Source organism: Streptomyces sp. NPDC040405 (assembly GCF_055595765.1).
The window spans coordinates 429,111-485,554 of the sequence record NZ_JBVIVI010000002.1; the positions used below are offsets into that span (position 1 = coordinate 429,111).

The window sequence follows — 56,444 nt, forward strand, 5'->3', positions numbered from 1 at the left end:
TCGATGGAGCCGATCGGCACCACCTTCATCACCGCGATGAAGATGCTGATCGGGCCGATCGTGTTCCTGACCATCATCGGCGGCATCGCCGGAGTCGCGGACCTGAAGAAGGTCGGGCTCACCGGCATCAAGGCGCTGACGTACTTCCAGGTCGGCACGGTCGTCGCCCTCCTCACGGGGCTGGTCGCCATCAACCTCGTACGGCTCGGCGACGGCGTACACGCCGATCCGTCGACGCTGAGCACCTCGGACGAGGCCGGTCAGTACATCGCGCAGGGCGAGCACCAGCACTGGTGGGAGTTCCTGACGAACACCGTGCCGAACAGCTTCTTCGGGCCGTTCGTCGAGGGCGACATCCTCCAAGTCATCTTCCTGGCGGTGATTTTCGGGATCGCGCTGAAGGCGGTCGGGCAGGTCGGCGAGCCGATCATCGCGGGCGTGGGACGGCTGACCGAGGTCGTCTTCAAGGTGCTGTCCTTCGTGATGAAGGCCGCGCCGCTCGGCGCGTTCGGCGCGATGTCGTACGCCATCGGGAAGTTCGGCCTGTCCACGCTGACCAGCCTCGGCTCGCTGATCCTGCTCTTCTACGTCACCTCCGCCCTGTTTGTCGTGGTGGTGCTGGGCGGTGTGCTCGCCGCGTACGTACGGCTGAACATCTTCCAGCTCATCCGCTACTTCAAGGAGGAGTTCTTCCTGATCCTGGGCACGTCCACCGCCGAGCCCGCTCTGCCGGGGCTGATGCGGAAGCTGCAGTTCATGGGCGTCCAGCGGTCCACGGTCGGCCTGGTCGTCCCGACCGGCTACAGCTTCAACCTCGACGGCGCGGCGATCTACCTCTCGCTGGCCACCCTCTACATCGCCCAGGCGACCGATACGCCGCTGTCGATCACCCAGCAGCTCGGCATGCTCGCCGTCATGCTGCTGACCTCCAAGGGCGCCGCGGGTGTGGCGGGCGGCGGCTTCATCGCGCTGACCGCGACGCTGTCGACGGTCGGACATGTCCCGGCCGCGGGGATCATGCTCATCTTCGGCATCGACAAGTTCATGTCGGAGTGCCGGGCCATGGTGAACTTCTTCGGCAACGCCGTCGCCACCCTGTTCATCGCCAAGTGGGAGAACGGCGTGGATCTGGCGCGGGCGCGAAAGGTGCTGGCCGGGAAGGGCGGCGAGCCGCCCGTGGCCGCCGAACCCGAGGAGGATCGGCCGGTTGCGGCGGTGGCGACCCGCGCGCACACCGCCGAGGCCACCCGCGGGTAGCGGCGGGACCGGGCCGCGGCTGGGGGCGGGGATAGGTTGACCCGGCAGCAGCAGCCCAGAACCGCCCCGGGAGGCACCGTGGACGCCCGGCAGCTCGAGTACTTCCTCGCCATCGTCGAACACGGCGGCTTCAGCAAGGCGGCCGCCGCCCTGCACGTGGCGCAGCCGTCGCTGTCGCAGGCCATGGCGACCCTGGAGGCCGACCTCGGGGTGGCCCTCTTCCACCGGGTCGGCCGGGGTGTCGTCCTCAGCGAGGCGGGCGCGGAGCTGCTGGAGCCCAGCCGCCGCGTGCTGCGGGACCTGGCCGCCGTACGGGACACGGCCGCCGGGCTCGCCGGGCTGCACGGCGGCACGGTCGAGGTCGCGACCATGCCCTCGCCGGGCATCGAGCCGCTCACCACCCTCATCCACCGATTCGCCGAGCTGCACCCTTCGGTGACGGTGAGCACCCAGGCCGCGTTCACCCCGGACGAGGTCCTGTCCCTGGTGCGCAGCGGCGCCTGCGAACTGGGCCTGCTGGGCTCGGCGAGCCCCGTGAACCCGTCCGGTCTCGACGTCCTGCACGTGGAGGACCAGCCGTTCGTCATCGTCGCCGCGCCCGGCGGGGCGATCGAGGACGGGGTCACGATCCGGCCCGGCGACCTGGCCGGTCAGAAGCTCATCGCCTCCCGCACCGGCAGCCTCATGCGCAGCATCGTGGACGACATCACGGCGGGCGGCACGGGCACGCAGATCGTGACGGTCGTCGACCACCGGACGTCGATCCTGCCCCTGGTCCTCACCGGGGTCGGGGCCGCCGTCCTGCCGTCCTCCTGGACCCGGCTCGCCCGGCGCTGCGGCGCGGCGGTGGCGCCCCTCGAACCGACCGCCCAGCTGCACGTGACGATGGTCAGCCTGCCCGCGCACCTCACCCCCGCCGCCCGGGCCTTCCTCTCCCTGACCGGCTCACTGGCCGCCCGGCGGGCGCGCGACAGCGCACACACGGACTGACGCCCGACCCATTGGCCCGGCCTATACGTCGCATCGAAACCAGGTCTTGGACGCGCCACGGCCGCCCTGTGTTGACTCGGACCAACCTCACCACAGCGAGCCGGAGGCACCCATGACCGCCGCCCCCCGTACGTTCCGTATCGCCGCCATCCCCGCCGACGGCGTGGGCAAGGAAGTCGTCGCCGCAGGGCGCGCCGTCCTGGACGCGCTGGCCGAGGACTCCCGCAACACCGACGGCGCCTTCGCCTTCGACTGGGAGGAATTCCCCTGGGGCTGCGGGTACTACGAGCGCACCGGCAAGATGATCGACGACGATGGCCTGGACCGCCTCAAGGACTTCGACGCCATCTACTTCGGCGCGGTCGGCTGGCCCACCGTCCCCGACCACATCAGCCTGTGGGGCCTGCGCCTCAAGATCTGCCAGAGCTTCGACCAGTGGGCCAACATCCGCCCCGTACAGTTCCTGCCCGGCGTCCAGAGCCCGCTGCGCAAGGCCGACGACACCGAGCTGGACTGGGTCGTCGTCCGCGAGAACAGCGAGGGCGAGTACGCGGGCCTCGGCGGCCGCAACCTCTCCGGCCGCGGCCCGGGCGGCGAAGTCGCCGTACAGTCGGCCCTGTTCACCGAGGTCGGCTGCGAACGCATCATCCGCTTCGCCTTCGACCTGGCCCGCACCCGCACCCGCTGCAAGGTCTCGTCCGTCACCAAGAGCAACGCGCAGCAGTACGGCATGGTCCTGTGGGACGACGTCTTCCGCCGCGTCGCCGCCGACTACCCGGACGTGGAGACCGAGAGCGTCCTCGTGGACGCGATGTCCGCGAAGTTCGTCCTCCACCCCGAGGACCTGTCGGTCGTCGTCGCCTCCAACCTCAACGCCGACATCCTCTCCGACCTCGGCAGCGCCCTGGCGGGCAGCCTGGGCCTGGCCGCCAGCGCCAACCTCAACCCCGAGCGCCGCTTCCCCAGCATGTTCGAGCCCGTCCACGGCTCCGCCCCCGACATCGCGGGCCAGGGCCTGGCCAACCCCATCGGCGCGGTCGGCAGCGCGGCCCTGATGCTGGACCACTTCGGCCTCCCCGACGCCGCGGCCCGCCTGCATAAGGCCATCGAGGCGACGACGGCCGCGGGGATCCTCCCCCGCGACCTGGGCGGCACCGCGACGACCGAGGACGTGACCAAGGCCCTGATCGCCGCGCTGAACGCCTGACCCTTGTTACGCCGTCGGGGCCACGGCGCGGCCGGTCTGCGGCGAGATCATCCCGGCGCACAGGCCGCGGGCGGCCAGCCCCTGAGCGATCCGGGGGATCGCGGCGACCGTGTTGGCGGGCCAGTCGTGCATGAGGATGGTCTGGCCGTTGGTCATCCGACCGGCGGCCTGCACGATCGCGTCGGTGCTGGCGTTGTTCCAGTCCTGCGAGTCGACGTCCCAGATGATCTGGGTCAGGCCGTACTTGGCCGCGACCGACTTCACCGTCGCGTTGGTCTCGCCGTACGGCGGCCGGAACAGCTTCGGAGTGCCGCCGCCCGCGCCCGCGATGGCCGATTGCGTCCGGGAGATCTCCGAGTCGATCTGCGCCTGACTCAGCTGGGTCAGGTGCGGATGGGTGTAGCTGTGGTTGGCGACCCACATCCCGGCGCTGACCTGGGCCCGCACCTGGGACGCGTTGGCGGCGGCGTTCTGGCCCGTATTGAACATCGTGGCCCGCAGCCCGTTCTGCTTGAGCGCGTTGAGCAGGGCGGATGTGCTGCCGGACGGGCCGTCGTCGAAGGTGAGCCCGACGTACCCGCCGCACGCCGTCGCCGCGGCCTGCGCCGGTGCGGCATGGACGGTGGTGAGGGTGCCCGCGGCAGCCATCGCGACGACGGCCAGTAACGATCTGATTCTCATACGGATTCGTCCTCGTCAGCTCGAGCTACTTCACCGTGATGTTGGAGCTACCGCTGCTCTGATAGCCCTCGGTCGCGAGGATCATGTAGTACTTGAAGCTGCCCAGCGGCATTCCGGCGCGGGCCCAGGCGTCGAAGTGGTTGCCGGTGGTGATCGTGCCGCCCGTCCTCTTCGACTGCCGGACGCTCCAGTACTGATCGAAGGTGCGCGTGCCCTCGACGGACGGCGCGTTGTACCGCGTCGTCTTGTAGATGTCGTACGTACCGCCGTCGCTGGTGACGGTCCCCTTGTACGTCCCCGTGGGCCGGTACGTGCCCCAGTTGTCGACGACGTAGTACTCGACGAGCGGGTTCGACGTCCACCCGTAGAGCGCCAGATAGGCGTTGCCGGACGGGTTGAACGTGCCCGAGTAGGTCACACTCCTGCGCCCGCCGTTGCTCCAGCCCTTGCCCGCGACGAAGTTCCCGGTGTTGCGCCACGACGTGCTGTAGCTGCCACCGGAGGCCAGGTTCATGGAGACGGTGCCCTGCGCGTCGGTCCAGAACGAGTAGTAGTAGCCGTTGTTGGTGCCGGTCTGGTTCGTGGTGATGACCGTGTCGGCGTGCGCGGTGCCGGGCAATGCCACCGCGGCCACGGCGACCAGCACGGTCGTGCAGACAGTGCTGATGAGCAGCCTGAAGCGGCCGAGCAGCCCTAAGCGACCTCGTCTGCGACTCGCCGGTGCGTCCTTCATGTGCGTGATCCCTCCTCGCTCCCCGCTTCCCGCAGTTTTGAACTGCTCACATCAACAGTCAACAGCGTTCCGGAAAGAATCACGGAAACTTCCGGATCCTTACCGGTCGGACCGGCGCTGATGCGTCGCGATCGCATGACGCATTGGCTCACGGACGCAGCGCACATGCACGCCGCCTTCGCGACGAACGCGAGCCTCGGTGTGCGCGCCATCTCCCGCATCGGCGAGACCCCGATGGCCACGACCACCCCCTGCTCGCCCACCTGCGTGCGGCCTACCTGGCCATCCCCGGCGAACCGCTGTAGGCGGCCCGTTCAGCCGCCGTGACGAGGAACGATGCGCACCGCGCGGTACTCGTACCCGTCCTGCTCGAAGCCGGGCGCTTCCCATTCGAGCTCGACGTGCTGTCCTGGTGACAGCGTGCCGAATCCATCCCTCTCGACGTGGGAGAAGTGGCCCCAGCAGCCACCGGGAGTCTCGACGCAGTCGAGCACGCCCCACCCTTCTTCCTCGTGCCACTCGCGCACGGTCGCGGTCACCATGATCCGAACCCTACGGTGCGGTCGGCCAGTTGGCGGCGAGGGGCGGCTTACGGACCTCCGTGACGCGGAGCAGGTCGAGCTTCGCCGCGTCGTCGCTCCCGGCCGCCGCCGTGTACGTCACCATGCGCAGGTCCGCGCCGGGGACGATGAGGACGTCGCAGTCGAGCAGGATGTCGCCGACCTCCGGATGGCGGATCGTCTTCCGGTCGGTGGTGTGCTGGACGGCGGCCGTCTGCGTGGACCAGTGATGCGCGAAGGTGTCGGATACGGTTCGCAGTTCGTTCACGAGACGATCGAGCTGGACGTCCCCGGGGTAGCGGGACACGGCGTCCTTGAGGTCGGCGACGATCGACGCCTCGAAGGCGTCCTGACCCCGCTCGGACTGGACGGGCAGCATCGCGGCGTGCGCGGCGCCGCGCGCGAACAGGGCGCGGGCGAGGTTGCGTTCGGAGGGCGGGACGGCGGCGGGGTCGCCGTGCAGGGCGCACCACGTGGCATTCCACCACACCAGGGTCCAGTCGGCGCTGAACACCCCGATCGGTACGTCGCCCAGGCGCCCGGCGAGCCGTTGGATTCCCGCGGGCACATGGGTGCTGACCGTCCCGTCCTGGGGCGGCAGAAGCCCGGCGCTCCGGTACAGCTGGTCGCGCTCGGCGCGGGAGAGCTGGAGGGCGCGGGCGAGGGCGCCGACGACCTGGGCCGAGGGGTTCGTCGCGCGTCCCTGCTCCAGCCGCAGCACGTAGTCGACCGAGAGCCCGGCCAGCTGCGCCAGTTCCTCGCGGCGCAGCCCCGGTGCGCGGCGGTCGGCGGTCACGGTGAACCCTGCGTCTGCCGGGGAGAGGCGGTCGCGCCAGGCGCGCAGGAGTACGGCGAAGCCGGAGCGGGAGGAACCCATGGGCCCATTCTCGCCGCGCGGCGCCACATCAGCCTGGGTACTGCCAGTCCTAGTGACGGACACGGCACTGGTCGGCGGCGAGGGGTGCGGCGAACGTAGGGGGCCCAAGCCGGGCGGAACGGAGAAAGACACCCCATGAAGCACACCCTCGTGATGACCGGCGCGACCCGCGGGATCGGCCGCGTCGCCGCGGAGCACATCTTGCGCCGGTCGCCGGACGCGCACCTCCTCGTCGTGGCCCGCGCCGCCTCCGGCGCACAGCTCACCGCGGGCGGTCGTACGGTCCCGTACGTCTCGTACATCCCGGCGGACCTCGGCTCGCTACGAAGCGTCCGCTCGGCCGTCACCGAGATCCGCGACCGGCTGGACCACGGTGAACTCCCGCCGCTGCGCGGCTTCGTGGGCAACGCGGGTGTGCAGTACACCGACGCGCTGACCGAGGGGCCCGAGGGATTCGAGTCCACCTTCGCGGTCAACGTGCTCGCCAACCACCTCTTCGTCCGTCTGCTCTTGGACCGCTTCGCCGCGCCCGCCCGGATCGTGATCACCGCCAGCGACACCCACTTCGGCGACCTGCGGCACAACCTGGGCATGGTGCCCGGCCCGGACTGGCAGTCCCCGGACGTCCTGGCCCGTACGGGCGCCTTCCCCAGGCCGGACACCACGGCCGCTGGACGCACCGCTTACTCGACGAGCAAGCTGGCCGCGATCTACCTCGTGCACGAGTACGCGCGCCGCCTGCCGACCGGGATCGACGCCGTCGCCTACAACCCCGGCTTCGTCCCCGGCACCGGCCTCGCCCGCAACGCGGACCCCGTCTCCCGCTTCGCGATGCGCCGCATCCTGCCCGCGATGACCCTCACCCCGTTCGCCACCACCCGCAGCGCCGCGGGCCGCCACCTCGCCGATGTCGTCCTCGGCACGACCAGGGCGCCGACCGGGTCGTACGTCGACCGCGACCGTGCCGCCCGGTCGTCCGAGGAGTCGTACGACCCGCAGCGCGAGGGCGAACTCTGGGACGCCGTCGAACGCCTCACGCGGCGGAGTTGACCCTGACGCGGGGGCGACGTCCGCGCACCGACGACGCGACCACGACGTGGCGACCTTCGACCTCAGGGGCCACGGCCTCGCCCCGGCCGCCGGCCTGGCCGTGCACTACGCGGCCGAGCCACCCCATCCGCATGATCATGTCGGCCTCCCTCACGCCACGGGGCTCCCGCCCGGGTCCCTCCCCATCCGGCGCAGCAGCCGATCCTGGCGGGACGCGTCGGCAGGGACGGGAACCACGGGCGGCGCGAAGAAACGGTGGGTCGTCCCGGCCGCGGTGGGGGTCTCGGGCAGACCGGCGTAGGTCTTCTCCAGATCGCGGTCGATCCACTCCACCAGATCCGGGTGCAGGCGCTCGTCCATGCCCAGGGCGCGCGCGAGGTCCCAGGTGTGGATCACGCTGTCCGTGGTTCGCACGGCGACGGCCTGACGGCCGGCAATGCGGCCCAGGGGATAGTCGAGCGCCCGCTCAAGCGCACCGGGCCGGGCGAAGGCCGCGGCGAAATCGCGCACGGAACGGACATACGCGCCGACCGGATCACCGCCCAGAGCGTCGGCGTCCCGCTGCCGCAGGAAGTCCTCGCCGGTGTCGCCGTTCAGCAGTCCCGTGTAACTGAGGTTGCCCCGGGTCATGTGGTTGACCAGGTGACGTACGTTCCACTCCGCGCAGGGAGTGGACCAGCCCCACTGCTCGTCCCCCACGGCCCGCAACCGCTGCTCGAACTCGGCGCCGGACAGCAGGTACCGCTCGATGAGCGCTTCGTCGGAATCGATCACACCAACCAGCGTCGCCGCCCGCCCCCACGCCGTCTGGCGGCTATCGGACGTAGCGCTCGTCATGCGACGGCGGTCCCACCCCGAGGACGTCGAGCATCGCCCGGGTGGCCGGGCTGGGGTTGAAGCGGCTCCACGCCAGGTACTCGACCCGACGCGGTCCGTCGACCACCGGGATCAGGGCCAGTTCGGGGTCGTCGGCAGCCCGCGGCCGGATGAACGCCGACGGCAGCAGCCCGATGCCGAGCCCGCGCGCGATCAGCCGGGTGATCATCTCCACGACGCCCACTTCGTACGCGACGTCGCGGACCAGGCCCGCGGCGGCGAACGCCTGGTCGGACTGGGCCCGGGCGGGTGTCCCGCTCACGAAGTCCACGAACGTCTCGTCGGCGAACTCCCGCATCGTGGCCCGGGGAACGCCCGCCAGCCGGTGCCCGGCCGGGACCACCAGCACATGTTCGTCGCGATCGAGGGCAACGCTCTCCAGACCGTACGGCGGTTCGCTCTCCGGCACGCCGAGAAAGGCGATGTCCAGGTCGCCGTTCCGGACCGCCGCCGCCAGCTCATCGCTGCGCCCGGAGCGGAGGGTGACGCGGACGTCCGGGTGCTGGGCGCGGTACCGCTGCAGCAGCTCGGGTACGTCGACGGCGGATGTCGTCACGATCACGCCGACGCCGAGTCGGCCGCGTACCACGCCGGTCGCGGCGGCGGCGTCGGCGGCCGCGCGGTCGGCGGCGGCCAGGCACTCGCGCGCACCGGCGACGAACGCCGCTCCCGCGGAGGTCAGCTCGACACGGCGGCTGGACCGGGCGAACAGCTTGACCCCGAGCTCCCGCTCCAGACCGGCGATCCGGTGACTCAGCGAGGACTGCACTACGAAGCAGCGCTCCGCGGCGCGGGTGAAGTTGCGCGTTTCGGCTACGGCGACGACGTAGCGCATCTGCTGGAGATCCACCCGGCAATCTTCCTCGTTCATCGTTGCGATGAAAAGCATGTGTTGGACTCATGGCAGGTCAGTTCCGAGACTTCATCACATGCATACCTCCACCGAGCGGGCCGCTGGCCGGGCAGCTGGCCCGCCGCGGATCCCGTACGCGCGGCAGGCGGCCACCGCCGCACTGACCGCGCTCGCCCCCGCGTCCTGGGGCACCACGTACGTCGTCACCACGGAACTGCTCCCGTCCGGGCATCCGCTGTTCGCCGGGATGCTGCGCGCCCTGCCCGGCGGGCTGCTCGCGCTGGCCATCACCCGCGTGCTCCCGCGCGGGGACTGGTGGTGGAAGGCCGCGGTCCTCGGCGTGCTCAACATCGGCGCGCTGTACCCCCTGTTGTTCATCGCCGCCGAACGACTTCCCGGCGGTGTCGCCGCCACCCTCGGCGCGACCCAGCCGCTGCTGGTCGCCGGGTTGGCCGTCGTGCTGCTCCACGTGCGACCGACGGCCTGGGGACTGACCTGGGGCGTGCTCGGCGTGGCGGGCGTCGGACTCGTCGTACTGGGACCGCAGGCCAGGCTGGACGCCGTCGGCATCCTCGCGGGCCTCGGCGGTACGGCCACCATGGCGACCGGGATCGTCCTCACCAAGCGCTGGGGGCTCCCCGCGGGGGTCGGTCCACTGACCCTTACCGGTTGGCAACTGACGGCGGGCGGCCTGCTGCTGCTCCCGCTCACCGTCGCTGTCGAGGGGGCGCCGCCGCGCATCGACGCCGGAGCCGTCGGCGGATACCTGTGGCTCGGCAGCGTGGGCGGGCTGATCGCGTCCACGCTGTGGTTCCGCGGCATAGGAAAGCTGCCGGTCGGCGCGTCCGCACCGCTGGTGCTGCTGTCCCCGCTGGTCGCGACCGTCATCGGCGTCGCGATGGGGGAGTCACTGAGCCTCCCGCAGACCCTTGGCTTCGTCCTCGCCCTGGCCGCGCTGCTCGCGGCGCAGCTCAACGCCCCGAAGCCGTCGGGCCGCGTGGCCCCCGGCAGCCCGACAGAAGCCCAGCCCGAGAAGACCGAAGGACGGATCCGATGAGGAAAGCCATGACGATCGCCGTACTGGGCGCCACCGGGATGGTCGGCAGCAGGGTGGTCGACGAGGCCGCCGCACGCGGCCACCGGGTGATCGCCCTGTCCCGGAAACCCGCCGTTGAGACCCCCGGAACCCCGAGCGTGACGCCCGTCGCGGTCGACGCGACCGACCCCCACGCCCTACGCGAGGCATTCGGCACCGCGGACACCGTCGTACTGACCGTGCGGACCACACCGGTCGACGAGGAGTTCCTGGTCGGCACCACCCGTACGGTGCTGAGCCTCGCCGCCCGCCTCGGGATCCGCGTCCTCGTGGTCGGCGGCGCCGGCGCGTTGCGCAGCCCCGACGACCCCGATCTGCTGGTCGCCGACAACCCGGCCTACGTCCCCGCCGAGATCAAGCCCGTCGCCGCCGCCGGAGTCGCCCAGCTGCGAGCCTGCCAGTCCCACACCGCCGACTACGTCTACCTGAGCCCACCGGCCCTGCTCGAACCCGGCGCCCGAACCGGCCGCTACCGCCGCGGCACCGACACCTTGCTCACCAGCGCCGACGGCCGCTCCTGGATCAGCGCCGAGGACCTGGCGGTGGCCGCGGTAGACGAACTCGAAACCCCCGGCCCCGACCCCCTCATCACGGCCGTCCACGACGGCGAACGCGGATCAGCGTGAGCATGACGCCCCCTGGGGAAGAGCCCCAGCCCAGCGGCTTACTACGTGGTACCCCGGCAGGATTCGAACTTGCGGCACCCGCATTAGCGACCCGCCTGCTCCAAAGTCACATATGACGCCACGGTCATCACGCGGCAGGCGAACCGGAACGTCGCACGTTCTTTCGGGGGACATTCTCCGGGTGTTCGAGGATTGTCGCGAACCCCCGTGAATGCCAGCGGTACCGCTGGTGGCGGCGGGACTTCAGGGATACGATATCGCGCGCTGCTCGCGGTGGCGGTCGGTGAGGTCGGCGGTGGGGGCGTGGGTACCGTGATTGAGCTGCAAGAACCTGCAATCCAGGGCGGTCCTGGCCAAGGTATTGAACGCGCGTTCGCCTTTCCTGGCCCGCGGAGCTTATGCCCCGCCAGCAGCATCAAAAAAACGATTATCGCAACGCGGTCCACGTAGTAGCAGTGGGCCCTTTTTCTTTTCCGTGGATTCCCGAACTGGTGTCCGCGTCAGGGGCCACGAAGTGGACGTGTGGCGAGCAGCGGGGGATTCGTTTTCGTGACAAGAGGAGTGTGGAGTGTGGTGCCATGAGCCGAGTATGCAGAGACGCTCGCCGGTCGGCCTGGGGGCTTGTGGAGCCTCTGGGACGCATGGGGTTATCCGTTCTTTTGCTGGCAGGCGGCACCGTGGGGGCGGCGGCCGGACCGGCCGCCGCTGCGGCCGCCGACGGCACGCTGACGGTTGAGGTGCTGCGTGACTTCTTCGGCACCGGCGTGGTCAACACGACGATGGACGTGCCCCAGCGGGGCATGAAGGTGGCGGTCTCCGACCCCGCCGGTCACCTGGTCACCGGCGTCACGGATGCCACGGGGAAGGTCGTGGTGTCGCAGTCGGCGGTGCTGGACGGCGGTCGATACCGCGTCGACGTCAGCATCCCGGCACCGTACGGCGACTATCTGCGGGCGGCGCCCGCGTCGACGGTGGAGAACCACTTCGACAGCTTCACGTCGTTCGTGGATGTGTCGGACGGAAAGAACGCCTCGGTGGTGACGGGGGTGTGGGATCCGGCCGACTACGCGCTGCCGGACTCGCGGTACTTCGTACCGGTCCACAACGGCGCCAACGGGACGGACAACCGGGCGTTGGTGGCGTTCGGGACGAAGACCCGGGGCACGTGCCCCACCGATGTGGCGTGCCCGACGACGCTGGCCACGCAGGACCAGGTGGGCACGACGTTCGGGTTGGCGTACGACAAGGACCGGACCCAGCTGTTCCAGAGCGCGTTCGCCCGCCGGTACGCCCCGTACGGGCCGCAGGGCGCCGGTGCGATCTACACGGTGCCGGTCGACGGCTCGGGTGCGCCACAGCTGTTCGCGCGGGTGCCGGACGCCGCGGTGACGCAGCACGACACCGCCAACATGATCAAGGATCCCGGGTTCACCGACGCGCCGGGCAAGGAGAGCATCGGTGGCCTGGCCCTGTCGGAGGACGGCTCCACGCTGTACGCGGTGAACCTGCGGACCCGCAGCCTGGTGAGCTTCGACGCGACAGGGTCCACCGCCGCGGCGCCCAAGTCGACGGTCCCGATCCCGGACCCGGGCTGCGCGAGCCCCGACGACTGGCGGCCGTTCGGCCTCCAGGTCCACAACAACACGCTGTACATGGGCGGCGTGTGCAGCGCGGAGAGCACGCAGAAGCGCGCGGACCTGAAAGCCGTCGTCTCCACCTACGACGGCAAGCGGTTCACCACGGTGCTGACCCACGCGCTCACCGACAAGCGCGGCAGCGTCTTCGGTTCCGGCGACAAGGCCACTCACTGGAACCCGTGGAACACCAGCCTGGACACGTGGGACGACCGGAAGGCGGGCGGCGTCTTCATCGATCCGCAGCCGGAGCTGGCCTCCCTCGCTTTCGGCCGCGACGGTTCGATGATCCTGGGTTTCCGCGACCGGTTCATGGACGTGCTCAGCTGGGGAGGGCTGGATCCCCGCCCGGGGAACGACACGGCGGAAAACGCCATGTCCGGTGGTGACATCGCCATGGTCTGCGCCACTCCCACCGGTGAATACCAGTGGGAAGGCACTGGGAGCTGCCCCAACCACGCCACCCCCGCCAACAGCGGCGGTCAGCCCGCCGATGTCGCCGAATACTTCCCGGGCGACACCTACGCCAACGCGCACCAGGAGACCGCGCTGGGGTCGGTGGCCTATATCCCGCAGCAGCAGTGGGTCGTCAGCACGGAGTTCGACCCGGTCGTCGACGTCGCGACCTCAGGGACCGGGTACCACGACATCACGACCGGTCAGGGCCCGGGCAACAACCCGAAGGCCAACGGGTTCCAGTTCGTCAGCCGGGAGCAAGGCGGGTTCGGCAAGGCCGGCGGGCTCGGTGACATCGCGTACGCGGCGGCGAACGCGCCGGTCCAGATCGGCAACGTCGTGTGGTTCGACGGCGACCACAACGGGATCCAGGACCCGGGGCACGTGCTGCTGCCGGGGGCGACGGTCAACCTGCTGGACGCGGACGGCAAGCAGGTCGCCACGACCAGGACCGATGCCGCCGGGGAGTACTACTTCGGTGGTGTCGGCGCCGAGTACGAGCTCACGCCGGGCGCGAAGTACACGGTGCAGTTCGACGTGTGCACCGCGGACACCAGCAAGGTGCCCGAACAGCCCCCGGCGAGCGACCTGCGGTTCACACTCCCGCGAGCCGGTGGCAACCGTGCGCATGACTCCAATGTGACCCCGCCGACCACCGGACGGTTGTGCGACGGCTCCGCGCCTGTCACGGCGCCGGACAAGCCGGGCGGGGTCGATCACACGATCGACGCCGGGGTGTACATCCCGAAGGCAACGCCGACCCCGACTCCGACCCCGACGCCGACCTCGACCTCGTCACCCGATCCGACCCCGACTCACACTTCGCCATCGAAGCCGACCTCGGCACCGAGCCCGGGACCGGCGTCGCCACCGGCCGGTACGCCGCCGTCACCCGCGCCGCCCGGCAACCCGGGTCCGCCCGCCGACCCGGGTCCGGCCGCCAACGTGGCTCCGGCCGGTAGGGGCACGGGTTCGCTGGCGCACACCGGTATGTCCAGGCTGCCAGAGGCGGTCGCCCTCGTCGGGCTGCTGGTGGGCACGGGCCTGGTGCTCGCGTTCGTGAGCCGGAGGCGTCGCGCCCGGAAGCACTGAACGAACCGGACAACAGCGATCTGCCTGCCCGCGACCTGGATGGCGCGGGCAGGCAGATCACGTCTCCAGAGAGGGCGAGCGTGAGAAGTCGGCAAGCCATCCCAGGCCGTGCGGCTGACCGGCGCCGATGGTCGCGGCCACGCTGGGCGGCAGCCGTCCTCGGCATGGCGGCCGTCGCGGTGGCCGCGTTCCTGGCCCTCGGCATCGGCATCGGCGACGGCGGCTCCGGCCCCGGCGGTCCGCGCGCACTGACAACGGACGAGGCGAACCGGCTGGCGATGACCCGGTTCCGTAACTACGAGGTGCACGGCCGCGCGGTGACGATCACCGTGCCGGGCACCGCCGGTGGGCTGACCGTCACCGGATCCGTGGACTACCGGGGCAAGCGCGGTTACGGCGTGGTGCACGGCACCGGGCGCGACACGTCCAGCGACGGGCTGATCCAGTGGACGGCCACCTCGGTGTTCGTCCACCCGATGGCGAACGCCCCGGCCCGCGCACCCGCGTCGCCGCCCCGCTCGGGCTGGTACGGCCGCCCGCTGCAGTCGTCCGGCAGCTCGCTGGACAGTTCGCTGGCCATCGCACTCGGCCTCGGCAGCGACCGGCCGGACAACGCCCAGCTCATGCCGCAGAACGGCGCCGCCTGGTGGGGGCGGGACCAGGTGGACGGGCATCGGGTGGACGTCATGACCGGGCCGTCCTCCCGCGACCGTTCCGGTACGGCGAACAGGGTGCGCTACTGGGTCGGCTCGGACGGCACCATGTACCGGGTCCGCGTCAGCGTGGGTTCCGCGTCGCGGCCCGCGGTCATCGATTTCGACACCCAGAAGTACGTACCGGTCAGGCCGGTCCCCGGAGTCACTCCGACGCGGTAGCCGCCGTTCGGGACGTACCGCCGTTCAGGATGTACCGCGTTCAGGACGTACCGCCGTTCAGGACGTACCGCCGTTCAGGACGTACCGCCGTTCAGGGCGTACCGCTGTTCAGGGCGTCCGCACCCGCGCGTGCGCGGCAAGCAGGGACGACAGTGGCAGCGGTACGTCTGCCATGTCCGGCCGGGCCGGAACGGCCGGGACAGCGGTGGCGCCCGTGGTGGTGGCGTGGGGGAACCGCGGCTGTCGGCCGGGCGCCGCGACCTCGGTGAACGGGATGCCACCGGGCGCGGTCGGGATCGACCACCGGCCGCCGGGCGAGGCCGACTTGGCGGGCAGCGGACAGGACGCGGTTTTCGCGAGCCGGGCGGGCACCGTGGTGCGCAGATCATTGCCGCGCAGGCAGTTGCCCCGTCCGCGCGTGGCGGTGGGGAACGTCCAGCCGACGTCGACGCCGTTGCCGGTGAACGTGTTGTCCACGATCCGGTTGCCGACCGACGGCAGGTCGGCCGTCGCGGTGATCACCAGCCCGGCGTTGCTGTTGTCGGCGACGCGGTTGCGGACGAACTGGTTGTCGCTGCCGCCGTCGACGCCGATGCCGGTGCCCCACCCGCCGTCGGCCTGCTCCGGGGTGGCCCGCTGCTGGTTGGCGGCGATCAGATTGCCCGCGATGACGGCGTCCCGCTGCGGGAGCAGCTTCTCCTGGTGGTCGGAGTTGGTGGTCAGGCCGACCCGGTTGCCGACGAGACGGTTGCGGACCACGTACATGTCGCCGCTGGCGTTGGTGCCTTCGTAACCGACCGCGTTGAGTTCGGCGACGTTGTCCCGCACCACGATGTGACACGGCTTGCACTGCCCGACGTAGATTCCCGAGTCGGCCCCGCCCGAGGCGTACGAATGCTCGATGACCCCGTTCTGCGCGGAGAACGCGTAGATGCCGTACAGCCCGTTGCGGGTCGCGGTCACATACGAGACCAGGAACGACTTCAGGAAGGTGACGGGCTCGTCGCCGGTGTCGTAGCCGCCGCTCCGCCCCGGCAGCCCGGCGGCGGCCGCCGCCGCGGAACCGGTGACCAGGACTCCGTTCTGCGTGTTGTTCCGCACGGTCAGGTTCTGTACCGCCACTCCGGGCGCCGCGACGACGACACCGTTCGGCTGCCGCAGCCGCCCGTCGATGACGACCTTGTCCCGGGACGCGCCGCGAAGAGTGACGCGGGCCGTGTCGATCTTCACCGACTCGTGGTACGTGCCCGGGGCGACCAGCACCAGGTCACCGGGGTGGGCCAGGGACACCGCGTCCGAGATCGTCGGGGCATCGGCAGGCACGCGGATCGTCACATGCGCACCGGTCGGCCGTCGGCCCTTGTCCGATCCGCCATCGCCGCCGCTGCAGCCGGACACAAGTGCCAGCGTGCCAAGTACCGCCGCCACCACGCGAAGAGCTAATCGAGGCATGATCCCAGTCTGGCAGAACGCCCAATTCCACGCCCTAATCGGCGAGATTGACCGACGTGCACGATTCGAGTGTGGCACCCTGCACCCCATGCATCGCGCCGATCACAACCCGTCACGCCGCGCGCTCCTCGATGTCACCGGCACCGCGGTGGCCGCCGGTCTGATCGCCGGGTGCACATCGGACTCCGCCCGGCCGGGTCGGCACGCCCCTACCGCGGCGGCCGCGCCGACGCCGGTCGTGGCGATGGGGCGGCATCAGGCGGGCATCACGATTCCCCAGCAGGCCCAGCGCAACCTGCTGGCCGTAGTGGCCGACCTCGGCGCCACCGTGGCCGTCGGCCCGTTACTGGCCGACCTCGGCCAGGCCATCCGCGCACTCGTCGCGGGGACCGACCGGCGGCTGCTGGGCCTGCCGCCGGGCGACCTCACCGTGACCGTAGGCGTGGGCCCCCGGCTGGTGCGCGCGGCCGGTGCCTCGCTGTCGGGCACGAAGCTGTCGGGCACGAAGCTGCCCGGCGCGGCCGACCTCCCGCGGTTCTCCCGCGAGCGGATCGCCCCACGGGCCCGCGGCGGCGACCTGCTGCTACAGATCTGCGCCAGCGACGCGCTGCTCCTCCCGGTCGTCGCCGCCGCCCTCCTGGACCAGGCCGGTGACCGCGTCCACGAACGCTGGCGGCAGTCCGCACGCCGCGGGACGGACGTGCCCATCGGCAACGGCCTCACCGCGCCACGAAACCCGCTCGGTTTCATCGACGGCATCGTGGGTCCGCACACGGCCGCCGAACAACGACGCGACCTGTGGCTGGCCGGGCCCCCCGCGGTGGCCGGTGGCACCCTTGCCGTACTGCGGCGCATGGAACTCGACCTGCCGCGGTTCGCCGCCCTGTCCGTAGCCGAGCAGGAAGCGGTCTTCGGGCGGCGCCGGGCCAGCGGCGTCCCCCTCTCCGGCGGCCCCGTCGCGTCGGGCCCGGACCTCGGCGCCAAGACACCGGACGGACGCTATCTCGTCCCCGCGGACGCCCACGTGCGCAGGGCGAACCCCACCGTGGTCGGCGCCGGGCTCATGCTCCGCCGCTCCTACACCACCGACGAGCCCGCCCCGGGCCTGCTCTTCATCAGCTTCCAGAACGACCTGCGGACCTTCACCGCCACCCTCACCCACATGGACACGTCCGACGCGCTGCTGCGATTCACCACCACGACGGCCAGCGCGACATTCCTGATCCTCCCCGGCTTCGACCGGCGACACCCGCTCGGCTCACACTTGTTCGCCTGACCTCGCCGATCATTTCGCGGTGGCCCGCTCGATCCAGTCGCGGTGGGCGGTCAGGTCGGTGTAGATGCCGGGGCCGCTGGCGCACTTCGGATCGGCGTCGCCGTCGCGGCTGGTCGCCCCGATCAGTTCCCACCGCCCGGGACGGCCCTTGATCTGCGGCCCGCCGGAGTCGAGGATGCACGCCTGCGCGTTCTTGGTGGGGCTGTCGGTGCACAGCTCGTTGTCCGCGTGGTAGTTCTCGCTGCACCGCTCACCGGGGACGATCTTGGTGTCCAGTTCCTGCAGCCGGATCGGGGGGTCCGGGCACTCGCTGCCGTCCTCGCAGGTCATTCCCCATCCCATGATCCGAGTGTCGGTGCCCGGACGCCCGGATTCAGCGGCCACCTTGATGGGCTTCGCGTCCACGGGGTGGTCCAGCTTCATCACGGCCACGTCGTTGCGGAACGGCTCGTAGGAGAAGTCCGGGTGTGCGGTGACCTTGGTGACCTTCGCTTCGGCACCCTTCGTACGATCGTGGTCGCTGACCCGAACGGAAAGCTGCTGGGGCTTCACATTCACCGCGCAGTGCCCGGCGGTCACGATCCAGTCCGGTTTGATCAGTGAGGCCCCGCAGTAGTGGTGGCCGTCCTTCTGCACGCTCACCATGAACGAGTACGGGGACGTGGCGTCGTGTCCCCCGATGATCGCCGATGCCGACGGTGCCGTTGCCATGGTGAGCGTGATCGCCCCCGCCCCCGCCACCGCACACAGTGCCGCTTTGCCGCGCCTGGCCATCTGTCCTCTGTCCTCTCGAACTTCGGGCCCGGCCGGACCCGACACCGTCGATCCTGTCCCGGTCGGCAGCCCCGTCGCGTCACCCTTTGCGCTCGGGCGGACTTGCCCGAAAGTCGTACGGCGAGCTGGCGGGGCGTACCGGGGACGGCGGATACCGTGTAGAGGCGATGTCGCAGGTGAGCGGACGAGGAGGTGGCGTGAGTGACCGTCAAGGTAGTCCTCCTCGATGATGAGAAGTTGGTGCGTAAGGGCATCCGGATGATCCTCCACGCCGAGCCGGACATCGAGGTGGTCGCCGAAGGCGACGACGGCTCGGTGGCAGTGGACCTGGTGGCCAAGCACCGCCCGGACGTGGTGCTCACCGACATCCAGATGCCCCGCGTCGGCGGCCTGGAGGTCGCCCGGCGGCTCGCCGCGCTGCCCGATCCTCCCGCCGTCGCGGCGCTCACCACCTTCGACGTCGACGAATACGTCTACGCCGCACTCCAGCACGGCGCGGCGGGGTTCCTGCTCAAGGACACCTCGCCGCGCGAGTTGGCCGACGCGGTACGGATCCTCGCGCGCGGCGAGGCGATGCTCTCACCGCGTATCACCACCAAGCTGCTGGCCGTCTTCGCCACGGGCGCGGGCGCGGCCGCCTCGCAAGCGCGGTCGCGGATGGCGGAGCTGACCGCCCGCGAGCGCGAGGTGGCCTTGGCAGTCGCCCAGGGCCACAGCAACTCCGAGATCGCCGGCGGCCTGTTCGTGAGCCAGTCCACCGTCAAGGTCCACCTCAGCCGGATCATGGCCAAGCTCGGCGCCGCCAACCGCACCCAGGTCGCGCTCATCACCCACGACGCCGGACTGACCTGAACGTCACGCCTCGGTTGTGGCCGCTCCCGGCGCCGACATGGGCAGCGCGGCATCGATCCGGAAGCCGCCGTCACCGGTGGGCCCGGACTCGATGGTGCCTCCGGCCAGGCGGACCCGCTCCGTCAGCCCGATCAGCCCATGCCCCCCGCTGGGCAGCAGCGCCCCACCGTCCTCAGACGTCTCGGACGGCCCGTTGACGATCCGTACCCGCAAGTTTCTTTTGCCGAAGACGAGTTGAATGCGCGTCGTGGCGCCCGGGGCGTGCTTGTGCACGTTGGTCAGAGCCTCCTGTACGACCCGGTGAGCGGCCCGCTCGACCGGCTCCGCCAGTGGCTGCGGCGCGCCCTCGACGTGCACGGTGACCGGCAGCCCGGCGGTCCGGGAACCGTCGGCCAGCTCGGCGATCCCGCCGACGGCCGCGCCAGGCTCGTGCGCCGCGGCCCCTGACTCCCCGGCGGCCGGGCCATCGGCCGGACCGTTCCTGAGCAGCCCCAGCATCTCCCGGAGTTCGGTGAGCGCGCGCCGACCGGCCGTCTGGATGATCTGCGCGGTCTCGCCCGTCACCTCCGGGTCGTGAGCGACGGCGCTGAGCGCGTTGGCGTGTACGACGATCAGACTCACCTGGTGGGAGACCACGTCGTGCATCTCCCCGGCGATGCGCCGACGCTCCTCTTCCCGCGCGGCCTCGACGACGAGCCGCTGTTCCCGCTCGGCACGCTCCGCCCGTTCGACGAGACCGGCGACGACGGCGCGCCGTTGGCCCACGTAGAGCCCCAGCAGCAGCGGCACCAGGCAGGAGAAGACGAAGTTCACCGAGAACCAGAGCGCCACTATCCGAAAATCGGACCATGCCGCCGCATCCCAGGGCGCGAGGACCACCAGCCCGATACCGGCCGAGGCCCAGACGGTCCGGCGGCTGTGCGGGCCGCGATAGGCGCCCTCCGCGTAGTAGGCGAGGGGCGTCGCGAAAGCCGAGACCTGGAGAACCTTGGCGAGCAGCCCGACGGCGAGCACCAGCTCGGGCGCCCGGCGCCGTACGAGCAGCGGCAGCGCGCTGACCGCGGCGATCAGCAGGTTCGCCCAGGGAGCGGCCGGTCCCAAGTAGGGGTTCTGGAGATTGGCCCACACGGCGAGCACCAACGCGACGACCGTCAGCCCCAAATCCGCGGCCCGCGCCGACAGCAGGTACGAGCGCGGTACGGGCCGCGCCGCGATGCTCTGCGCCGCGCCCCCGTCGACGGAGGGCAGGAGCAGCGTGTTCCCGAGCTGACGGATGCGACTGGTGGTACTCACCCAGCGAGGATATGAGGCGCCACCGACCCGGATTCCGGCGGAGGTGCCAGGCCAAGCCGGACGCTCCCCCGGTGGGGGGCTGTGTAACGCCAGACCCTCGGCCATGCCGGTGGCCTGCGGCTTCCTGAGACGTGGACCCGTCGGCGCCTATACCTGCGCCCTGAGGAAGAGGTGCTCTTCGGCGACGTCTGGGAACGGCCCGGGCTGTCCCCTCGGCGACCGGAGCCCGGCCACGGTGAGTGTGCTGGCCGCGCTCTACCGCAGTGAGCAACGTGGATACCACCTCGGCGTGGCCCCCGACAAAGGGCTGACCGTGGAAGAGCTGTCGGAGCCCTGCGCCAACCGTTAGTGATCATTTAGTGATCCATTAGCGAGCCCGGGCAGCGTGGTGATCGTCCACGGAAATACTTCGGAGGAGCGAGGATATGCGCAAGAAGCTCAGCAAGGCAGCTGTCGTCCTGGCCGGTATAGCGGCGGCCACCACCATCAGCATGGGGGCGGCGCAGGCAGCGGATGAATACCGTGGCTTCCCCACCCAGCAGGCGTGCATGGACAAGGGGGCAGAGCTGACGGACAACGGTCACACGGCCGGCTACATGTGCAGCGAGGAGAGCGATGGCTGGCTCCTCGAAGTGGGCAACGACTGAAAAACCGCTCGTGATGAGTCGGGATGACTCAATCAGCCGGTCCGGATCTGGCCGCCACGGGATGCCTTGATGAGTACAACGTCATCGGGGCGGAGGATGGATTCGAGGTAGGCGGCAGCGGTCTTGTTGTCGCGGACGAGAGCGGGCAGTCCCAGGTCGGTCGCCAGGCTCGCGAGCCCCGCGTGGAGCGCTCCACGCAGGGTCAGAACCTCATGCTTGACCGCGAGTTTCAGGAGTTCTGTCACCGTGGGCTCCTCGTGCCCGTAGGCGAGCGGGACCCTCCTCGGCGATGCCAGCCGCACCCCCGGGTTGGACCATTCGGTCCCGTCTCCCAGCGCCCAGCCCCCGTGGAGATCCCACTCGACGGGGGCGATGAGCTGTCGGCTCATGGGGACATCGCGGACGCGCGGCACAGCGGCAAGCTCCTACGGGGAGACGCCAGCCTCCCGCGTAGGTGTGGCGCTCACGGCTCGCCATCCTCGGTGAGGACCAAGTCGATACGGGCTGAACCGCGCAGCCCGATCCCGTCCCACAGCGGCGCGATCCCGAGGCGCTGAGGCGGACCCAACAGCGCATTGTCGAGGCCGGATTCCCCCCTGGACGACGCGCTCTGGCTGGCACCAACCGACCAGAGCTGCGGGCCAGAAGGAGGACACCCATGGAGTGGATCGACCCGAAGTACGCCGAGTTGGTCGCGACCATGCGACGGGCCGAAGCGGAGGCCTCCGAACAGGCCCCCTCCGGAACCCGGCCGGTCCGGGGATTCATCGTCCCTGATGCCGATCCCGGCCCGCTGTCACACTGAGGTGCCCGGCGCGGGTGACCGCCGCCGTTGAGGTCAGAAGTGAATGTCAAACGCCCCGGACCATGATCGGTCCGGGGCGTTTTCGCTGGTGCCCCCGGCAGGATTCGAACCTGCGACACCCGCTTTAGGAGTTTTCCCGGGCCAGGACTGTGACCTGCGGAGACGCCGGGTGTGGTGCGTCTGGCCTGGGAAAATATCCCTCCGTAGTTCTCACGTGTTCACGGGGCTTCTCGTCCCCATGTGTGCTGGATCCGTTCCGAGTGGGCGCCGATCTGACGGCATGGGGTCAGCCTGCATCGGGTCGGGTATAGCAGTGTCGCTCTCGAGGAGGATGCGGTAGACCTGGGCGCCCGTTCGACCTCTGCGCCGAGCAGCCGGCGGAGCGCGGGGCGGCTCGGTGACCTGGTCGCCGGTACTGTTTCAGGCGCTCCGCGAAGCCTGCCACTATTTGGTCACGAAGCAATAACACGACGAGTTTTGGCCTGTAGAAGTCGAGCACCACAGCGAGCATGGGAGGGGCGGTAGCTCCGGACGGTCCGACACACCACCGGGGAGCCGTGAGGGGCGGTACCCGGGCCACGCGGTACGCGACCTTCAAGACGTCAGAGACTCGAATACAGCACCGAGAAGCGGCGTGCGGGCCTGGGCTCTCGACCAGACCACCAATTCAGGTGGTCGGTCTGAGCCTGCCACGCCTCCGAACCGACCACCTTCTTAAAGGAAGGCGAGACAGTTCGGATGGAAACGGTCGGTTGGGCAACCGCTACGGTTGCTGCGCTCGGTGGGTGTGTCCTCGTACTGGGGTATGTCCTGGATCAAGTCCCGACGCTTGTCGATAAGGCCGTACGCGCCATCGCTGCGGTGCGCCGACTGCGTGATGAGTGGCACGGGAAGTGAACGCCGTACCTGGTCAGCGCCACGTGGCTTCGTACTTCATTTCACTCGGCGACACCTCGTGCTGGACCATCCGCTCAAGCCTCGCGCCCGCATGGGAGTGGAGACGGTGCTTGCTGCCGGGGTGCTCTGGACCGTGCCCTGCCACTCATGCGGCAATTGGGGCGGGGCGGTGACCGGGGGTTTTCCTGGCAACGTATGCGCTGACCAGTGAAAACCACTCTCGGTAGTTCTCATCGGTTGGCGTAACTCCCCAGGCTCATGTGCCCTGGATGTGCCCTCACGCGGGTAGTCCACCAGTCGCAACGGCTGAAGCGTCGCCCACCGCGTGGCACACGGCCGGTCACTGAGGCGGCTTGACCAGGAAGGTGGTGCTGGGGTCGACGTCAGGGGCACATTCGAGGGTCGGCAGTTCGTGGTCCGGCAAACCAGCGAGTTCCACGGCCGCTCGGCCCAGGTTGTGCGCTGCCCGGACCGACTGGCCGTCGGCTACAGCGGCGTAGAATCGAGCGGCGTACGTGATCGCGTCGCCGTCGCCGATCTCGTCCGCCATGCCGATGGCGAAGGGCACCGTTTCGACCAAGTTCTTGGTCTGGGCGGCGGAGTGGAAGGAGTTCAACAGAACCAGCAGCGGCGGGTCGTCGGTGGCCTTGATGGCGCTTGCGAAGGCCCGATCTGTAACGATCGCGCCCTCGTGAGGCTCATCGAGGTCTTGCTCGAAGAGGATCAGATCGGTGTCACTGTGGCCGGAGAAGTGCACCACGTGGGGACGGAACCTGGTGAGGCCGTCGAGTAGATGCCCTGTCGTAGCGGCGGGGTGGACGTCCAGCTCGACGAGGTCGCGGTGTAGAGCTCTTTCGACCGCTGTCCGGATCCGTGCCTGCTCGCGGCTTACCCGCAAGTCGCCCTCCGATGCGGCACCCAGCATCAGCACGCGCAGCTTCTCCGGCTTCGGCTTCCGCAGCTGCCGCAACGCGATGCTGACCTGTTCTTCGGTCGCAGCCAGGCGGCCCTGGATCTTCTTACGCTCGGCCGTGGCTCGGAGCTCGGCCTCCTTCTGCTCACGCTGACGTGCTCGCTCGGCTGCCTGCTGCTCGGCCTGCTCTGCCTTGGCCAGCTTGACCTGCAGGTCTGCTGCTTCTTTTCCGTACTTCGCGGCTTTGGTACTCCAGGACGCAGCGTCACGAGCCGCAGTGTTCACCTGGTCCTCGTACTGGTCCGCTTCCCGGAGCTTGCTCCGCACCGTGCTGGCGTTCTTCGACTTTGCGGCAGAGGCGCGAGCTGTGGCACGAAACCTCAGCCGACGACAGTCAGCCACGACGGCGGATGCAAACGCCCGACCAGGCGCGTGTATGCCTCGCTGCACCCCCAAAGACCTTAGCCACGCTGCATTGCTATCGACCAGAGCCAGCCGCGGAGGCTGGCGCGGTGCAAGGAGCTGTCCTGAGGGCACTCCGTGCCAAACGTCCCGCACTTGGTGCCAATGTTCGCTATATGCGCCATTGCAGACGCATCTGTCCCTTACGATGTGGCCCACTCTAAGAGGAGGGTGCGAATGATACTCCGCGAGTTCCTGTACGTAGACACTGACAAAGTCAGGGCAATGCTGGCCCAAATTGACGGAGGGATCGCAGAAGAATCGCGGGAGACCGAGCGCAAAGAAAAAAGGACAACTGTCGGCCCGCGGGTCGCCGGGCAATATTTTCAAGGCTCTGGAAGTGAAACATATACCAATAAGTCTCTGGGTGACGCATTGTTTCCGATGCTCGAGCAGGCCCTAGAGTCAGAGTCGCTGCTTCGAGATATATCGGAAGAAGTCCGCGAGCCCGGACAGTGGAGCTCCGGCGAACTGAAAAGAAGACTGCCTGTAGGGTCCCTGGTCAGAGTTACAGCCATGGGTTCGCTGTTTGATACTCGCTACGCGACTTCGGCATTCTCGGCCTTTGGTTCCGTGATGGTCGGATTGAACGACATGGGGCATCTGCCGGTCGTCAAGCAAGCAAGTCAAAGCAAAGCGAAGCAAGGAGGACAGCAGGGGCGTACGCCTAAGCAGAAACCAGCAGACGGGCCAGCCGCGCTGGAAGACTCAATCCCTGACTTCCCTGACATTGGCGGCGCGGACGGGAGAACCCTGAGAGCCTTCGTGCGCATTTCCAAGGGTGTCTTTGCGCCTGGCCTTCACGTGAACCTTACTCCAGCGAAAGGCGTCCTTATCAACTCGCGCCTCCAAGAAGGGCGCCAGTACTTGGACAGTGAAGCAGACGTCCTGTTCGCTCGATACGGGACGGAGCAACAGGAGTGGACAGTAGTTGGCAGCATTGGCAGCTACGGCACAGAGGAAACCTCTCTACCTGACATGAATTTCTACAATGCAGACGGAAGTCTAAACAGGGCGGAGTTTGCGGAGACCATGAACGCGCAGATGCGAAACCTGGGACGCTTGGGATTCATTGATCTCCCGCAGCATCCCGGCTTCTCGCTAATCCCGTTTGCCGTGTATCGAGCCATTCCTCGGAGTGTTGTAGTTGCACTTGCCGATTGACGCGAATAATTTCCGCCGCGCCCCGTGAGCGGGGCCGCGCATGGGTATCCGGGATCCCCTCACCACGCAGCACGTGAAGCTTTTAGACACCGCGCCCCGGTTTCTGCCGGCGAGGGAGCCGCGTGCTCCATCTCTAGGTGCACGCTGCCGCCGCCGCGCGGTCGCACTGCCCGCCATGTGCGTCGCTCCGCTGCGCTGGCATCGGATGCGGCAGGTAGACATCCGGGAGCGGGCGGGGGAGTGGTGGCAAGGAAACGGCGGGCAGGTCTTCACCCCCCCCCCGCACCGGTCGCCAGGTCGAGCTGCGCAACATCTACCGGTCGTTCACCCGAGTCGCCGCAGGCGTCGGGCTCCGGGTGATCCGGCTGCACGACGCCCGGAATGGCTGCTCTGTATGAGTAAGGGCTGCCGAGCCTTCGATGTGATCCCTGGCTAGGAATCGCCATCGTCGGCACGCACAGCCATCAGCACCCGTTGAAGCGCGCTGATGCGCGGATCACCGTCAGACCGGGTCGTCAGGGCGCCCGCCAGCAGAGCTTCTAGCTCTTTCTGCGCGGCGCGCGGCTGTTTGGCTTCCCATAGTAGTTGGGCTCGTCGGTAGCGTAGGTCCCAGACTGAGTCGTGGTCCGTGCCACGTGTGCGTGCCCAGCTCTCTGCCACTTCCTTGAAGTGTTCGGCGCATTCTGCTGGCTGTCCCGCCCGGCTCAGGCCCTCACCGAGACTCTTGCGTGCTACCAGTGTCTCCGGGTGATCGGGTCCCAGTACGCGCGCTCGACGCTCCACGGAGTCACGGAACCGAGGAAGAGCTTCGGCGAGTTTTCCTTGATTGCCCAGCGCCATGGCCAGGTTATGGTTCATCGTGATGGTCTCCGGGTGGTCGTCTCCGAGGAGCTCTCGGCATACGTCCAGCGCATCGCGGTACTCCGCCTCTGCTTCGGAATATCGTCCTTGCTCGACCAGCAGGAAGGCGAGATTTCCCCAGATGGACTGGGTCTGTCGATGGTTGCGCCCCAGGACGCGGGTGCATACGGACAAGAGCTCGCGGTATGCGACCTCGGCTTCGGCAGTGGCCCCCCTATCATCCAGGATGCGGATGAGCGACAGTCGTGTCGTGAGCGTCTCGGGGTGCTCAGGTCCGAGCTTGCGCTTCTGGATTTCCAGGATCGCTGAGTGTTCCTTCTCAGCTTCGTCGAGCTCGCCTTGAATGCGCATGACGACAGCAAGGTTATGGCGTAACGTCAGTACCAGAGGCTGGTCATTGCGGTGTTTGCTGCTCGCGTCTCTGAGCGCCTCGTGATACACCGCCGCTGCTTCGTCAAGCCTTCCGAAGTCCTTCAGGGCTACCCCGAGACTATTGCGTGCGGTGATCGTGTCGGGGTGTGAGGGGCCAGACCTCTGCTGTTCCGCATTGGCGATGTCTCGCAGTTGACGAATGGCCTCCTGCGGCCGTCCACTTGCCTGAAGCACCGCTGCCAGATCATGTCGGACGTCCAGGCGTCCACCGTCCTCCTCCGGCAGAGCATTCAACGCTTCTGACAACTGTTCCTCGGCCTCAGCGAGGCTTCCCTGTTGCTGCAGGAGTGCGCCCAACGCCGCCCTGACACTGACGACGTTACGGTGCGAGCTGCCGAGAACGCGTTCCTGAAGAGCCAGAACTTTACGCATCTCAGACACCGCGTCGTCTCTGCGCCCGACGCGTCCCAAGGCCATCGCCCACTCGAAGTGGGCGTTGAGCGTGACTGTGTGCAGCTCCCCGTGGCGTGAGGTTGCTGCGTCCAGGAGCGACCTGTACTCCGATTCTGACTCGGCCAGTTCGCCCAAGAGGCGTAGCGCCGCAGCGTGACTGTTGCGGCCTGCCAGCACACTGGGGTGGTCCTCGACGAGTTGCCTCTTCTGCGCATCGGTCAGCTCCGCGAAGATCGTCGCAGCGCTCTTTGCATCGAGTTCCCCTTGCCGCATGAGCAACATTGTCAGGCTGTGGCGTGCCTCTAGCGTTTCGGGGTGATCGGACCCAAGGATGCGGGTCCGTGCGTCAAGCACCGTCCGGATCTCGGCTTCCGCTGCGGTTAACTCCTGGCGCAGAATAAGTGTGATGGCCAGGTTCGTGCGAGTGATCAGTGTGGACGGGTGCTCGGACCCGAGAACCTCTTCCTCTAATTTGAGAATTTGGCGGAAGACCTGCTCGGCACGCTCGTTCTCCCCTTGATCGCGCAACGAGATCGCGAATTCGTGTTGGGCTTCGAGGACATCGGGGTGCTTCTCTCCTAGCTCGGCTCGCAGCCCTTCCAGGGTCTTCCCTCCCTCATCTGCTGCTTCGTCGAGGCGTCCCATGCTCCTGATACAGATCGCGCGGCCGTGCCTTGAACGCAGCGTAGTGGCCGCCTCCGCGCCGAACAGCAGGGTTTCGTGGCGAATCACCTCGTCATACTCGCGCTCCGCGTCCGCAAGCTTTCCTCGCTGACATGCCACTCTCGCCCGTTGATAGCGCACAGACAGAGTGGTGGGATCATCCTGTCCGAACTCCTTGACGCAATCCTCCACAATGTGGTCGAGTTCGGCCTCCGCCGCTTTGAGATCGCCCATCTGCTCGACCGCAACCGCGCGATGCCTGCGGATGTTCACCTTGATCCAGGGGGCAGCCTCCGAGGCGATGGCGCGCTTCAATGCTTCGTCCGCCATTGCACAGGCTGCCGCATACTCGCCTCGGAAGTGCAAATAGGACACGGCAACCCCGGCGCCGATCAACACCCCGGTCAGGCGGTCATCAGCTGCGGTGCCCCATCGCGGTAGACGCTGCATCATGACCTGCCAGTGAGGGGTGAGCCCCTGCCAGGCTGGCCAGGAACTCGGATCCCGCGGATTCTCCCGATAGGGGGTAGCCGCCACCAGCAGGTCGGCAGCCGACTCCCACACCTCTCTGTAGTCCACGGGCTCTGCCAGGAGTGGAGCGGCCGATACTTCGGCCACGAGCCGGTGGATTTGGTACGCCGGTTCCGTCGAATGCGTGTCGACCCCAATGAGGCCGAACCTGCGCAGGCCGCTCAGGGACGTTCTGATCGCGCGAGGCTGAACGTTCGCGGGCCACATCTTTAGAGCGGCGACCTCGGATGGATCGAGCAAGGCGTTTGGCAGAGGTGCGGTAGGGGCGAAGCAAGACAGCAACTGCAGCAAGCCGCGGGCATGCGCCGTGCCCTGCCGTTCGAGTAGGGAGAGGGACAGCTCCCACGTACCAGCAATGGTCCGGCGGGCCCGTTCCTCGTCACTGCGAAGATCCCCTTGCACACCCTCTGTGGCGTCGTCCAAGAACATCGGAGAATCCCCGAGTGCGTCGATGTACTCGACGAAGGTCTCTGCTTCAGCCAACGGATCGCCGTGCGCCATGTCCAGGTACGTACCCGCCAAGTGCAGTGCGAGTGGCAAGGAACCCAGCCGGTCGGCCAGAACCCTGGCGGAGTCTGTATCACCCGCTTCCGGAGCCAGTTCCTGGAGAACTCGACCTGCGATTTCGCGTTCCAGAACTGTCAGTCGGTGGAAGTGAGCGATTCGGCTGCCCCAGGATCGCTCGTCGCCGTCGCGCGTGGTGACTAGGACACCGTGTGAGGCGCCGACCGGGGGTCTGGCCCAGCCCGTGGCGTCGGCGAGCGCGGCGCCCGGGCAGGACAGCACATTGAGATCATCGGCATCGTCGAAGATGAGTAGCCACGGACGGTCCAGGATCGCCAGGTGGCGCCACACCAAGTCGGCTGCGGGCCGTCCGCCCTTCTCCCACGCATGGGCGACGTGCTCGGCCGAAGCCCCAGCGAGAAGAGCTGCGTGGCGCATCCCGTCAGCAACAGCCGCTGCGGATCCGGCCCGGATCCAGAAGACCTCGACGCCGGCCTCCTTGGCCCGCTGAGCAGCGCTCAGGGCAACCGTCGTCTTGCCCACCCCGCCCATTCCGGATAGGACTTGGATGCGCGGATAGTTCGCCGCGTTGGTCTGCGCGAGAGCCGAGAGGGTTCCGTCTCGGCCCAGTACGACATCCGGAAGTCTGCCGTAGGGAGCCTCCACCGACCCCAGTGCGAGCAGTTCCTGGGTGCTGGGGGTGGGGCTGGTGAGCCCCACCCCCATGTTGATGATGGCACCGCGGAGGTCCGCTCCCGGGGCGTTTAGGCCCGTTGAGCCGATAACGCTATTCGTCGTCGTGCCCCGAGTGGGCTCGGGCGGGTTTGCAGTCACTGCTCTTGCTCGGAGCGACCGAAGGACATGTTGATCGCGCCGTTGAATGTCGCACCAGGCGCGTTCAGGCCGTGGGAGTCACGCACGGTGTTGATGGTGCTGCCCGGTGGCCGGGACAGTAGGGACTGCAAATCCTCCAGCTCGCCCCGGAATTCCGGGTCTGCTGCCGCTTCGCGACGCAGAGCCTCGCTCAGTACGGCGACAGCATCCGGATCGTCGGTGCCTTGCTCCTCCAGCGCGGCAACGGTCCGGGCGTCGCTGGAGAAGCGCGTTCGGAGACGCTGCCAGAGGTCCGTGACGACACCCTCACTCAGGCTTCCACTGGCGCCACCTAGTGCCGCCAGCGCCAGCTCGGAGAACGCTAAGTCCATGTTGCCCCCAGGAGTTACACACATCATCGTGCCTGGCGGCCACTCTAGTGGCGTGAAGCTCAGCGTCGACGCGTTGTGCCCTGGGCGTGTCCGTTGGAGTACATGGAAACAGTTGCCCATCTCGTGCAAACACACCCGCGCAACGGGCCGGAGAGCCAGAATTGGGTCATGTTGAGTCGAGGTCATTTGGAAAAGCGAATCCGAGAGCTCTCCGACGAAGTTGCCATCCGGGCACTCTCCGTAGTGGTGGAGGAGCGTGGACTGCTGCCCGTTGCTGTGCAATGCCCATGGAATGGCTCGGAGTTGAGGGTCGCGCCAGACTCCGAGGACTTGGAGGCGTACCTACGCCCAGGGCAACCTAAAGGTACGGACGGAGAGTTGGCGCGGGCTGCGCTGGAATACGTAGCTACCTTGGGTGACGATGCGGCGTGTACGGTCAGTGAGGCGATCGAATACGCGCAGTCGCCGATGGAACGCTTCGACCCGGTCGCGCTCTCGGTCACCGTACTCGTCGCCGTGCTCCTGCAGACCGAGGTCGTGGTGAAGCGGGATACGCGCGGCAGGTGGAGCTTGACTATCCATAAGCGGGCCCTGCGGGACGCTGCACTCGGCCGGGTCTTCGCGGCCCTGCTCTCGCGAATCACTAGCGGAAAGTAACCGGCGGACCAAGGACGGGGCGGGTGGCGGTTTCAACGAGGGCGCTCTACGCGTGGCGCTGCGATGAATGCGGCCGGGAGTGCGGGGCTCCGGTATGGCGCATCGTCGATGCCCGTGAGCGCGCTGATGTTCTCAAGAGTTTCGGCCCGGGCATGTCATGGGTGGACTGCTCCGGATGCGGGGCGAGGGCGTATATCGATGCGCCACTCCTGGTCCTTCGCCCCGGTGCAGTGGCACCGCTACTGCTCGCACTTGCTGTTGCAGAGCTTCAGGACGATCCATCGCAGATTGCAGCTTCCCTTCTGGAGGAGGCCGAGCAGGCGGGGGGATTCCGCGGCGACGCCCTTGTCGGGCAGCCCGTCCTCCTACCTCGTAGCCTGCTTCCGGTTGTCCTCGCCCGCGATCTCGCCCGGGACTTGGCTGCCCTTGAGGAGGCATACCGACAGCTGGAGCCAGAAGGGCTGCCGACGGCTACCAACTACAGGTTCTTCCTCCAGTACCTTGCGGAGGAGCGTGACGACACTCGGGTGGCCGAGCTGTTGCGCGCTGTGGCGATAAGTCCGCCGGACGAACTTGCCGAACTCCTCCGTACACACCCGGAGTTGTGCAGCAGTACGAGGGTGCGTGATGCCGGGCGTGAGGAACTGCGTGCAGCCGTCGGCTCCCCTCTCGAATCGGTGTTACGCAGCCGCCAGCGGCTCCTGGAGGAGCTTTGCGACGGCCGCACGCCTCAGGGTGTGGCGGTGCACCGCTACTTCGAGTCCCTGAGCCAATTCGGCGGCGATCTGCGCGCACGGCTGGATGAGATGTACGTAAGAGCGTGCGATGCCGATGGCCCCGAGGGCATTCTGCTGGCCCGCGAGGCGATGCTACTCGCAGCTGATCTTGGCGAGGAACAGGCGGAGACCGAGCTCGCCGCCAGGCTCGGCGAACGCCAGGTGGCTGCTGCCCGTGCTGGTCTCGACGCCAACCTGTCAGAGGCGCACCAAGTCCTCGAACACGCAATGAGTCGGCTGACTGAGGGCAGTCTGCAGTGGGTGGAGGTGGCGAACAATCTCGCCAGCGCGCACTACTTCCGCGACGACGGCGACAGGCTGGAAATTTGGGAGGCGGCCCGCGACCTGCTGGCGCGCGCGAGCAAGCTGGACCGCCACGAGTATCCCGAGTACTGGGCACGAATCCAGACCAACTATGGCCTGTTGCTCGGAGAGCGGCCGGGTGGGGGGCCCACGGACCTCACCCTCGGTATCGACCGGATCAGGGCCGGGCTGGAGGAACGGTCCCCAGAGCGCTCCACGGTCAATTGGGCGTACTCCATGGTCAACCTTGGTTTGCTGCTATACCGACGTGCCGAGCCGGAGGATCTGCGACAAGCAGAGCTGTGCTACCGGGACGCTCTCCACCACCTCAGTCCTGATGACGACCCCGCACTGTGGTCACATGCACAGTGCAATCTGGCCGACCTGCTGCTGGGCCGAGATCCCGCGGACGCCCACGGCGCCAGGGCTGCGGCGACCGCAGCGCTCGATCTGGCCGCGACGAACCCCGGCCTACTCGACATCGGCCGCATCACGTGGTTGCTCGCCCAAGCCAGTGACCAGCTCGACGGCCCGGATAGTGTCGAGAGCATTCGGCTGCGCCGCGAAGCCCTGGCCGCCGCACCGCCCGCGGTCTCACCCTCCCTGCACCTCAGCATCGCTCGGGAGCTGGTCGAAGCCTACGCCTCTGCGGAACGCTGGACGGAGGCAGCCGATGTCGCATCCGACATGCTGACCGCCGTGAACGTCCTCTACGACGCCCAAGTCACTGTCGCAAGCCGCCGAAGCGTGCTGGTACAGGTGGATCGACTCGCCCGCTGGACCGCCTTTCTGTTGGCGCGGGCGGGCCGTCCGGAGCGTGCGGTGGAAGCCGTCGAACGCGGACTTGCCTGTGAGCTCTCGGTCGTGGCCGGGCGTGGAGCGGCAGATCTGGAGGCACTCGAACGCCTCGATCCTGTCACGGCCCGCCGCTACCGGCTGGCGCGAGCCCGATACCGATCCTCTGTCGTGGAACCGTCCGCGATGATGCCCGGTGGGCTCGACTCCATGGTGCGCGTGCAGGCTGAGGCCGAACGCTTCTTGCGCACGGTGGTCGGAGAGATCCAAGCGATCCCGGGTTTTGAGGATTTCCTGTGCACCTCCGAATTGCGGGACATCGTTCGGGCTGCTGGCGGGCTACCGCTCGCGTACTTGGTCAACGCGCCCTGGGGGAGCTACGTCCTCGCGATCCCTAGTGCGCAGCCCACAGTGCGCGCTGTTTATGTCCCCGAGGTAAGCAGCGTCACTCTCCTCCACCTGCTGATCACGGACCCGGACGACAACACCGTAGGACTGTGGCTAGCGCAGCAAGCCTCAAGACTGACTCGTCGGCGTCAGCTCCCGGCGGCCCTGGACCGTCTCAAGGCTCTCGAACCGCTCATGTGCCCGCTCGTGGAGCTACTCGTGGACGATTCCCGGCACGAGGCGGTTGTTGTCCCAACCGGCTTGCTGGGCTTGGTTCCCTTGCATGCCGTGCCACTTGGGCCAGGGACGGAAGACATGGTCGACGACGTTGGCACTTTGATCATCTCGCCGTCTGCGGCGGTTTATGCTGCTTCCCGCTCCAGGGCTGCACGGCTACCGGAAGCGGCGCCGAGCCTAGTGGCAGTTGCTGACGCCGACGGTTCGTTGCCCGGCAGCCGCAGTGAACTCGCCGAAATCCTCACATTGTTCGAGCCATGGGGTGAGGCCAGCTGTGCGGTGGGGGCCGAGGCCACCGTGGACTGGGTGCTTGATCACCTCGCTGAGGCGACATATCTGCACCTGAGCTGCCACGGTAACGCCGGACTTGACAGTCAGGGCGGATCGCTGGCGCTCGCCGACGGTCGGTTGGACATGAACTCCCTTGTGCGGCATCAGCTCCCTGTCTGCAGATTGACAGTTGCCAGTGCCTGCCAATCGGGTCACTACGAGATCATCGAGGCTCCCGATGAGTTCCTCGGTCTCCCGGCCGGCTTCCTCCAGGCGGGGGCGGCCTGCGCAGTGACCAGCTTGTGGCAGGTGGATGACATGGCGACCGCCCTGCTGATGACACGCTTCTACGAGCTCCTCTCCCTCGCCCACGCCCCAGTACCGGCTCTCCGCCGGTCGCGCAGGTGGATGCGCCGACTCACGTGGGACGAGCTTGCGCAGTACACGGACTCTCACCGGCATCTGGCAGCCCTGTGCCAGCAGTACGCCGTTCACACGATGTCGACGAACGAGCGCCCGTTTGCCTCCCCTGTCTACTGGGCTGCGTTTACGGCGTGGGGGGTATGACCTCCGCCGGAGGGAAGGGACGGAGCCACCGGCTCACTGCGGGGCCAAGCGCGAGCGGGCGAGAACCTGCGAAAACGCAGCAGGCCGTGTTGGCGCATGGGCTTGATCTGCCGTGCTGGTGTTCGCTCCAATGAGGCGGCACCAGCACTTCCCCGCCGATTCGACGAGTTGGTTCACCAGAGGGTCCCCTGTTCCACCGGCGGGCTGGTGTTAGGCAGGCTCTTCGTGAGGGTCACCAGTGTCTTGGCGTTGATGGCACGAGGCTCCGTCGCTACTGCGCCTGCATCGCGCAGCTGGCGCACGACCTTGATCACTTGGGTTGGCCGGTAGACGGTTTCCAAGAGTGTGTATCGCTGGAGCTCCGGTACGACTCGCCCCTCGGACGACTTGGCTATGTAGTCCTGCAAGATCCGTTGCAGGGGAGCCGTGTCCGGTTCGAGTTCCAGCTCCAGCATCTGCTGTTGCGTGTCCTTGGGGTCGCGGTAGCGGACGCCGTACGAAGGATCGACCTTCCACATGGCATCCTTCATCTTCTCCAGCCCCCTCTCGTGCTGGGTGCCGAAGATCAGGTAGAGCATCCTGCCGCCCTCGTCGACCATCTCGAAGTACAGCGTGTGCGAGAAGCCGGCCTGGCGCAGGGTCTCCCGGTACTGCTCGCGCAGGAAGGCGAACTTTCGTGATGAGGGTTGCTGGAAGACTGCCCGCCAGTTCTGGTTGCCGAAGGCTTGGTCGCCCCGCTGACGGTGGCCGTCGTGGTTCTGGGCGAACCGGGTGAGGAAACTGGGCTCGAAGGTCACCATCACTTCGGTGCTGCGCCAGCGACCCAACTCCCGGAGCAGCGAGTACGGAATGTCTGGCCCCCCGAAGCTGTCCAGGAGGACGAACAGGGGCTGCCCTAACGAGCCGATGCTCTGCAGCTTTTGCAGCAGAGCTGGGTGGAAGTCTCCCTGCCGTATATTGACCGCCAGCCGTTCGGCGATACGGTCCGTGTGTCTGGAGCGGGCGAGCGTCATCTGGAGCCCAAGCACCTCAACCCGCCGAGGGTCCTCTTCCATGAGGATGACGCGCATGCGCTTCGGGAACCTGTCCAGAGCGCTGGCGAAGACGTCGTAGGCGATCACGGGGGAGCCGGGTTCGCCTTGCTTGTAGATCCCCGCCCCAGCGAAGCCTTCGGCGTAGGTGATCACGTCGTTTCGTGACAGCAGAATCGGCGCCCACGCCTCCAAGTACCGCTTGAGTAAGTCATGCTTGGCGGCCGTGTGCGGATCACGTTCCCACACGGCATCCTTCGGCACGGCCATGACCGCTCCCCCACTCCCGTACGGTCTCGCTGGGGAGAGGATCACACACCGTGGCCATGTGTCACCAGAGTGCGTACGGCGCCCGATGGACTTTGGCCGCTACTGTGCTGTCGCCGGAAGTCGGGGCGGCATCTCGTCCCATGTGACTCCGGCGAGTTCACGGCCCCCCGATTTGGGTGTGCGGCCGCCCCATTGTTTAAAGAAGAAGGGCACGTCAGCGTTATTACAGGCATCGCGGATCTCGACTAGCCACTCCTCCAGCACGGGGCGATGCTGGGGGCCGGACTCTCCGCCTGCGATGACCCAGCCGATTCCGTCCAGATGTATACCGGTCAGAGGGCCGAGTAACGGCTCGCAGGACAGGAAGCGCACCGCGGCAGGAACTTGTCGCAGGTCATCGACGCGATCCATATGATCCGCGTTCTCGACTGAGACTCCCATCCACAGGTTGGGGGGCCAGTCGAGTTCGTTTGCCAGCCGTCGGAGTCTGCGGGCCCGCTTCGTCAGTAGCTGGTAGGTGTGTTGCGGTGTCTCGGCGATCACCTGGAAGACCTGCTTTACGAAGTCCAGGGGAACCTTGGCGTGGAAGAGATCGCTCATAGAGTTCACGAAGACCATGCGAGGGGTCTTCCACTGGCGTGGGATGGCCAGAGTGTCCGGGTGCAGGGTGAGGCCGAAGCCTTGGCCGGAGGTCCTGGGGTCCCCGTCTACCTGATACTTTGCGGCCCCCATGGCCTTCAAGCGTCTGGATAACGTCAGGGCGTAGCAGTTGTCGCACCCCGGGGAGGTGCGGTCGCATCCTGTGGTGGGATTCCAGGTCGCCTCAGTCCACTCGATCGTGCTGCGATCGCCCATTGGTCCCCTCCTGGCGCTGTGGGCAACGGCTACCAGTGCTGTCCACTCGGCGCATCGACTGCGCTGCCTAACGAGCGACGTGCCGAACTGGCACGCGACCGTGCCCATCTTTCACGTCGAACTCTTGTTCTGTGAAGAGGGTGCGGGAATCAGCTCCGAGTCACCCTGGAGCCCGCTGAAGCGGTCCAGGTAGACCGAAGCTAATCACCACGTCGTCGAGCGGCGGCCAGAGGGAGCGCCTTGGGCGTCGGCTATGACAGTCGAACGCTGCTCTGGATGGTCTTGAACCCCCACAGAGGCGGCTCACAGGCCCGTGACGGGCTGCCCGGTGAGTGCTTGGGCGATCTGCCAGAGCTGACCGCCGCGGGACGCCTTGACGAGTACAACGTCATCGGGGCGGAGGACGGATTCGAGGTAGGCGGCAGCGGTCTTGTTGTCGCGGACGATGCCGACCTCGGGAACCCCTGCCGCGCCTGCCGCGAGGGCGAGCTGTTTGGCGAGGTCACCGCCGACCGCTAAGACGAGATCGACGCCGGCTTTCGCCGCGATGCGTCCGATCTCGCGGTGGGCTTCGACTGCCTCGTCGCCCAGTTCCAGCATCTCTCCGAGTACGGCGATCCTTCGGCCGCCTGCGGCCTCGGTGGGCTCGCCGTTCGTCTCGGTCATCAAGAGTCTCCGTTGTGAGTCAGGGGCGCGAAGGTGATCGCGCGGCTGGTGTAGGAAGGGGACAAGCGACTGAGAGGGATGCGATCGTGCGTCTGGCCCCAGGCCGACGGGTCCCGGAAGAGGATCGTCGGGTCGGGGCCGTCCTCGTAGCCGCGGAGGATGACGAGATGACCGCCTGAACGGCCGTCGTCGGGGAACTGCTCGGTCACCGACACGATGAGCGGGGCGTCTTCGAGGCGGCCGAGCAGTTCTTCGACGGGCACGGACTCTGCGTGAGCGGGTACTCCCAGGTCGGTCGCCAGGCTCGCGATCCCTGCGTGGAGTGCTCCGCGCGGGGTCAGAATTTCGTGCTTGACCGCGAGTTTCAGGAGTTCCGTCACCGTGGGCGCCTGATGCCCGTAGGCGAGCAGGATCATCCTGAGCGATGCCAGGCCGCACGCCCGGTCGGACCATTCGGTCCTGTCTCCCAGTGCCCAGCCCCCGTGGAGATCCCACTCGGCGGGGGCGATGAGCTGTCGGCACATGGGGACATCGTGGACGTGCGGCACAGCGGCAAGCTCCTACGGGGAGACGGCAGCCTCCCGCGTCAGTGTGGCGCTGGAGAACGCGGGAGCGGGCAGGGGCACATCGTATGGCGGGCGGGCCAGGGCCTCGTGCAGCATCGCCAAGACGACATCCGTGTGCGTGAGCCCGATCATCGCCGCCCCTACCGCGAAGTTGCTGTCACGGGACATGCCCGGAGTGCTGTTGACTTCCAGCACGTACGGCTCGCCGTCCTCGGTGAGGATCAAGTCGATACGGGCTGAACCGCGCAGCCCGATCCCGTCCCACAGGGTCCGGACGTCCCTGGTGATCCTGTCCAGCACCTCGGGCGCCAGCTCGGCGGCGCGCACGGTTACGGTGCCCCTGGAGTCCGCGTCGATCTTCGTATCGGCGTCGTAGAACTCGGCTTCGTTGGCTTCGGTGACCAGCGGCGGGAAGACGATGACGGAGCCGCCCGGAAGCTCCAGCAGCCCCACGGTCAGCGGCATGCCGCTCACATAGTCCTCCACGAGCACGGCCGCGCCCTCATCGACGGCAGCCTCTGCCAGGGCTGCGGGCAGCTCGGCCCGGCTGTGTACGAGGCTCATGCCCACGCTGGACCCACCAAACGGCGGCTTGACCATCACGGGGCGCCCCTTCCAGGTCGCCGGGCCATCGGTCCAGACATGCCAGCCAGGCGTGGGTACGCCGAGGGTCAGCATCACCCGCTTGCAAAGGATCTTGTCGGCAGCCACCGCGGATGCCCCGACCCCGCTGCCGCAGTAGGGCACGCGAAGGTAGTCGAGCAGGCCCTGCAACCGGCCGTCCTCCCCGTACGGTCCGTGAAGGTTGGAGAGGACCACGTCGTACCCGACCAGATCCATGATGAAGTCCGGTTCGCACGGGTCCAGCACCTTCCAGCGGGCGCCGATCTCCTCCAGCGCCCCGGCCAGGGCGGTTACGGACCGCTGTTCGACGGGGCACTTCGCGTGGTAGAGCCTGTCCTCGGCGGACACGGGCCCGTAGATCAGGGCGACACCGAGGCCCTGACGGCTCCGTCCCCACTCGCGAAGGTCCTCGGCGGCCTTCCGTACCGCGGGAGCCGAGCTGGGGCTGAGGAAGAGAGTCATGCGAGTACCCCTTCGAAGGTGTTGGTGACCGGACCGCCGACCCACTGCGTGCGGTTCGGCCGGGCGTCGTGTGGCCGGACCGTGAGCGGCTCCCCGGCGCGGTTGTGAACGGTGACGGCGCGGCGAGCGACGAGCCCGCGCAGGGTCGCGACGACGACGGCCGCGACAGCCCCGCTTCCGCACGACAGGGTTTCCGCCTCGACGCCGCGTTCGTAGGTACGGATCTTCAGCGCCTGCTGGCCGCCGGATTGAACGAAGTTGACGTTCGTGCCCAGCGGGGCCAGATCGGGATGGTGACGGATGATGCGACCGACCACTGCCGCGTCGATGGCGTCCACGTTGCCCACGATGGCTACGACGTGCTCCGTGCCGGTGTGGGCGCTGTCGAACCAGGTCGGTCTGCCGTTGATGACCGTTTGTAAGCGCCGGGGGAGGATTTCGTTCACCTCGACCGTGACCCACACGGAGTCATCCGACACGACCGCCTCGTGCACGACTCCGGCCATGTGGAGACTCATCTGCTGGAAGCCGTGATCGCGGCGAGCGGCCCAGGCGGAGCATCGCAGGGCATTGCCACACATCGTTGCGATCGACCCGTCCGCGTTGAAGCAGGTGACGTCGAGAACGGCGGGGTCCTCGCTGACCAATCGGCTGAGGACCAGCCCATCCGCGCCTACGCCGGTACGTCTGGCGCACAGGCGCTCGGCCTCCTTGGGCCAGTCCTTGTCGTCGTCCGGTTCGTGGCCGGAAAGCAGGACGAAGTCGTTTCCCGCTCCGTGGATCTTGCGAAAGCGCATGACAGTGCTCCTCGCGTGGTGAGGTGAGAAGGAAGGCGCGTTGCCCGAGCGGGCCGTGATCAGAGGTGTTCGAGAGGCCGGTAGGTGGTCCGGGCCTCTCGCATGATCAACGGGGCGCGTCCGGCGAAGTGCAGAACGCGGTGGGCCGGAGTGTCGGCGGACCTCATGTCCTGGACCCGCTGGTACTGGCCGTCGAGGAGGATGAAGTCGCCGATGCGGACATCGGACGGCGGCCTCGTGGCACCCACCGTGCCGACAGGCGGAGAGGGTATGGAGGACTGCTCCTGGGTTCTCACGGCGCATTCAGCCCGTTCCGCTCGGAGTAGATCCACAGCAGCCGTCGCGTCAGAAGGGCAATATCGCGGAGGTACACGAAAGTCCCGAACGTAGGCGTTTCGACGGTCGGTCGATTCGTTAGGTCGATCAGTCTGGTCCCCTCGCGGATCAGCTCCCGCACCTCGCGATTGTCTTCGGCGCCCAAGTCCTCACCGAGCAGACGGTTCAACTCATTTGCCATCTTCGGCAAGTGCCTGTCCATTGCCGCGCGGGTCGTGGTGCCCATCCGCAAACGGAGGACGATATCCGTTTGCCAGGAGATAGCCGCCACGTCGATGAGGGAGAAGTCGACCTCAGCGTCCTTGGCCGCCCCCAGTGCCTTGCCCGTACTTGCCACAGCCATCGCTGACCCTTCCCGAGCACGCTTTCATCCGTGCCAATAAAGCTAGGAAAGGGCAGGGGTAGGGCACCACGAGTGTGCCCGAACTTGCCGGACGTTCACCCTAGAGATTCGATGGCACCGGTGATGAGTTCACGTGCGGCGGGGCCGTAGACGGCAAGTTCGGCCAGCTCGCTGAACGTCCTGGCATACATGGCAAGCTCGTTCTTCTGGACGACGGTGAGATGAGCCGAGATCAGTTCGACGTTCACCAGCTCGTCGTCGTACAGGAAGAATCCCTCGACGGGCCACAGGCCGGAGCGGTCGGCGTCCTGGGGGATGATGCCGATGCTCACCGACGGGAGGGCCATGACACTGAGGAGATAGCCGAGCTGGCCGGCCATCACCTCAGTGCCGCCGATGCGGTACCGCAGGACGCTCTCTTCCAGGAGGATGGCGAACTTACGCTTCCCGTAGACGACCTGTTGCTTCTCCACGCGCACCTTTACGGCCGCCGGCACGTCGTCGATGAGTCCCCGGCGGTCACGAATTGAGGTCAGAAGTGCGGTGATGTACGAGGCCGTCTGCACGGGGCCGGGGATGAGCCAGGGCGAGTAGATGCGAAAGCGCTCGGTTCGCTCCCAGAGTGGAACCACGGCCTCCTGTGCCCACTTGAGCCCATGGCGTTCCATCTTGCGCCACTCGACGTACATGCCCTCAATTCCGCGGGCTGTGGAGATGAGATCCTCGGTCTCATTCTCCGCGCCACACGCGGAACACCAATCGCGAAGGTCACGCTCCGAGGGGGCACGAGTGCCGCTCTCGAAGCGTGAAGCCTTCGACTCATGCCAACCCAGGCACTGGGCCAGCGCTCGCTTGGTGAGTCCGGCTGCCTGACGGATCTCGGCCAGGCGTTGGCCGAGCGCCTTGCGGGCTTCCTGGACGCTCGAAGAGGGCGATGTCATGTCAGTGTGACGGTGCTGTTCGGACTGTCAGGTCAACTCGAATTCCGCGTGCGGCGTTGCCCGCTTCCATACGGCCTCGAAGGCCGACTCGCACAGCTTCACCGCCTCCGGATCCTCCGTGAGTTCGACCTCCATGTTCTCGCCCTCGCCGTCGAAGTGGTTGACGAGTACGAGGCTGGAGTCGAACAACCAGAAGTCGTTGCCCGGAAGTGCGATGTCGGTCGCGTTGCGCCGCGAGAGCCACCGCACGCTTTCGCCAGCAGCGATGTTAAGCCCGTCGGTCACGTCGTACTCGAAGCGGATGTACTCGCTGGCTGGTGTCGACACAACGCGGGCGCGCCGAACCTCGACACCTCGTGAGGTCGCCTCCGTGACGATGGCGTGCCAGTCGGCCCAGCGCGCCGCCGGATAGAGGACCACGCCGGCTTTCCAGTCGATGAAGGCCGGGTCCGACTTCATGTAGGCGTCACGCATCTCCAGGTGGACCGCAGTCCTCTGGCAGTCGCGGAACAGTTCCTCAAACGTCGGGGTCCTCGTCACCCTTCTTCACCTCCTGGAAGAACTGCACCATGCGCCGGGGGATCTCTACCACCGTCTCATGTCCGGGGATGTCCATCTGCCCGAGCCGCTCGTCGTCCTCTACCTTCCACCCCTGCACGACGTAGGTGTCCTTCTCATCGTCGAGGTAGACGGTGGGGGAGCCGCCGCTGGGGCTCTCCGGGTCCTTACCGAGCTTGATCAGGGCCATGATGACCTCCTCGGGTGCCGGTAACGATCTCTGTGCCAGAGCTTGCCCGTGACTCGGCTGCTTAGCCAGGAACTTGCCCTAACTTGCCAGGACTATCGGGGAGCGCCCCCAGCGGCCTACCGGCGTGGTCCATGAGGAGCAGGCCCTCCCTGCACGGTCCTGGCAGGTGACACCTCCGCTGGCGACGGAACGCTCCGCACGATGGACCGAGTCTGGGCCGCCCGCGCCCGAGCGCTGGGTGCCTGCCTCTGGGAGAGGCGGAGGATGCGCCAGGTGAGGACTTGTGCGGCCGAGTGGGCGTCGTCCAGGGTGCGCTGGCGCGCGACATGTTGCAGAAGACGCTCGGGGTCATGGCCCGCTGTCTCGGCTTCGGTGAGGACGGTGGCGAGTGCGGCCCATGCAGGGTCATCGAGGACCCGTTCCGCGTAGTCGGGCACGACGGCTCGGATCTGATTCGCGTGCCGTTCGACGGTGCGCGCCGGAGGCTGACGCCGGGCAAGGGCAGCCAGGGGTCCGCGCGCTGCTTCTTGGTAGGCGGCCTGGAGATGAGTCGCGGCCTGGTGGGTGGCGGTGACCTGCTGGTCGTGTTGGCGGAGCCGGTGCCAGTGGGCGGCGGCGGTGACGACCAGGAGGGCGACGTCGAGGAACATCGCGAGGCCAGACCCGTCCCCGGTGACGGGTGTGGTGCGCAGAGCGCGGATGGCGCTGCGCAGGGCTCGGGCCTGGTCCTGTTGGGCGCGGATGCGGGAGCGGGTGGCGCGTTCGAAGGTGATGGCGGCTTGCTGGAGCTGGGGTCGGAGGTTCTTGGGGGCGAGTATCGGCAGAACGTCGAGGGCTTCGCCGAAGGCGGCAACGTGTGCCTGGGCGGTTGCGTCGTCGGCTTGTACGAGGCGGTGGGGGATGGGTTCGGCGGCTGCGGTGGCCTGGTGCCAGGGGTTGGGACGGCGGTGGTTTTCCGGTGCGGGGGTGGGTGGAGTGTCGAGGTCGATGAGGCGTTCGCGGATCTTGGGGAAGGACAGGTCGGGGGCGAGTTTGGAGCCGGAGTACCAGATGGGCTCGCCTGCGGCGTTGGTGTCGCCGTCGAGGGCGATCTTGTAGCCGCGTATGTCGCCGGAGGGGAAGTACTGGATGTCCAGGTGCACGTTGTCGGTGCGGGTGAGGATGTCCAGGAATTCTTCGGGACTGGTGGCGACGGAGACCGCTGTGCGGACGGTGGAGCGCAGGCGTTCGCGGGCGGCCCGCTGATGGCCGGTGCGGAGGGCCTTCTCCTGCTCGGCGCGGGTGGGGCGTTTCGCGGCGGTGCGGTCTCTGCGTATGACCTGGTGTAGGCCGTAGTCCCTTTCGACGGTGGCGAGTTCCTTGTCGGCGGTGAGGTAGTCGTTCCAGTGGCGGGCGGTGCGCAGGTCGCCTCGGACCTTGGTGGCGGCGATGTGGATGTGGTCATCGGCGTGGCGTACGGCGACCCAGCGGCAGCTGTCGGGGTCGCCTTCGGGGGCGATGCCGGTGGCGGCCACGATGCGGCGGGCGATCGTGGCCCATTCGTCGTCGCTGAGGGTGCGGTCTTCGGGGGAGGCGCGCAGGGAGCAGTGCCACACGTGCTGCTGTGGTGCCCGGCCGAGGCGCTAGGCCTGGTGGAGGCGTAGGTCGAGGTCCGCTACGAGGAGTTTCCTGGTGGCGTTGAAGTCGTTGCTGCGGCCGGGGTCGGGGGCGAAGCCGTCCCAGGAGGCGACCAGGTGCGGGTCGGTGTGCTCGTTGGCTCGGCCGGGGCCGTAGAGGTACCTGATCAGGCCGGCGGTGTCCTTGCCGCTGCTGATCTTCGCGATCATCCGGCCGCCTTCGCGGAGACGGTGTGGTTCATGACCGCCGCGATGTCGCGGATCGTGACGCGGACGGTGTCCAAGGTGCGCTCCGCCTGGGTCAGGACGGTGGTGTCCACAGGGTGTGGGTCGCCTCCGACGTTGAGGCGGAAGGCGATCTGGTTGACGTTGTTGCCGATCGCGGCGACTTGGGCGCGCAGGGAGGCGAGCTCGTCGATCACGTCGTCGAACTGGGTGCGCTGGCCGGGGAGGCGGAGGTTGCCGTCGAGGTAGGCCATGACCAGGGCGCCGACGAGGTGGGCGGCGGCGATCTCCATCTGGCGGGCCCTGGTGGTGATCGCGTGCTTCTCGTCGACGCTGTAGCGGACATCGACACGCTCCTTGCGCTGGACGTCTTCGCGGGCACGACGGCGGGCGACTCGACGCAGAGCATCGTCGGCGCGGACGACGAGCGACTGCTCGGGCGCGTCGGCGGGCTGCTCCTCCTCGGGCACCCCCTGGTGCCCGAGGTCCTCCGCCACCCCCGGGGCGGAGGCATCCGCGTTGGACCGGCCCTTGGACGGTCCAACGCCATACCTTGCTGCGCTGTCCGGGGCTGAGATGGTGTGCGTCTGCTGCTGAGCTGTGGGGAGTTCGTGGTGCTGTTCGTGCATGGGGTGCTCCGGTGGTGAAGGGGTGTGTCACGTGCGTCGCATGCGTCCCATGCCTGGTCAGGACAGGTACGGACACTCGGGCAGGTACGGAGAAGTCCGTCCCGGCGAGGACATCCGTCCCCGCGCTGACCTGCGCGGGGACGGATGCGACGCAGTGATACGGACCCAGGGGGAGGCGGGTCAGCGGGCACGCTTAGGGCCAGCAGGGCCGCCGGGCGGACCGACGGGCAGCGAGCCCGCCGGGGCCGTGGGCGGCTTGCCCCGGGCCGAGGGCGCGGGCGTGGCGTCGTGCGCGGGGGCGGGCGCCGTCTCGGTGAGGTCGGGACAGTGCCGGGCCCAGCTGTCGAGGAATCGGTTACGGGCGTACCCCTTGGCCTGCCTGCCCTTGTCGAACCGGTAGTTGGCCGGGCGGATTTCGAAGTCCCGGAGCATGGTGCCCAGGTGGTAGGCGTTGAGTCCCTTGGTGCCGTGTTCCGCCCAGGGGGCGTCGGGGTCCTGGAGCAAGGCGGTGACCAGATCCAGGCTGGACAGGGCCTCGGGGTTGCCGTGTGCCTCGAAGACGTGGTGGATGTCGCGCAGCAGCCGTGTCTTCAGGTTGGTCTGCTCGTCCTGGACGGCCTCGAACCGGGTCATCGCCACGCAGGCCGCACGGGCGCTCGCGGGCCAGTGGCCGCTGGCCAGGTCGGCGATGATGACCAGCGGTTCCCAGGTGTCCGCCGCCCGGTCCTCCACCGGCATCGTCGGCGCCATGCGGCCGGCCGTGCCGTGCAGCGGTCCCAGCCAGGCGGCCACTTTGTCCCGCAGCGCGTTCAGCTCTGGTGTGGCGTGGCGCGAGCGGAACGGGGTCACCTTCTCGCCAGGCTTGCGCTTTTGCATGCGGAGCACGACTGCCCGGTCTGTGATCGTGTCGGGGAGGGCGCCGATCGAGGCCAGTGCGGCCATGGCGAAGGTCGGATACGGGGTCGGCTTGTGCTCCGGACCGGAGATGCGCCAGGCGGGTCGGTTGCGTTGGTGTCCGGCGTTCAGTAGGCCGCGCAGTTCCTCGTTGTCGCCCGCCTTGGGGCCGAAGATGGTGTCGGCCTCGTCCACCAGGATAGTTCGCGGGTTCTTGCCGATGACGCGGAAGAGCACAGCCGTGGACATGTTCACCGTCATGATCGGCTGGTGGACGGTCTCGTGAAGCACGTCCATCACCCGGGACTTGCCGCAACCCTTCGTCGGCCCGACGACCGCCAGACGCGGCGCGTGCTGCAGAACGCTCTGGATGTGCGTGGCCGCCACCCACAAGGTGACGGCGGTCAGAGCCTCGTCGCTGGGCAGCACGACGTACTTGCCTATCGCCGCCCGCAATTCATCCAGCAGTTCCGCACCCTCACTGGAATCCTGTTCCCCCGGGCCTGCCGGTCCCGAAGGAGGCCAGGAGCCGGTCCCGTGATCCGGTTCCCGTGCGTCGACGGGACCGTTCCCCTCCTGCTGTGCGGTTCCCGCCACGGGGTTGTCGGTCCCCAGCGGCTGGCGGGGACCGTGCTCACGGTCCCCATTGCGGTCCCCTGGTGCAGCGGCAGCCTCTTGGGGACCGGTCCCCGATTTCACGCCGCTGACCTGCGAGTTTGCGCCGGATGTCGATACGGGGACCGGGACGTGCGGGGACCGAGCAGCGGGCACGTCGCGGGGACGGTCCCCAACAGCGGCATCGGTAGACGGCTGGGGACGGTCCCTGTGTGCCTCCAGATCCGCGGGGTGTTCGACGGTCCCCGACGCAGGGGACCGTGTGTCCGCCTGATCCCGGTTGCGCCAGGGGATGCCCTCGCCGGGGACGGCGGGAGTGGGCCAGGCGGTGGGGGAGGTGTTCGTGGTGCTGGGGGACGTAGAGTCCTCCATAGGCGTTCCTCTCCGGCGAGGGGCAGGACGGGCAAGGTCCCGCCCCTCACCAGTTCGTTCGTTCAGGGAGCGGCGATCAGTTGGGAAGTCTTCGGCCCTCGGCGTTGGTGCGCCGGGGGCCGTTCCGTTGTCCGCTCCGGGCGCTGGGTCAGGCCGTGAGGTCGTACGACCTCTGGGTGTCCAGCCACGCGTCCACCTCCCGCCAGCGGTAGCGCAGGTGACGGCCGACCTTGTGGACGCTGGGGCCGATGCCCCGGTACTTCCACTGGTAGAGCGTCTTCACCGGCACCCCGAGGTAGGCGGCCACGTCGGTGGGAGTGGCGAGCTGGTCACGCTCGGCGCCGGCAAGGCACGGGGAGTGGTTCGGCAATGAGGTCTCCATATCGGAATCAGGGTTTTGGATGGCAGGCGTGGACAACACGGCCACACCACCAGCGGAAATATCCAGAGTGGATTCTGAACTCCCGGCTACTTCTGGCGGCGTGGCTGGGGAAGACCAAAACAGTAAGGGCGGATCCCCGGTTGCCGAAATCGCTCCCGCGGAGTCCGAAATTTTCTGCGGAGGAGCGGCCGTCTGAGGTGCCGGAATCCGATACCTCGGCAGCTCAGAGGTGGCATCCAGCAGTCAGCGGCGACACGGCCGGCCCACCGGACACCGCGTCCAATAGTCGCTCAAATCGCCCACATTTTTGACGCGGAGGGAAGGTAGCACAACCTCTCTGCTAAAACGGCTCGTGATGTATCGGAATTCGACGAGACGAACACCACTTCGCCCCCGGACATCTTTTGGAGAGTTTAAGAACTAACTCTTGCCATGCTGGCCGGCTGCAAGTTACAGCTATCTGTCATGCCCAACCGACCTGTCGAAATAGGACCCGCCGGCCTCCGCACCGCCCGCGCCATCGAGCGCCTACGCCTCGTGCGCGGCCTGGCCCAGCACCAGCTCGCCGCCCGCTGCACCGCACTGGGCCACCCGCTGGCCAACACCGCCCTCAGCCGCACCGAACGCGCCCACCACCGCTGCGACGTAGACGACCTTGTTGCCCTCTCCACCGCGCTCGGCGTATCTCCCGCGACCCTGCTCCTGCCGCTTCCCTCGGTGTCCAGTGATGACCGGAGGGGGTGCTAGTTGGCGCGGGTCTGGATTGAGGACCGCATAGGGCGTGCGGCCTACGTGCGCGCCGTGGCGGAAGCCAAGAGCGCGGGGCGTACGCCACCAGGGCGCTACCGCGTGCGCTGGTACGACCCAGATGGCAAGCCGAAGATGAAGACCTTCGCCCGCAAGGTCGACGCCGAGGCGGAGCGGACAAGGATGGAGGCGCGTCTCAACGACGGCTCCTACCGCGATCCCGCAGCCGCGCGGGTGAAGTTCGCCGAGGCGGCGGAGTCCTGGCTGGCGGCCCAGCTCCACCTCAAGCGCTCAACCCGAGCCCGCTACCGCGGCGTTCTCGACGTCCATGTGATCCCCAAGTGGGGCACCACCCCGCTGGACCGCATCCACTTCGAGGACATCGCGGAGTGGCTCGCGGATCTGCTGTCCGGCGAGGCGACCGGCGGCAGGAAGCTCAGCCCTCGATCGGTCCGCAAGGCGTACGTCGTCCTCAGCCGCGTTCTCGGCTACGCGGTCAAGGCTCGTCGTCTGGCGGTCAACCCGGCTGTCGGCGTGCCCCTGCCGAAGGCGATGCCGGCGGACCACGTGTACCTCGACGACATGCAGGTCGACGCCCTGGCCAACGCGTCAGGCGCCTACCGGGTGTTCATCTTGCTGCTGGCCTACACCGGCCTGCGCTGGGGCGAGGCGTCTGCGCTGAAGGTGGGGCGTGTCGACCTGGACGCCTGCCGGGCTCACATCGTGGAGGCGTACGTCGAGGACAACGGCAAGCTCTACCTCGACACCCCTAAGAACCACGAGCGCCGGTCCGTACCGATCCCGCGGTTCCTGGCCGACGTGCTGAAGCCACACATCCAGGGGCGGAGGGATGACGACTTGCTCTTCACCGCCCCGCAGGGCGGGCCGCTGCGAGCCCGCAACTTCCGTCAGCGATTTTTCGCGCCGGCGGTCGTGAAGGCCGGGCTGGGGCACCTCAAGGTCACCCCGCACAAGCTGAGGCACACGGCAGCCTCGCTCGCCATCGCCAGCGGGGCAGATGTCAACGTCGTACAGACGATGCTGGGCCACAAGTCCGCGACGCTGACCTTGGACACGTATGGGCATCTCTTCCCGGACCGCCTGGACGAGGTCTCGAAGAAGATGCACAAGCGCCGCGCCAAGCAGTTGGCCAAGGCGAAGACCAAGCTGGAGAAGGCGGAGAGGAAGGCTCGCGAGGCCGCCGAGATGGTGGCGGCCTTGGAGGAAGATTCCGCGTGATGTGTGCCTGATACGTGCCGGGGAGCCGTAGCAGAAGGGGCCACCCCACCGCGCTGAGCGGTGGGGTGGCCCCTTGCGTCTCTGCCGTGGATCAGGTCAGTCGCGGCCGGCGGCTTTCCTCCCAGAACCGGTCCATCGCAGCAGCGGCCGCATCCCCAGCCAACCGCTCGATCCTCTCGGGCACCTCGCGCTCGTCGAGCACGAAGAGCCTCCCGCCGACGAGGTGCGTGGTCGTCTTCCAGTCGAGGCGCTGTCCCGCCTCCCTGGCGGCACGCCGGACGTCCTTGAGTTCGCCCATCTCTGCAAGATCGTCCGCGCCGAGGATCAGCTGTCCGTAGTAGCCCTCGTGCTCGGGCTTCAGGGCGCCCCGCATCAGCGACTCAAGCCGCTCAACCAGCTTCTCGTGCCGGCGACGGGCCAGCTCGTCCTTCGCGGGCATTTCGCACAGCTCCTCACCGCTGCTCGCAGCGGCATGTGTGCCATATGTGTGCTGCGAGTACGAAAGCCCTCCCGCCCGTTGGGCGGAAGGGCCTCTGAACAGGCATTTTGCTGTGCCCCCGGCAGGATTCGAACCTGCGACACCCGCTTTAGGAGAGCGGTGCTCTATCCCCTGAGCTACGGAGGCATTCTGCTGACCACCCACAGCGTAGCGGATGCGGTCTTCGGGGTTCGCCCCCGTTGGGCGTGCGACCATCGGGTGGTGTGCAGAGGGAGGTATTGGGCGCTCGGCAATATAGTGCTTGTGCAACTAATGCGTACGCGCAAGGCGTCGTCTCGGCAGCCTGGAGCGGTGTGCGGGGCGGTGGCGTGCTCGGTGTGGTGGTTCTGACAGCCTGTTAGTGGCGCGTTAGTGGATCACTAATGGATCACCAGCGGCGACGAGCAGGCTTGTCGCAGGGTTCATATGCGCTTGCCCCCACAACGTCAGGAAGGCTCATGCCAACAAGCACCATTCTCCGTTCACGTCGGCGCAGCGGTCCGGCGGCGTTCCTCATGACGCTGGTTGCCGCGTGCACCGCTCTGTCCCTCGCGTCGTGCCGCGGCGACCCTTCGCAGGGCAGTGAGGGGAGTGAGTCCGGGAAGGGGGCGGTGAACAACAACGCCGCGCCTGGGCAGCAGAAGCCCGCCGCCGCGCTGGGGGAGGGCGGGTCGCTGTATCCGCGGGCGATCCGGCTGCAGCACAGCGGGGAGGCGAACGGGCGCGTGCTCGCCTCGTCCGTGGCGCACAAGGGCGGCAATGGCGTCGGGGAGATCCAGGAGAGCACGGACGGCGGGGGGAGCTTCCGCCACGTGGGCACCGTCGCCGCCCCCGCGGCCGCGGACGGCAAGGGGCTGTGCTGCTCCACGCTCTACGAGCTGCCGCAGCAGGTCGGCGACATGCCCGCCGGGACGCTGCTGTGGGCGGCCTCCTTCGGGCAGGACGAGAAGCCTGAGCCCCGCATGTCGATCCGGGTGTTCAAGAGCACCGATCACGGACGGAACTGGAGCAATCTGTCCACGGTCGCCACCTCGCCGAACGCCAGGGGGCTGTGGGAGCCGGAGTTCTCCATCGACGCCGAGGGGAACCTGGTCTGCCACTACTCCGACGAGACCGACCCGCGCCACAGCCAGAAGCTCGTCGCCGTGCGGTCGAAGGACGGCGCCTCGTGGAGCGGGCCCCGCGAGACCGTGACCAGCAAGCTGGAGTCGGACCGTCCCGGGATGCCGGTGGTGCGGAAGCTGCCGAACGGCACGTACGTCATGTCGTACGAGATCTGCGCCGCCGGAGGCAAGTACGCCTGCGTCGCGCATCTGCGGACGTCGCCCGACGGATGGGACTGGGGCGACCCGGCCGACCTGGGCACCCGCGCCGAGACGAAGGACGGCAAGTACTTCCTGCACGCGCCGAATCTGGCCTGGGCGCCGGAGAAGGGGAATCCGCAGGGCAAGCTGCTGCTGGTCGGGCAGGCGATGTACAACAAGGACGGCAGCCGGGCCGAGGGCAGCGGGCGCACGATCTGGACGAACAGCAGGGGCGGGGAAGGGGCCTGGCGCGAGATCCCGGCGCCGGTCGCCGTGAAGTCCGACAAGCTGGACTCCTGCCCCAACTACAGCTCCAGCCTGCTGCCTTCCGAGGACGGCAGCAAGGTGCTGGAGGTCGCGACGGACTACGACGGTGGGGTCTGCCGGCCGTACTTCGCCACAGGGGGCTCGTAAAACAGAGCGGGCACCGCTGCGTGAGCGCAGCGGTGCCCGGCGCTCGAAGGCTCAGCTCTCGGGGCGGAACCGCGCGATCGGGTTCTTCAGCGTGCCGATCAGCTGGAGGGCGCCCGCCGGGTCCTGGAGGTCGACCATCTCGCGGTTGTTGCGCAGCTGGAGACGGTTGAGGCAGGACAGCGCGAAGTCCTCGGTGAACATGTCGTACTGCTTGAACTTGTCCGCGAGGTGCGGCATCGCGTCCTGGTAGCCCTGGACCGAGGCGGCGACCGTCTGCCAGAAGGTGTCCTCCTCGACCAGCCCGTCGGCGACGAGGATGCCGTTGAGGAAGCGCAGGAAGCAGTCGAAGACGTCGGTGAAGACGGACAGCAGCTTCATGTCCTCGGGGACGTCCGCGCGGATGCGCTCGACGGCCGGGGGCAGGACCGCGTCCGGGTCCATCACCGCGATCTCCTCGGCGATGTCCTTGAAGATCACCCGCTGGACGGCGCCGCCCTCGATGACCAGGATGACGTTCTCGCCGTGCGGCATGAACACCAGGTCGTAGGCGTAGAAGCTGTGCAGGACCGGGGTCAGGTAGGCGTCCAGGTAGCCGCGGAGCCAGGCCGCCGGGGTGAGGCCGGATTCCTCGATGAGGGCGCTGACGAAGGAGCCGCCGCCCGAGTCGGTGTGGAGGAGGGAGGCCATGGTGGCGAGGCGCTGGCCGGGTTCCAGCGACGCCACGGGGCTCTCGCGCCACAGCGCGGCGAGCATCTTCCGGTACGGGGAGTACCGGTTGGTGGCGGCCTCGTACTGGCGGTGGTGGTAGCCGATGGCGGCCCGCTCGCGGATGATCGAGAAGCGGGCGGCCTGGAAGACCTCGTCGGCGGCGATGACGCCGGTCAGCCAGTCGTTGATGGCCGGGGTGGCCTCCATGTAGGCGGCCGAGAGGCCCCGCATGAAGCCCATGTTGAGGACCGACAGGGCGGTCTTCACATAGTGCTTGGACGGGTCGCTGGTGTTGAAGAAGGTACGGATCGACTGCTGCGCGAGGTACTCGTCCTCGCCGGGGCCGAGCCAGACCAGACGCTGCTGGGCGACCTCGGCGGCGAAGCTGACGGACAGCTTGTTCCACCACTGCCAGGGGTGCACGGGCAGCAGGTGGTAGTCGGCGCTGTCGAGGCCCAGGCCGCTGAGGGTGTCCGCGAAGCGGGCCCGGGTCTCCTCGCTCAGCTCGGCGCGGACCAGCGCGTCGTAGTCGATGTCTGCGGAGGCGGTGAAGGTGGAGTGGTCGCGGTGCGCGGCCAGCCAGACCAGCTGGACGGGGCTGGCGGTCTCCGGCGCGTACGAGAGGTACTCGTGGATGCCGAAGCCGAGGCGCCCGTTGTTGGCGACGAAGCACGGGTGACCCTCGGTCATCCCCGTCTCGATCTCCTGGAAGCCGGACTTGGCGAGCTGGGCCGCGCCGACCGGCTCGGCGGCCAGTTTGTAGGCCGTACCGGAGAGCGTGGAGCTGATCTCTTCGAGGTAGACGGGGAGGATGTCCTCGCTGAGGCCGAGGGCGCCGCGCAGCTCGATGAAGAAGTCGAGGGCGTCCAGCGGGCGCTGCGCGCCGTCCCGGCCGTGGCGGGTGATGCTGTCCGCGTCGACCAGCCAGTGGTCCAGGGTGAGGACGCGGGCGGCGAAGCGGTAGGTGACCGAGCCGTCGTCGCTGTGGACGGCGTACCGGCCGTCGTCGGCGAGTTCGGGCTTCAGCAGGCGCTCGTGTGTGAACTCGGCGAGGGCCTTGGCGGTGAGGAGGCGGCCCGCCCGCTCCCACAGGTCGGGGGTGAGGTGGGCGACGGCATCGCGGGGGCTCATCGGAATACTCCTTGGGCGGCGCGCGCGGCGACGAAGCGCTCGCGCGTGCAGGTGCTGAGGTAGGCGTCCTTCTCCGGTTTGACGATCTTCTCGACGACGTCGAAGCCGACCGCCGCGTTCAGCGCGTGCACCGCGTCGTTGCGGACGTCGGGCTCGACGACGACGCGCCGGACGGCGGGGTCGGCGAAGCAGAACTCCATGACGGTGGTGATCACGGCGAGGGTGAAGCCGTGCACCGGGGTGTCGGTCGGCGCGCACAGGAAGTGCATGCCGACGTCGCCCTCGCGGGGCTCGTACAGCCCCACCAGCTCGACCTCCGCCGGGTTGTAGCGCTCGGCGAGGAAGGCGGGTTCGCCGTCGTGCAGGCCGATGAACGCCTCGTGGTGCGGGTGGTCGGCGATCCTGCGGTACTCGGCCTCGGTGTCGGCGAGGCTCGCGTCCTGCATCATCCAGTAGGACGCCTTGGGGTGGGTCACCCAGCCGTGCAGCAGCGCGGCGTCGGCGGCCGGGTCGAGGGCGCGCAGGGCGAAGTCGCCGAGGCGGTCGTCGTGTCGTGCGAAGAGGGTCATGACAGGGGTCCCTCCGGCGCGCCGAACTCCTGGAAGGCGATCGACTTCTCGACCGGGTAGTACTCGCGGCCCAGCAGCTCGCTGATGATCCAGGAGTTGCGGTACGGGCCCATGCCCAGGTCGGGGGAGGTGAGGCTGTGCGCCTGGGTGGCACCGTTCTGGAGGAAGATGCCGCGGCCGGTGGTGTCGATGCTGTAGTTGCGGGCGACGTCGAAGCGGCCGTGGCCGTCCCAGCGGATGCGGTCGCGCACCGGCTCCAGGAAGGCGGGCACCTGGTAGCGGTAGCCGGTGGCCAGGACCAGGCCCTGGGTGGTGAGGGAGAAGTCGCGCTCCTGCTCCTCGTGGCGCAGCCCGAGGGTGTACGTACCGGTGGACTCGTCGTACGAGGCGTCGGCGAGCGCGGTGTTGGTGAGCAGCCGGGTCGGCACCGGGCCGTCCACGGACTGCTGGTAGAGCAGGTCGTAGATGGAGTTGATCAGCTCGGCGTCGATGCCCTTGAACAGGCCCTTCTGCTCGGACTCCAGCCGGTAGCGGGTGTCCTCGGGGAGCGCGTGGAAGTAGTCCACGTAGTCCGGCGAGGTCATCTCCAGCGTGAGCTTGGTGTATTCGAGCGGGAAGAAGCGCGGGGAGCGGGTCACCCAGTTGAGGCGGTAGCCGTGGCTGCCGATGTCGGCCAGCAGGTCCTGGTAGATCTCGGCCGCGCTCTGCCCGCTGCCGACGATCGTGATGGAGTCCTTGGCCTGGAGGGCCTCCTTGTGCTCCAGATAGCGGCCGTTGTGCAGCAGGTCGCCGCCGAGGTCCCGGCAGTTCTCCGGGATGAAGGGCGGGGTGCCGGTGCCGAGCACCAGATGGCGGGCGCGGTGCTCGGTGGTCTCGCCGCTCGGGCGCTGGGAGCGCACGGTGTAGAGGCCGTCGGCGTCGTCGTACGCGACGCTCGTCACCTCGTGGCCGAAGCGGACGCCGGCGAGCTTTCCGGCGGCCCAGCGGCAGTAGTTGTTGTACTCGGCCCGCAGCGGATAGAAGATCTCGCGGATGTAGAACGAGTACAGCCGCCCGGATTCCTTCAGGTAGTTGAGGAAGGAGTACGGGGAGGTGGGGTCGGCCAGGGTGACGAGGTCGGCCATGAACGGGGTCTGGAGGGTGACGCCGTCCAGCAGCATGCCCGGGTGCCAGTCGAAGTCGGGCTTGCTCTCCAGGAACAGGCCGTCGAGTTCGTCGATCGGCTCCGTGAGGCAGGCCAGGCCCAGGTTATAGGGGCCGAGGCCGACGGCGATGAAGTCGTATATGTGCGGGGTGGGCACGGTGGTTCTCCGAGGGGGGACGTGCGGTCAGCGGCTCAGTCGGGCCAGCGGTTCAGCTGGCGCGGGAGTGGCTGAGTTCGGGCTCGATGTGCAGGGCCAGGTACTGACCGGCGTGCTCGGCGAGGAGGTCGAGGACGAACGCGATGTCGCTCAGCGACGTCTCCGGGTTGAGCAGCGTGAACTTCAGGTAGTGGCGGCCGTCCACGACCGTTCCGGCCACGACCGCCTCGCCCGAGGCGGCCAGGGCCTCGCGGGCGTGCAGATTGGCGCGGTCGACGAGGTCCGGGTCGGAGTCGTCGCCGGTCGGCGGCACGTAGCGGAAGACGAGCGTCGACAGCTGCGGCTCGGTGACGACCTCGAACCGCGGGTCGGTGTCCAGCAGGCTCCAGCCCTCGGCGGCCCGGTCCACGACCTCGTCGAAGAGCGACCCGAGCGCGTCCGCGCCCATGATGCGCAGCGTCAGCCACAGCTTGAGCGCGTCGAAGCGGCGGGTGGTCTGGATGGACTTGTCGACCTGGTTGGGGATGAGCTTCTCGACGCTGCGCTCGGGGTTGAGGTAGTCCGCGTGGTACGTGGCGTGGCTGAGCGTGACGCGGTCGCGGACCAGGACGGCGCTGGAGCTGACCGGCTGGAAGAACGACTTGTGGTAGTCCACGGTGACCGAGTCGGCGCGCTCGATGCCGTCGAGCAGGTGACGGCGGGTGGGGGAGGCCAGCAGCCCGCAGCCGTACGCGGCGTCCACATGCATCCAGGAGCCGTGCCGCGAGGTCAGCTCGGCGATCTCGGGCAGCGGGTCGATGGAGCCGAAGTCGGTGGTTCCGGCGGTCGCGACGACGGCCATGACCACCAGGTTCTCCTGACGGCAGCGGTCGAGTTCGCGGGCCAGGGCGACGGTGCGCATCCGCCGGTCCTGGTCGCAGGGGATCGCGATGACGGCCTCGTAGCCGAGCCCCAGGATGGCGGCGGCCTTCTTCACGGAGAAGTGGCTGGCCTGGGAGGTGAGGATGCGCAGCCGCGGCAGGATCTCGGATTTCGGGGGAACGGTCTCCCCGGCCTCGGCGGCCTCCTTCTCCACCGTCTTGCACGCCTCGTCGCGGGCCAGCAGCATCGCGTGGAGGTTGGACTGGCTGCCGCCGCTGGTGAAGATGCCGTCGGCGGCCTCGCCGAGGCCGATGCGCTCGGCGGTCCAGTCGATCAGCCGCCGCTCGATCAGGGTGCCGCCCGCGCTCTGGTCCCAGGTGTCCAGGGAGGAGTTGACGGCCGAGAGGACCGCCTCGCCGAGCAGCGCCGGGATGACCACGGGGCAGTTGAGGTGGGCGAGGTAGCGCGGGTGGTGGAAGTAGACGGCGTCCTTGAGGTAGACGCGCTCCAGCTCCTTCAGAGCGGCGCCCGGGTCGCCCAGCGGCTGTTCCAGGTCGATGCCGGATACCTCGGGGGCCAGTTCACCCGGGGTGACTCCGGTGAACGGGCGGTCGGTGCGGGCGACGGTGGAGGCCACCAGGCCGATGCCGTCGGTCACGGAGCGCCGGTAGCTCTCCGCCGTACGGTCGTTGAAGAGGTGGGCCCTGCCATCCGCCGCCCCGGGTATCGACTCCGGCGACGGGTCCTCAGCGGTCTGCGCGAGGAAACTCACGGTCGGTCCTTCCTGGAGCATGCGGGCGCGCGGGGTGGGCGCGCCTGCGGGCGTGCGGGGTGGGGGGTGTGGCGCTGTGGGGGTGGCGCCCGTGGGGAGGGTGCGGGCATGCGGGTGCGCCGGCCGGGGGAGCCGGGCGCGCGGTGGCGCGCCTCGGCGTGGGAGGTCCCGTCGGTCAGTTGATGGGTTCTGAGGTCCGGTGAGGGTGGAGGGAAGGGGGGCCGGTCAGTCGTCGGACTTCGGGCCGCTGCCGCTCACGGCCTCCTCGACGAGCTGCTCCTCGCAGGCGCCGAGCCGCCAGTAGCCGGTGAAGGTCACCGCTTTGCGCTCGAAGCCGCGTTCGCGCACCAGATGGCGGCGCATCTCCTTGACGGTCCCGGCCTCGCCCGCGATCCAGGCGTAGGGGGTGCCGGACGGCAGCTGGGTGGCGCGTACGTCGTCCAGCAGCAGGGCGGAGCGCGGGGAGCCGGGGGCGGCACCGTCCCGGACCAGCCAGGTGATCTCGGCGTCGGCCGCGGTGTGCAGCTCCTGGATGTCCGCGGCGTGCTGGACCTCGATCCACACCTTCG

Annotated in this window: 51 protein-coding genes, 1 tRNA gene and 3 pseudogenes (2 of these 55 cut by a window edge); 20 read left to right on the forward strand and 35 right to left on the reverse strand. The window is 68.2% G+C overall.

Features of this window, described 5'->3' with window-relative positions; all coding sequences use genetic code 11:
- The 3 genes from dctA to ACZ59A_RS09230 form a co-directional block, all read left to right on the forward strand.
- Nucleotides 1-1,257 carry the 3' portion of a C4-dicarboxylate transporter DctA gene (gene dctA / locus ACZ59A_RS09220; RefSeq protein ID WP_470955590.1) on the forward strand. Its footprint begins 156 nt before the window's first position, so the window shows 1,257 of its 1,413 coding nt (coding positions 157-1,413); its start codon lies off the left edge, out of view; the stop codon is at nt 1,255-1,257.
- Nucleotides 1,258-1,335: 78 nt separating this feature from the next.
- A complete protein-coding gene (locus tag ACZ59A_RS09225; protein WP_468048836.1) occupies nt 1,336-2,247 on the forward strand; it encodes a LysR family transcriptional regulator in 912 nt (303 codons plus the stop codon).
- A gap of 112 nt (nt 2,248-2,359) precedes the next feature.
- Nucleotides 2,360-3,454, forward strand: a complete 1,095-nt coding sequence (locus ACZ59A_RS09230) for a tartrate dehydrogenase (protein WP_470955598.1) — start codon at nt 2,360-2,362, stop codon at nt 3,452-3,454.
- Between the two features lie 6 nt (nt 3,455-3,460).
- On the opposite strand, the gene ACZ59A_RS09235 is transcribed toward ACZ59A_RS09230, so the two are convergent.
- The 4 genes from ACZ59A_RS09235 to ACZ59A_RS09250 all read right to left on the reverse strand — a co-directional run bounded on the left by ACZ59A_RS09235 (nt 3,461) and on the right by ACZ59A_RS09250 (nt 6,305).
- Nucleotides 3,461-4,135 (reverse strand): polysaccharide deacetylase family protein, encoded by a 675-nt coding sequence (locus ACZ59A_RS09235; RefSeq protein WP_470955601.1) that lies wholly within the window; start codon nt 4,133-4,135, stop codon nt 3,461-3,463.
- Between the two features lie 25 nt (nt 4,136-4,160).
- Entirely contained in the window at nt 4,161-4,868 is a 708-nt protein-coding gene (locus ACZ59A_RS09240; protein WP_470955604.1) for a glycoside hydrolase family 11 protein, read from the reverse strand.
- Nucleotides 4,869-5,182: 314 nt separating this feature from the next.
- Nucleotides 5,183-5,410 carry a cold-shock protein gene (locus tag ACZ59A_RS09245; protein WP_470955607.1) on the reverse strand — a complete coding sequence of 76 codons (228 nt, stop codon included), beginning with the start codon at nt 5,408-5,410 and terminating at the stop codon, nt 5,183-5,185.
- 10 nt (nt 5,411-5,420) lie between these two features.
- Nucleotides 5,421-6,305, reverse strand: coding sequence for a helix-turn-helix transcriptional regulator (locus ACZ59A_RS09250; protein ID WP_470955609.1), 885 nt, complete (start codon nt 6,303-6,305; stop codon nt 5,421-5,423).
- Between the two features lie 135 nt (nt 6,306-6,440).
- On the opposite strand from ACZ59A_RS09250, the gene ACZ59A_RS09255 reads away from it, so the two are divergent.
- Nucleotides 6,441-7,355: an SDR family NAD(P)-dependent oxidoreductase gene (locus ACZ59A_RS09255; RefSeq protein ID WP_470955610.1), complete on the forward strand. Its 915-nt coding sequence runs from the start codon at nt 6,441-6,443 to the stop codon at nt 7,353-7,355.
- Nucleotides 7,356-7,505: 150 nt separating this feature from the next.
- Here ACZ59A_RS09255 and ACZ59A_RS09260 read toward each other — a convergent pair whose 3' ends face one another.
- Nucleotides 7,506-8,129, reverse strand: a complete 624-nt coding sequence (locus tag ACZ59A_RS09260) for a TIGR03086 family metal-binding protein (protein WP_470955613.1) — start codon at nt 8,127-8,129, stop codon at nt 7,506-7,508.
- A gap of 40 nt (nt 8,130-8,169) precedes the next feature.
- A complete protein-coding gene (locus tag ACZ59A_RS09265; RefSeq protein ID WP_470957837.1) occupies nt 8,170-9,081 on the reverse strand; it encodes a LysR family transcriptional regulator in 912 nt (303 codons plus the stop codon).
- A 79-nt stretch (nt 9,082-9,160) separates the two neighbouring features.
- On the opposite strand from ACZ59A_RS09265, the gene ACZ59A_RS09270 reads away from it, so the two are divergent.
- The 4 genes from ACZ59A_RS09270 to ACZ59A_RS09285 all read left to right on the forward strand — a co-directional run bounded on the left by ACZ59A_RS09270 (nt 9,161) and on the right by ACZ59A_RS09285 (nt 14,863).
- Nucleotides 9,161-10,141, forward strand: a complete 981-nt coding sequence (locus ACZ59A_RS09270) for an EamA family transporter (RefSeq protein ID WP_470955615.1) — start codon at nt 9,161-9,163, stop codon at nt 10,139-10,141.
- Between the two features lie 8 nt (nt 10,142-10,149).
- Nucleotides 10,150-10,806, forward strand: coding sequence for an NAD(P)-dependent oxidoreductase (locus ACZ59A_RS09275; RefSeq protein WP_470955619.1), 657 nt, complete (start codon nt 10,150-10,152; stop codon nt 10,804-10,806).
- Between the two features lie 641 nt (nt 10,807-11,447).
- Nucleotides 11,448-13,988, forward strand: a complete 2,541-nt coding sequence (locus ACZ59A_RS09280; protein ID WP_470955622.1) for an SdrD B-like domain-containing protein — start codon at nt 11,448-11,450, stop codon at nt 13,986-13,988.
- A gap of 164 nt (nt 13,989-14,152) precedes the next feature.
- The gene (locus tag ACZ59A_RS09285) at nt 14,153-14,863 is read left to right on the forward strand and encodes a hypothetical protein (protein WP_470955624.1); all 711 of its coding nucleotides are present in this window, start codon (nt 14,153-14,155) and stop codon (nt 14,861-14,863) included.
- Nucleotides 14,864-14,971: 108 nt separating this feature from the next.
- Here the strand turns inward: ACZ59A_RS09285 and ACZ59A_RS09290 are convergent, their stop codons facing one another.
- Nucleotides 14,972-16,315 carry a right-handed parallel beta-helix repeat-containing protein gene (locus ACZ59A_RS09290; RefSeq protein WP_470955626.1) on the reverse strand — a complete coding sequence of 448 codons (1,344 nt, stop codon included), beginning with the start codon at nt 16,313-16,315 and terminating at the stop codon, nt 14,972-14,974.
- 88 nt (nt 16,316-16,403) lie between these two features.
- Between ACZ59A_RS09290 and ACZ59A_RS09295 the strand changes: the two genes are divergently transcribed.
- The gene (locus tag ACZ59A_RS09295) at nt 16,404-17,591 is read left to right on the forward strand and encodes a Dyp-type peroxidase (RefSeq protein ID WP_470955629.1); all 1,188 of its coding nucleotides are present in this window, start codon (nt 16,404-16,406) and stop codon (nt 17,589-17,591) included.
- A gap of 9 nt (nt 17,592-17,600) precedes the next feature.
- Here the strand turns inward: ACZ59A_RS09295 and ACZ59A_RS09300 are convergent, their stop codons facing one another.
- Entirely contained in the window at nt 17,601-18,302 is a 702-nt protein-coding gene (locus ACZ59A_RS09300; RefSeq protein ID WP_470955632.1) for a S1 family peptidase, read from the reverse strand.
- Nucleotides 18,303-18,566: 264 nt separating this feature from the next.
- Here ACZ59A_RS09300 and ACZ59A_RS09305 point away from each other — a divergent pair, with 264 nt between their 5' ends.
- On the forward strand, nt 18,567-19,217 hold the full coding sequence (locus ACZ59A_RS09305; protein WP_470955634.1) for a response regulator: 651 nt from the start codon (nt 18,567-18,569) through the stop codon (nt 19,215-19,217).
- Nucleotides 19,218-19,220: 3 nt separating this feature from the next.
- Here the strand turns inward: ACZ59A_RS09305 and ACZ59A_RS09310 are convergent, their stop codons facing one another.
- Nucleotides 19,221-20,510, reverse strand: coding sequence for a sensor histidine kinase (locus tag ACZ59A_RS09310; RefSeq protein ID WP_470955637.1), 1,290 nt, complete (start codon nt 20,508-20,510; stop codon nt 19,221-19,223).
- Between the two features lie 165 nt (nt 20,511-20,675).
- On the opposite strand from ACZ59A_RS09310, the pseudogene ACZ59A_RS09315 reads away from it, so the two are divergent.
- Both ACZ59A_RS09315 and ACZ59A_RS09320 read left to right on the forward strand, forming a co-directional pair.
- A pseudogene (locus tag ACZ59A_RS09315) lies at nt 20,676-20,841 on the forward strand (carboxymuconolactone decarboxylase family protein); the annotation flags it as partial.
- Between the two features lie 94 nt (nt 20,842-20,935).
- On the forward strand, nt 20,936-21,157 hold the full coding sequence (locus ACZ59A_RS09320) for a hypothetical protein (RefSeq protein ID WP_470955640.1): 222 nt from the start codon (nt 20,936-20,938) through the stop codon (nt 21,155-21,157).
- Between the two features lie 32 nt (nt 21,158-21,189).
- On the opposite strand, the gene ACZ59A_RS09325 is transcribed toward ACZ59A_RS09320, so the two are convergent.
- On the reverse strand, nt 21,190-21,546 hold the full coding sequence (locus ACZ59A_RS09325; protein WP_470955642.1) for a hypothetical protein: 357 nt from the start codon (nt 21,544-21,546) through the stop codon (nt 21,190-21,192).
- A 269-nt stretch (nt 21,547-21,815) separates the two neighbouring features.
- Here ACZ59A_RS09325 and ACZ59A_RS09330 point away from each other — a divergent pair, with 269 nt between their 5' ends.
- Nucleotides 21,816-21,962, forward strand: coding sequence for a hypothetical protein (locus tag ACZ59A_RS09330; RefSeq protein WP_470955645.1), 147 nt, complete (start codon nt 21,816-21,818; stop codon nt 21,960-21,962).
- A 1,237-nt stretch (nt 21,963-23,199) separates the two neighbouring features.
- Here the strand turns inward: ACZ59A_RS09330 and ACZ59A_RS09335 are convergent.
- On the reverse strand, nt 23,200-24,099 hold the full coding sequence (locus ACZ59A_RS09335; RefSeq protein ID WP_470955648.1) for a CHAT domain-containing protein: 900 nt from the start codon (nt 24,097-24,099) through the stop codon (nt 23,200-23,202).
- A gap of 312 nt (nt 24,100-24,411) precedes the next feature.
- On the opposite strand from ACZ59A_RS09335, the gene ACZ59A_RS09340 reads away from it, so the two are divergent.
- Both ACZ59A_RS09340 and ACZ59A_RS09345 read left to right on the forward strand, forming a co-directional pair.
- A complete protein-coding gene (locus ACZ59A_RS09340; protein WP_470955650.1) occupies nt 24,412-25,398 on the forward strand; it encodes a DUF6414 family protein in 987 nt (328 codons plus the stop codon).
- Nucleotides 25,399-25,546: 148 nt separating this feature from the next.
- Nucleotides 25,547-25,790, forward strand: a pseudogene (locus ACZ59A_RS09345) (site-specific integrase); the annotation flags it as partial.
- Between the two features lie 40 nt (nt 25,791-25,830).
- Here ACZ59A_RS09345 and ACZ59A_RS09350 read toward each other — a convergent pair.
- Both ACZ59A_RS09350 and ACZ59A_RS09355 read right to left on the reverse strand, forming a co-directional pair.
- Entirely contained in the window at nt 25,831-29,502 is a 3,672-nt protein-coding gene (locus ACZ59A_RS09350) for a tetratricopeptide repeat protein (RefSeq protein ID WP_470955653.1), read from the reverse strand.
- A gap of 110 nt (nt 29,503-29,612) precedes the next feature.
- A complete protein-coding gene (locus ACZ59A_RS09355) occupies nt 29,613-29,987 on the reverse strand; it encodes a hypothetical protein (protein ID WP_470955656.1) in 375 nt (124 codons plus the stop codon).
- A gap of 102 nt (nt 29,988-30,089) precedes the next feature.
- Between ACZ59A_RS09355 and ACZ59A_RS09360 the strand changes: the two genes are divergently transcribed.
- Both ACZ59A_RS09360 and ACZ59A_RS09365 read left to right on the forward strand, forming a co-directional pair.
- Nucleotides 30,090-30,644: a hypothetical protein gene (locus tag ACZ59A_RS09360; protein ID WP_470955658.1), complete on the forward strand. Its 555-nt coding sequence runs from the start codon at nt 30,090-30,092 to the stop codon at nt 30,642-30,644.
- A gap of 23 nt (nt 30,645-30,667) precedes the next feature.
- Nucleotides 30,668-33,979 (forward strand): CHAT domain-containing protein, encoded by a 3,312-nt coding sequence (locus ACZ59A_RS09365; RefSeq protein ID WP_470955661.1) that lies wholly within the window; start codon nt 30,668-30,670, stop codon nt 33,977-33,979.
- 173 nt (nt 33,980-34,152) lie between these two features.
- Here ACZ59A_RS09365 and ACZ59A_RS09370 read toward each other — a convergent pair whose 3' ends face one another.
- The 15 genes and pseudogenes from ACZ59A_RS09370 to ACZ59A_RS09440 form a co-directional block, all read right to left on the reverse strand.
- Nucleotides 34,153-35,280, reverse strand: a complete 1,128-nt coding sequence (locus ACZ59A_RS09370; protein ID WP_470955664.1) for a three-Cys-motif partner protein TcmP — start codon at nt 35,278-35,280, stop codon at nt 34,153-34,155.
- A 99-nt stretch (nt 35,281-35,379) separates the two neighbouring features.
- A complete protein-coding gene (locus ACZ59A_RS09375) occupies nt 35,380-36,135 on the reverse strand; it encodes a DUF5131 family protein (RefSeq protein WP_470955667.1) in 756 nt (251 codons plus the stop codon).
- A gap of 303 nt (nt 36,136-36,438) precedes the next feature.
- Nucleotides 36,439-36,801, reverse strand: coding sequence for a glutamate ligase domain-containing protein (locus tag ACZ59A_RS09380; protein ID WP_470955669.1), 363 nt, complete (start codon nt 36,799-36,801; stop codon nt 36,439-36,441).
- On the reverse strand, nt 36,801-37,325 hold the full coding sequence (locus ACZ59A_RS09385; RefSeq protein ID WP_470955671.1) for a C39 family peptidase: 525 nt from the start codon (nt 37,323-37,325) through the stop codon (nt 36,801-36,803). The genes ACZ59A_RS09380 and ACZ59A_RS09385 overlap by 1 nt, the downstream gene beginning before the upstream one ends.
- A 36-nt stretch (nt 37,326-37,361) precedes the next feature.
- Entirely contained in the window at nt 37,362-38,453 is a 1,092-nt protein-coding gene (locus tag ACZ59A_RS09390; protein ID WP_470955675.1) for a D-alanine--D-alanine ligase family protein, read from the reverse strand.
- Nucleotides 38,450-39,250: a diaminopimelate epimerase gene (gene dapF / locus ACZ59A_RS09395; protein WP_470955678.1), complete on the reverse strand. Its 801-nt coding sequence runs from the start codon at nt 39,248-39,250 to the stop codon at nt 38,450-38,452. Before dapF ends, ACZ59A_RS09390 begins: the two co-directional genes overlap by 4 nt.
- A 59-nt stretch (nt 39,251-39,309) precedes the next feature.
- On the reverse strand, nt 39,310-39,498 hold the full coding sequence (locus tag ACZ59A_RS09400; protein WP_470955680.1) for a hypothetical protein: 189 nt from the start codon (nt 39,496-39,498) through the stop codon (nt 39,310-39,312).
- Nucleotides 39,499-39,542: 44 nt separating this feature from the next.
- A complete protein-coding gene (locus ACZ59A_RS09405; RefSeq protein ID WP_470955682.1) occupies nt 39,543-39,929 on the reverse strand; it encodes a hypothetical protein in 387 nt (128 codons plus the stop codon).
- 95 nt (nt 39,930-40,024) lie between these two features.
- A complete protein-coding gene (locus ACZ59A_RS09410) occupies nt 40,025-40,870 on the reverse strand; it encodes a helix-turn-helix domain-containing protein (RefSeq protein WP_470955685.1) in 846 nt (281 codons plus the stop codon).
- Between the two features lie 27 nt (nt 40,871-40,897).
- A complete protein-coding gene (locus ACZ59A_RS09415; protein WP_470955688.1) occupies nt 40,898-41,410 on the reverse strand; it encodes a DUF6879 family protein in 513 nt (170 codons plus the stop codon).
- Nucleotides 41,388-41,618 carry a hypothetical protein gene (locus ACZ59A_RS09420; RefSeq protein WP_251770713.1) on the reverse strand — a complete coding sequence of 77 codons (231 nt, stop codon included), beginning with the start codon at nt 41,616-41,618 and terminating at the stop codon, nt 41,388-41,390. The genes ACZ59A_RS09415 and ACZ59A_RS09420 overlap by 23 nt, the downstream gene beginning before the upstream one ends.
- Before the next feature lie 116 nt (nt 41,619-41,734).
- Nucleotides 41,735-43,444 (reverse strand): annotated as a pseudogene (locus tag ACZ59A_RS09425) (relaxase/mobilization nuclease domain-containing protein).
- Nucleotides 43,441-44,088, reverse strand: a complete 648-nt coding sequence (locus ACZ59A_RS09430; RefSeq protein WP_470955691.1) for a MobC domain-containing protein — start codon at nt 44,086-44,088, stop codon at nt 43,441-43,443. The pseudogene ACZ59A_RS09425 and the gene ACZ59A_RS09430 overlap by 4 nt, the downstream one beginning before the upstream one ends.
- A gap of 180 nt (nt 44,089-44,268) precedes the next feature.
- Entirely contained in the window at nt 44,269-45,438 is a 1,170-nt protein-coding gene (locus ACZ59A_RS09435; RefSeq protein WP_470955694.1) for a DUF3631 domain-containing protein, read from the reverse strand.
- 679 nt (nt 45,439-46,117) lie between these two features.
- Entirely contained in the window at nt 46,118-46,351 is a 234-nt protein-coding gene (locus tag ACZ59A_RS09440) for a helix-turn-helix transcriptional regulator (protein WP_470955697.1), read from the reverse strand.
- A gap of 465 nt (nt 46,352-46,816) precedes the next feature.
- On the opposite strand from ACZ59A_RS09440, the gene ACZ59A_RS09445 reads away from it, so the two are divergent.
- Both ACZ59A_RS09445 and ACZ59A_RS09450 read left to right on the forward strand, forming a co-directional pair.
- Nucleotides 46,817-47,098: a helix-turn-helix domain-containing protein gene (locus ACZ59A_RS09445; RefSeq protein ID WP_470955700.1), complete on the forward strand. Its 282-nt coding sequence runs from the start codon at nt 46,817-46,819 to the stop codon at nt 47,096-47,098.
- Between the two features lie 54 nt (nt 47,099-47,152).
- Nucleotides 47,153-48,337 carry a tyrosine-type recombinase/integrase gene (locus ACZ59A_RS09450; RefSeq protein WP_385147264.1) on the forward strand — a complete coding sequence of 395 codons (1,185 nt, stop codon included), beginning with the start codon at nt 47,153-47,155 and terminating at the stop codon, nt 48,335-48,337.
- Nucleotides 48,338-48,428: 91 nt separating this feature from the next.
- On the opposite strand, the gene ACZ59A_RS09455 is transcribed toward ACZ59A_RS09450, so the two are convergent.
- Complete coding sequence (locus tag ACZ59A_RS09455) at nt 48,429-48,776, reverse strand: hypothetical protein (RefSeq protein WP_470955703.1); 348 nt, start codon at nt 48,774-48,776, stop codon at nt 48,429-48,431.
- A gap of 113 nt (nt 48,777-48,889) precedes the next feature.
- Nucleotides 48,890-48,962, reverse strand: a tRNA-Arg gene (locus ACZ59A_RS09460).
- Between the two features lie 464 nt (nt 48,963-49,426).
- Here ACZ59A_RS09460 and ACZ59A_RS09465 point away from each other — a divergent pair.
- Entirely contained in the window at nt 49,427-50,533 is a 1,107-nt protein-coding gene (locus ACZ59A_RS09465) for an exo-alpha-sialidase (protein ID WP_470955706.1), read from the forward strand.
- Between the two features lie 51 nt (nt 50,534-50,584).
- Here ACZ59A_RS09465 and ACZ59A_RS09470 read toward each other — a convergent pair whose 3' ends face one another.
- The 5 genes from ACZ59A_RS09470 to ACZ59A_RS09490 form a co-directional block, all read right to left on the reverse strand.
- Entirely contained in the window at nt 50,585-52,372 is a 1,788-nt protein-coding gene (locus tag ACZ59A_RS09470) for an IucA/IucC family protein (protein WP_470955709.1), read from the reverse strand.
- Nucleotides 52,369-52,941, reverse strand: coding sequence for a GNAT family N-acetyltransferase (locus ACZ59A_RS09475; RefSeq protein ID WP_470955713.1), 573 nt, complete (start codon nt 52,939-52,941; stop codon nt 52,369-52,371). Before ACZ59A_RS09475 ends, ACZ59A_RS09470 begins: the two co-directional genes overlap by 4 nt.
- On the reverse strand, nt 52,938-54,242 hold the full coding sequence (locus tag ACZ59A_RS09480; protein ID WP_470955716.1) for a lysine N(6)-hydroxylase/L-ornithine N(5)-oxygenase family protein: 1,305 nt from the start codon (nt 54,240-54,242) through the stop codon (nt 52,938-52,940). The genes ACZ59A_RS09475 and ACZ59A_RS09480 overlap by 4 nt, the downstream gene beginning before the upstream one ends.
- 52 nt (nt 54,243-54,294) lie before the next feature.
- Nucleotides 54,295-55,875 carry a pyridoxal phosphate-dependent decarboxylase family protein gene (locus ACZ59A_RS09485; protein ID WP_470955719.1) on the reverse strand — a complete coding sequence of 527 codons (1,581 nt, stop codon included), beginning with the start codon at nt 55,873-55,875 and terminating at the stop codon, nt 54,295-54,297.
- A 225-nt stretch (nt 55,876-56,100) separates the two neighbouring features.
- Nucleotides 56,101-56,444, reverse strand: the 3' end of a protein-coding gene (locus ACZ59A_RS09490; protein WP_470955726.1) for a siderophore-interacting protein. It continues 547 nt past the right edge of the window; only the last 344 of its 891 coding nucleotides appear in the window; its start codon lies off the right edge, out of view; its stop codon occupies nt 56,101-56,103.

Excerpts from the sequence above, each read along its gene's own strand:
- ACZ59A_RS09355 (WP_470955656.1), bottom strand. The coding sequence starts at position 29,987 with ATGGACTTAGCGTTCTCCGAGCTGGCGCTGGCGGCACTAGGTGGCGCC.
- ACZ59A_RS09245 (WP_470955607.1), bottom strand. The coding sequence starts at position 5,410 with ATGGTGACCGCGACCGTGCGCGAGTGGCACGAGGAAGAAGGGTGGGGC.
- ACZ59A_RS09300 (WP_470955632.1), bottom strand. The coding sequence starts at position 18,302 with ATGGCAACGGCACCGTCGGCATCGGCGATCATCGGGGGACACGACGCC.
- ACZ59A_RS09275 (WP_470955619.1), top strand. The coding sequence starts at position 10,150 with ATGACGATCGCCGTACTGGGCGCCACCGGGATGGTCGGCAGCAGGGTG.
- ACZ59A_RS09270 (WP_470955615.1), top strand. The coding sequence starts at position 9,161 with ATGCATACCTCCACCGAGCGGGCCGCTGGCCGGGCAGCTGGCCCGCCG.
- ACZ59A_RS09235 (WP_470955601.1), bottom strand. The coding sequence starts at position 4,135 with ATGAGAATCAGATCGTTACTGGCCGTCGTCGCGATGGCTGCCGCGGGC.
- ACZ59A_RS09320 (WP_470955640.1), top strand. The coding sequence starts at position 20,936 with ATGCGCAAGAAGCTCAGCAAGGCAGCTGTCGTCCTGGCCGGTATAGCG.
- ACZ59A_RS09410 (WP_470955685.1), bottom strand. The coding sequence starts at position 40,870 with ATGACATCGCCCTCTTCGAGCGTCCAGGAAGCCCGCAAGGCGCTCGGC.
- ACZ59A_RS09440 (WP_470955697.1), bottom strand. The coding sequence starts at position 46,351 with ATGGAGACCTCATTGCCGAACCACTCCCCGTGCCTTGCCGGCGCCGAG.
- ACZ59A_RS09470 (WP_470955709.1), bottom strand. The coding sequence starts at position 52,372 with ATGAGCCCCCGCGATGCCGTCGCCCACCTCACCCCCGACCTGTGGGAG.
- ACZ59A_RS09290 (WP_470955626.1), bottom strand. The coding sequence starts at position 16,315 with ATGCCTCGATTAGCTCTTCGCGTGGTGGCGGCGGTACTTGGCACGCTG.
- ACZ59A_RS09360 (WP_470955658.1), top strand. The coding sequence starts at position 30,090 with ATGGAAACAGTTGCCCATCTCGTGCAAACACACCCGCGCAACGGGCCG.
- ACZ59A_RS09385 (WP_470955671.1), bottom strand. The coding sequence starts at position 37,325 with ATGTGCCGACAGCTCATCGCCCCCGCCGAGTGGGATCTCCACGGGGGC.
- ACZ59A_RS09325 (WP_470955642.1), bottom strand. The coding sequence starts at position 21,546 with ATGAGCCGACAGCTCATCGCCCCCGTCGAGTGGGATCTCCACGGGGGC.
- ACZ59A_RS09340 (WP_470955650.1), top strand. The coding sequence starts at position 24,412 with ATGATACTCCGCGAGTTCCTGTACGTAGACACTGACAAAGTCAGGGCA.
- ACZ59A_RS09285 (WP_470955624.1), top strand. The coding sequence starts at position 14,153 with ATGGCGGCCGTCGCGGTGGCCGCGTTCCTGGCCCTCGGCATCGGCATC.
- ACZ59A_RS09370 (WP_470955664.1), bottom strand. The coding sequence starts at position 35,280 with ATGGCCGTGCCGAAGGATGCCGTGTGGGAACGTGATCCGCACACGGCC.
- ACZ59A_RS09380 (WP_470955669.1), bottom strand. The coding sequence starts at position 36,801 with ATGACCGAGACGAACGGCGAGCCCACCGAGGCCGCAGGCGGCCGAAGG.
- dapF (WP_470955678.1), bottom strand. The coding sequence starts at position 39,250 with ATGCGCTTTCGCAAGATCCACGGAGCGGGAAACGACTTCGTCCTGCTT.
- ACZ59A_RS09475 (WP_470955713.1), bottom strand. The coding sequence starts at position 52,941 with ATGACCCTCTTCGCACGACACGACGACCGCCTCGGCGACTTCGCCCTG.
- ACZ59A_RS09375 (WP_470955667.1), bottom strand. The coding sequence starts at position 36,135 with ATGGGCGATCGCAGCACGATCGAGTGGACTGAGGCGACCTGGAATCCC.
- ACZ59A_RS09430 (WP_470955691.1), bottom strand. The coding sequence starts at position 44,088 with ATGCACGAACAGCACCACGAACTCCCCACAGCTCAGCAGCAGACGCAC.
- ACZ59A_RS09390 (WP_470955675.1), bottom strand. The coding sequence starts at position 38,453 with ATGACTCTCTTCCTCAGCCCCAGCTCGGCTCCCGCGGTACGGAAGGCC.
- ACZ59A_RS09295 (WP_470955629.1), top strand. The coding sequence starts at position 16,404 with ATGCATCGCGCCGATCACAACCCGTCACGCCGCGCGCTCCTCGATGTC.
- ACZ59A_RS09240 (WP_470955604.1), bottom strand. The coding sequence starts at position 4,868 with ATGAAGGACGCACCGGCGAGTCGCAGACGAGGTCGCTTAGGGCTGCTC.
- ACZ59A_RS09405 (WP_470955682.1), bottom strand. The coding sequence starts at position 39,929 with ATGGCTGTGGCAAGTACGGGCAAGGCACTGGGGGCGGCCAAGGACGCT.
- ACZ59A_RS09420 (WP_251770713.1), bottom strand. The coding sequence starts at position 41,618 with ATGGCCCTGATCAAGCTCGGTAAGGACCCGGAGAGCCCCAGCGGCGGC.
- ACZ59A_RS09230 (WP_470955598.1), top strand. The coding sequence starts at position 2,360 with ATGACCGCCGCCCCCCGTACGTTCCGTATCGCCGCCATCCCCGCCGAC.
- ACZ59A_RS09445 (WP_470955700.1), top strand. The coding sequence starts at position 46,817 with ATGCCCAACCGACCTGTCGAAATAGGACCCGCCGGCCTCCGCACCGCC.
- ACZ59A_RS09455 (WP_470955703.1), bottom strand. The coding sequence starts at position 48,776 with ATGCCCGCGAAGGACGAGCTGGCCCGTCGCCGGCACGAGAAGCTGGTT.
- ACZ59A_RS09330 (WP_470955645.1), top strand. The coding sequence starts at position 21,816 with ATGGAGTGGATCGACCCGAAGTACGCCGAGTTGGTCGCGACCATGCGA.
- ACZ59A_RS09255 (WP_470955610.1), top strand. The coding sequence starts at position 6,441 with ATGAAGCACACCCTCGTGATGACCGGCGCGACCCGCGGGATCGGCCGC.
- ACZ59A_RS09280 (WP_470955622.1), top strand. The coding sequence starts at position 11,448 with ATGGGGTTATCCGTTCTTTTGCTGGCAGGCGGCACCGTGGGGGCGGCG.
- ACZ59A_RS09250 (WP_470955609.1), bottom strand. The coding sequence starts at position 6,305 with ATGGGTTCCTCCCGCTCCGGCTTCGCCGTACTCCTGCGCGCCTGGCGC.